Annotated in this window: 43 protein-coding genes (2 of these 43 running past the window's edge); 20 read left to right on the top strand and 23 right to left on the bottom strand. The window is 44.7% G+C overall.

The genetic code is table 11. The annotated features are described in order from the left end of the window. The 3 genes from D791_RS05815 to D791_RS05825 all read left to right on the top strand — a co-directional run. Positions 1-653: the 3' portion of a DNA-binding protein gene (locus D791_RS05815; protein WP_051514283.1), read on the top strand. It extends 25 nt beyond the left edge of the window; only the last 653 of its 678 coding nucleotides appear in the window; its start codon lies off the left edge, out of view; its stop codon occupies positions 651-653. A gap of 44 nt (positions 654-697) precedes the next feature. Continuing rightward, positions 698-1057, top strand: a complete 360-nt coding sequence (locus D791_RS05820) for a hypothetical protein (protein ID WP_051514284.1) — start codon at positions 698-700, stop codon at positions 1055-1057. A 154-nt stretch (positions 1058-1211) separates the two neighbouring features. Further along, positions 1212-1886, top strand: coding sequence for a response regulator (locus D791_RS05825; RefSeq protein ID WP_036508984.1), 675 nt, complete (start codon positions 1212-1214; stop codon positions 1884-1886). Between the two features lie 13 nt (positions 1887-1899). Here D791_RS05825 and D791_RS05830 read toward each other — a convergent pair whose 3' ends face one another. Genes D791_RS05830 through D791_RS05845 form a run of 4 tightly spaced genes read right to left on the bottom strand, consistent with a single transcriptional unit; the run spans position 1900 to position 6869 of the window. Further along, positions 1900-4053 (bottom strand): CHASE2 domain-containing protein, encoded by a 2154-nt coding sequence (locus tag D791_RS05830; RefSeq protein WP_051514285.1) that lies wholly within the window; start codon positions 4051-4053, stop codon positions 1900-1902. 2 nt (positions 4054-4055) lie between these two features. Next, a complete protein-coding gene (locus D791_RS05835) occupies positions 4056-4733 on the bottom strand; it encodes a surface lipoprotein assembly modifier (RefSeq protein WP_036508986.1) in 678 nt (225 codons plus the stop codon). A gap of 32 nt (positions 4734-4765) precedes the next feature. Next, positions 4766-5422, bottom strand: a complete 657-nt coding sequence (locus tag D791_RS05840) for a tetratricopeptide repeat protein (protein WP_036508990.1) — start codon at positions 5420-5422, stop codon at positions 4766-4768. A 1-nt stretch (position 5423) separates the two neighbouring features. Then, the gene (locus tag D791_RS05845; protein WP_036508993.1) at positions 5424-6869 is read right to left on the bottom strand and encodes a FecR family protein; all 1446 of its coding nucleotides are present in this window, start codon (positions 6867-6869) and stop codon (positions 5424-5426) included. A gap of 234 nt (positions 6870-7103) precedes the next feature. Between D791_RS05845 and D791_RS05850 the strand changes: the two genes are divergently transcribed. The 3 genes from D791_RS05850 to D791_RS05855 all read left to right on the top strand — a co-directional run bounded on the left by D791_RS05850 (position 7104) and on the right by D791_RS05855 (position 10142). Further along, positions 7104-9272 carry a methyl-accepting chemotaxis protein gene (locus D791_RS05850; RefSeq protein ID WP_036508996.1) on the top strand — a complete coding sequence of 723 codons (2169 nt, stop codon included), beginning with the start codon at positions 7104-7106 and terminating at the stop codon, positions 9270-9272. Between the two features lie 419 nt (positions 9273-9691). Continuing rightward, complete coding sequence (locus D791_RS20740) at positions 9692-9883, top strand: DUF2269 family protein (RefSeq protein WP_237748537.1); 192 nt, start codon at positions 9692-9694, stop codon at positions 9881-9883. Beyond that, positions 9807-10142, top strand: a complete 336-nt coding sequence (locus D791_RS05855) for a DoxX-like family protein (RefSeq protein ID WP_237748538.1) — start codon at positions 9807-9809, stop codon at positions 10140-10142. Before D791_RS20740 ends, D791_RS05855 begins: the two co-directional genes overlap by 77 nt. 690 nt (positions 10143-10832) lie before the next feature. Here D791_RS05855 and D791_RS05865 read toward each other — a convergent pair. From D791_RS05865 to D791_RS05885, 4 genes are all read right to left on the bottom strand, one after another. Further along, positions 10833-13256, bottom strand: a complete 2424-nt coding sequence (locus D791_RS05865; RefSeq protein WP_036509001.1) for a hypothetical protein — start codon at positions 13254-13256, stop codon at positions 10833-10835. Further along, complete coding sequence (locus D791_RS05870) at positions 13256-17137, bottom strand: hypothetical protein (RefSeq protein ID WP_036509005.1); 3882 nt, start codon at positions 17135-17137, stop codon at positions 13256-13258. Before D791_RS05870 ends, D791_RS05865 begins: the two co-directional genes overlap by 1 nt. A gap of 363 nt (positions 17138-17500) precedes the next feature. Beyond that, the gene (locus D791_RS05880) at positions 17501-18019 is read right to left on the bottom strand and encodes a YqhA family protein (RefSeq protein WP_036509010.1); all 519 of its coding nucleotides are present in this window, start codon (positions 18017-18019) and stop codon (positions 17501-17503) included. A gap of 129 nt (positions 18020-18148) precedes the next feature. Further along, a complete protein-coding gene (locus D791_RS05885; protein ID WP_036509013.1) occupies positions 18149-18373 on the bottom strand; it encodes a hypothetical protein in 225 nt (74 codons plus the stop codon). 180 nt (positions 18374-18553) lie between these two features. On the opposite strand from D791_RS05885, the gene D791_RS05890 reads away from it, so the two are divergent. Beyond that, entirely contained in the window at positions 18554-19333 is a 780-nt protein-coding gene (locus D791_RS05890; RefSeq protein ID WP_036509015.1) for a carbon-nitrogen hydrolase family protein, read from the top strand. Positions 19334-19349: 16 nt separating this feature from the next. Continuing rightward, a complete protein-coding gene (locus D791_RS05895; protein ID WP_036509018.1) occupies positions 19350-21005 on the top strand; it encodes a flavin monoamine oxidase family protein in 1656 nt (551 codons plus the stop codon). Between the two features lie 7 nt (positions 21006-21012). Here the strand turns inward: D791_RS05895 and ggt are convergent, their stop codons facing one another. Continuing rightward, on the bottom strand, positions 21013-22830 hold the full coding sequence (ggt, locus tag D791_RS05900; protein ID WP_036509021.1) for a gamma-glutamyltransferase: 1818 nt from the start codon (positions 22828-22830) through the stop codon (positions 21013-21015). A 115-nt stretch (positions 22831-22945) separates the two neighbouring features. Between ggt and D791_RS05905 the strand changes: the two genes are divergently transcribed. Next, complete coding sequence (locus tag D791_RS05905; RefSeq protein WP_036509026.1) at positions 22946-23161, top strand: TIGR02450 family Trp-rich protein; 216 nt, start codon at positions 22946-22948, stop codon at positions 23159-23161. A 7-nt stretch (positions 23162-23168) separates the two neighbouring features. On the opposite strand, the gene D791_RS05910 is transcribed toward D791_RS05905, so the two are convergent. Then, positions 23169-25145 carry a methyl-accepting chemotaxis protein gene (locus tag D791_RS05910; RefSeq protein WP_036509029.1) on the bottom strand — a complete coding sequence of 659 codons (1977 nt, stop codon included), beginning with the start codon at positions 25143-25145 and terminating at the stop codon, positions 23169-23171. A gap of 126 nt (positions 25146-25271) precedes the next feature. Next, on the bottom strand, positions 25272-25889 hold the full coding sequence (locus D791_RS05915; RefSeq protein ID WP_036509034.1) for a DUF1826 domain-containing protein: 618 nt from the start codon (positions 25887-25889) through the stop codon (positions 25272-25274). A gap of 131 nt (positions 25890-26020) precedes the next feature. Between D791_RS05915 and D791_RS05920 the strand changes: the two genes are divergently transcribed. The 4 genes from D791_RS05920 (at position 26021) to D791_RS05930 (ending at position 28979) form a co-directional block, all read left to right on the top strand. Further along, complete coding sequence (locus tag D791_RS05920; protein ID WP_237748529.1) at positions 26021-26542, top strand: hypothetical protein; 522 nt, start codon at positions 26021-26023, stop codon at positions 26540-26542. 85 nt (positions 26543-26627) lie between these two features. Then, on the top strand, positions 26628-27257 hold the full coding sequence (locus D791_RS20745) for an MATE family efflux transporter (protein WP_237748530.1): 630 nt from the start codon (positions 26628-26630) through the stop codon (positions 27255-27257). 92 nt (positions 27258-27349) lie between these two features. Then, the gene (locus D791_RS20750) at positions 27350-27943 is read left to right on the top strand and encodes an MATE family efflux transporter (protein WP_237748531.1); all 594 of its coding nucleotides are present in this window, start codon (positions 27350-27352) and stop codon (positions 27941-27943) included. A gap of 76 nt (positions 27944-28019) precedes the next feature. Beyond that, on the top strand, positions 28020-28979 hold the full coding sequence (locus D791_RS05930) for an alpha/beta hydrolase (protein ID WP_036509037.1): 960 nt from the start codon (positions 28020-28022) through the stop codon (positions 28977-28979). A gap of 10 nt (positions 28980-28989) precedes the next feature. Here the strand turns inward: D791_RS05930 and D791_RS05935 are convergent, their stop codons facing one another. From D791_RS05935 to D791_RS18845, 4 genes are read right to left on the bottom strand one after another with little or no spacing between them, the layout of a single operon-like run. Further along, positions 28990-31191: a two-component system response regulator gene (locus D791_RS05935; protein WP_036509039.1), complete on the bottom strand. Its 2202-nt coding sequence runs from the start codon at positions 31189-31191 to the stop codon at positions 28990-28992. Then, positions 31188-32738, bottom strand: a complete 1551-nt coding sequence (locus tag D791_RS18835) for a sensor histidine kinase (RefSeq protein ID WP_051514287.1) — start codon at positions 32736-32738, stop codon at positions 31188-31190. Before D791_RS18835 ends, D791_RS05935 begins: the two co-directional genes overlap by 4 nt. Positions 32739-32760: 22 nt before the next feature. Further along, entirely contained in the window at positions 32761-33117 is a 357-nt protein-coding gene (locus D791_RS18840) for a type 2 periplasmic-binding domain-containing protein (protein WP_051514288.1), read from the bottom strand. Next, positions 33114-33566, bottom strand: coding sequence for a transporter substrate-binding domain-containing protein (locus D791_RS18845; protein ID WP_081763755.1), 453 nt, complete (start codon positions 33564-33566; stop codon positions 33114-33116). The genes D791_RS18840 and D791_RS18845 overlap by 4 nt, the downstream gene beginning before the upstream one ends. Positions 33567-33737: 171 nt before the next feature. Here D791_RS18845 and D791_RS05950 point away from each other — a divergent pair, with 171 nt between their 5' ends. Both D791_RS05950 and D791_RS05955 read left to right on the top strand, forming a co-directional pair. Further along, positions 33738-35057 carry a DEAD/DEAH box helicase gene (locus D791_RS05950; RefSeq protein ID WP_036509043.1) on the top strand — a complete coding sequence of 440 codons (1320 nt, stop codon included), beginning with the start codon at positions 33738-33740 and terminating at the stop codon, positions 35055-35057. 87 nt (positions 35058-35144) lie between these two features. Further along, positions 35145-36731: an ABC-F family ATPase gene (locus D791_RS05955; RefSeq protein WP_036509046.1), complete on the top strand. Its 1587-nt coding sequence runs from the start codon at positions 35145-35147 to the stop codon at positions 36729-36731. A gap of 66 nt (positions 36732-36797) precedes the next feature. On the opposite strand, the gene D791_RS05960 is transcribed toward D791_RS05955, so the two are convergent. Then, positions 36798-37517 carry a murein L,D-transpeptidase catalytic domain family protein gene (locus D791_RS05960; protein WP_036509050.1) on the bottom strand — a complete coding sequence of 240 codons (720 nt, stop codon included), beginning with the start codon at positions 37515-37517 and terminating at the stop codon, positions 36798-36800. Between the two features lie 170 nt (positions 37518-37687). On the opposite strand from D791_RS05960, the gene D791_RS05965 reads away from it, so the two are divergent. From D791_RS05965 to D791_RS05980, 4 genes are all read left to right on the top strand, one after another. Continuing rightward, the gene (locus tag D791_RS05965; protein ID WP_036509054.1) at positions 37688-39265 is read left to right on the top strand and encodes a L,D-transpeptidase family protein; all 1578 of its coding nucleotides are present in this window, start codon (positions 37688-37690) and stop codon (positions 39263-39265) included. Positions 39266-39405: 140 nt separating this feature from the next. Next, positions 39406-40008: a response regulator gene (locus tag D791_RS05970; protein WP_036509056.1), complete on the top strand. Its 603-nt coding sequence runs from the start codon at positions 39406-39408 to the stop codon at positions 40006-40008. 78 nt (positions 40009-40086) lie between these two features. Beyond that, positions 40087-41028, top strand: coding sequence for a response regulator (locus D791_RS05975; RefSeq protein WP_036509059.1), 942 nt, complete (start codon positions 40087-40089; stop codon positions 41026-41028). 46 nt (positions 41029-41074) lie between these two features. Further along, the gene (locus D791_RS05980; protein ID WP_036509060.1) at positions 41075-44041 is read left to right on the top strand and encodes an ATP-binding protein; all 2967 of its coding nucleotides are present in this window, start codon (positions 41075-41077) and stop codon (positions 44039-44041) included. On the opposite strand, the gene D791_RS05985 is transcribed toward D791_RS05980, so the two are convergent. The 7 genes from D791_RS05985 to D791_RS06015 form a co-directional block, all read right to left on the bottom strand. Next, positions 44038-45258 carry an EAL and HDOD domain-containing protein gene (locus D791_RS05985; RefSeq protein ID WP_036509063.1) on the bottom strand — a complete coding sequence of 407 codons (1221 nt, stop codon included), beginning with the start codon at positions 45256-45258 and terminating at the stop codon, positions 44038-44040. The genes D791_RS05980 and D791_RS05985 overlap by 4 nt on opposite strands. Before the next feature lie 51 nt (positions 45259-45309). Beyond that, positions 45310-46218, bottom strand: coding sequence for a D-alanyl-D-alanine endopeptidase (pbpG, locus tag D791_RS05990; RefSeq protein WP_081763756.1), 909 nt, complete (start codon positions 46216-46218; stop codon positions 45310-45312). Positions 46219-46241: 23 nt separating this feature from the next. Then, positions 46242-46472 (bottom strand): hypothetical protein, encoded by a 231-nt coding sequence (locus tag D791_RS05995; protein WP_036509065.1) that lies wholly within the window; start codon positions 46470-46472, stop codon positions 46242-46244. Positions 46473-46590: 118 nt separating this feature from the next. Continuing rightward, positions 46591-47610, bottom strand: a complete 1020-nt coding sequence (locus D791_RS06000; RefSeq protein ID WP_157682254.1) for a translocation/assembly module TamB domain-containing protein — start codon at positions 47608-47610, stop codon at positions 46591-46593. A 47-nt stretch (positions 47611-47657) separates the two neighbouring features. Further along, complete coding sequence (locus tag D791_RS06005; protein ID WP_036509071.1) at positions 47658-50183, bottom strand: translocation/assembly module TamB domain-containing protein; 2526 nt, start codon at positions 50181-50183, stop codon at positions 47658-47660. After that, complete coding sequence (locus D791_RS06010; RefSeq protein ID WP_051514290.1) at positions 50180-51856, bottom strand: autotransporter assembly complex protein TamA; 1677 nt, start codon at positions 51854-51856, stop codon at positions 50180-50182. Before D791_RS06010 ends, D791_RS06005 begins: the two co-directional genes overlap by 4 nt. A gap of 214 nt (positions 51857-52070) precedes the next feature. Then, on the bottom strand, positions 52071-53966 hold the full coding sequence (locus D791_RS06015) for a propionyl-CoA synthetase (protein WP_036509076.1): 1896 nt from the start codon (positions 53964-53966) through the stop codon (positions 52071-52073). A 389-nt stretch (positions 53967-54355) separates the two neighbouring features. Between D791_RS06015 and metH the strand changes: the two genes are divergently transcribed. Further along, positions 54356-57671, top strand: partial view of a methionine synthase gene (gene metH / locus D791_RS06020; RefSeq protein ID WP_081763758.1) — the 5' portion only. Its footprint extends 392 nt past the window's final position; the window shows 3316 of its 3708 coding nt (coding positions 1-3316); it begins with the start codon at positions 54356-54358; the stop codon falls past the right edge of the window.

Here is a 57671-nt window from a genome sequence, read left to right on the forward strand (position 1 = left end):
AAAAAGTATTTCAAACGGCAGATGAGCTTTTGGCGCAAGGGGTCAGACCCACGCAACAAAATGTTCGGGATCTCATCGGCAGCGGCAGTCTGACGACCATTAACAGCGCACTAAACGACTGGTGGCAAACGCTTAGCCAACGAATCACTCGACAACAGGCTCATCCAGATTTGCCTGAACCTGTGGTTCGATTGGCAAGCCAAGCCTGGGATCGTGCACTCGCCTACGCAGAGCAGGCATTCAAAGAGCGTCAGTTGGCCTTATTGCAAAAGCAGGCTGATCTTGAGTCCTCATTGAGTCAAACTGTTCAAGGCAGCAGCAAGGCCTTATCCGACCTTCAGCAGCAGTATGGTCAGCTGCTTGAGCGCTTTGCTCGAATGACCGAGGAAAAACAGTCGGCAGAAGAACAGCGTTTCAAGCTAGAGGAGCGCGTCTTTCGATTAACGATGGATTTGGAGCAGCAAGCCCAGCAGCGCAAACACGAGCATCAATTTCATTTGGCTGCAGAGAATCAAATGGATGAAGTGATTGATGCCAGGGTTAGAATTAAAATTCAGGAAGAGGAAATTGAACGCCTTAAAAGGCTCAACGAAAAGCTGACCAATGAAAATGCGAAGTTGCGTCAAGTGCTCTCAAAAGGGTCGGAGTTATAGTTTGATATTTTAAATTAAATTACAATTTTTAGTGATTGAAAAATATGGATAAATTTATAAGCGCTGATAGCTCGGTCATGAAGGTGAGGTCTCTTTTTAGAGAGGCTTGCAAAGGCGATGTGTTTGTCTGTGATGATGAGTATATTTTTCAGACGGCCAAAACAGCACTCGTTGCTGAAAAGGTGACGGGGGTCACAGTGCAATTGTTAGATACGTCTGGATATGTCATTAAGCAAGTGTCCAGCAAGCTTCGAACAGAGCAAAAGCGAAACGAGCAGTTTAATGATCGACAGCTTGCAGTCATTAGTGCGTTGGAAAAAGTATTGGCGCACTGTAAAAAAGAAGGCATTCAGTTAATTGGCTTTAGTGATGAATTAGTGGCGCAGCAGCTCACTTGGATTTAAGGCAGGGTGTATCTCCCTTTGCGCTCGATCTTGATACACAAGGGGTCTATTGTGGTGCTGAAAGCTTAAGTGAAATGAATTAGCTCTCTACACACTGGCACCTAGGCATGATATATTTGCCCAATAAATTAAACATCTGATTGATACATTTTGTATGGAGAAATGTCTGAGCTCAACTATCAAGCTCCTTCTTGTTGATGATCACTCCATCATCCGAGCAGGTTACCAGCAAATACTTCAAAGAGACCCTTCTGTAAAAGTCATAGCAGAAGCAGAGTCAAGTTTTTGTGCGGTTGCAATTTATGCAAAGGTTCAGCCTGACGTCGTTGTTATGGATTTATCCATCCCGCAAAAAAAAGACGCGGATGAAGTTTCATCGACCTGTGGTATTGAGACCATTCGTAAAATTATTCAACATGATGAAAAGGCCAAAATTCTTGTATTAACAGCTCTGAGTGGCGACCCATACCCCTCTCAAGCCTTCTCGGCGGGTGCCTTAGGCTATCTCACCAAACATTGTGCTCCGAATGAATTAATTGAGGCTGTGCGTAGCGTTTATGCTGGGCAGCGCTATTTATCGGCAGCCATTAAAGCCGAGTTGAATACTGGCGACGAAAGTACCAACTCATTAATGCGTTTAAGCCAACGAGAGCTTGAGGTCTTTAGTATGTTGGCCGAAAGCCATCCTATTGCAAAAATAGCGGACGTCATGCATTTAAGCCCTAAAACCGTACATGCGCACCGTGCCAATATTTTACGCAAATTAGAGTTGAAGAATAATGCAGATATTGTGCGCCTTGCTGTACGCCAAGGGCTAATTGAGACCTAAATTGCATGACTGCTTATTTTTCAGTCATGGTGAGCGTGCCATTAAAGTCAGTTGGCGGGTTCCGAATGGCATCTAGGCAATGCTGAACGTACAGCTGGTAGAGATGCTGTGAAAAGCACTCATCAAGACGCCTGAAGAGTGTTAGAGCCTGTTGGAAGTGGCCAGCTTGAAATGCCTCAAGCGCCTTGTTCAACTGAGCATCTTCATTTTCAGAGTAGTTGCACCAAGGTTGGGATCTTAAACCCAAACACTCGTAAAATCGCACGGGATGGCTTTTACCTTTTACATTTAACAGCCCCAAGGGGCGGAAGTGATATAGGTCTCTCTGCTGTAACTCTCCATATGTTGATTCGGTGAGAATCAACTGACTCTGAAAGTATTTGCATAACCCCTCTGTCCTTGAGGCTAGGTTGACCTCATCGCCGATGCAGGTGTAATCTGAACGATCTTCGGACCCCATTTCCCCTACAATGGCCATGCCGGTGTTGAGGCCAATCCCGATGCTCAGCATAGGCAATCCCTCTTTAATAAAGTCAGCGTTTAGCTGCTGCAGCGCTTCAATTTGTTCGATGGCAGAGCTTAAGGCATGATCCGCATGTAAAGCATCGTCCATTGGCGCATTCCAGTAAGCCATAATGGCATCACCTATCAGCTTATCAATGGTTCCATTTTTGTGGGTAATCCTATCGATCATGCAGCTCATATAGCGATTGAGAAGGGTGACCAACTGTCGAGCCGAGCCAATCGATTCGGACAACTGTGTAAACCCGCGAATATCGCTAAAAAAGATCGTAATGTAGCGCTCTGAACCCTCTAGCATCAAATTGGGGTGGGTCAAAAGTTCATTTACAATATCCTTAGATACCTTGCGTTCGAAACGTTGGCGGATAAAGTTTTTTTGCTTTTGATCTTGATGATGATTCAGCAACGTGCCTAATACAAAATGACTGATCAGCAACAAGGATGGTGTTAGCGTTGTGAACAGTAACCCTTGTTGACTGAGCAAGTAATAGTGAGAAACGAGCAGACACATTAAGCTGCTCAGCGCCAAACAAGCGGAGATCAGGGTGCTTGATACGCTTAAAATCAATGCACCAGCCGTTGCGATAATACACAAAGTAACGAAGTCGACGCCTAAAGCCCAGCTAGGCTTGCTAATAAAGTCTTGGTTCAGAATATTGTCGATCACTGTGGCGTGGACTTCTACGCCTGGATAGACCGAATCCAGAGGCGTGCTTCTTAAATCCAATAATCCGGCGGCCGATGTACCGACCAGCACAACGCTTCCTTCAAGCGAGAGTGTTTCTGGCCGGGTCAACACATCTACTGCCGAAATATAGGGGTATTGGAAGGACGGGCCTCGGAAATTGACGGCCAAGCGCCCATAGATATCGGTCGGTATTTCGAGTGAGTCTAGCAAAAGGGTTTCAACAAACTGATGGTGATATCTCAGTTGTATACGTTGTGCCCCCATCCCCAGTCTCGCTATTTCCATTGCTAAAGAGGGGTAAAGATTGCCGTCATATTCCATAATCAAAGGTAGGTGTCGGATGGTTCCATCAATATCTGGCAATGTGTTGATATACCCGCTAAACAATCCATCAATATGGGTTTGTGGTAGGCTCAGAATGGGTCTGTGAGGGTTCAAAACTAAGGACTGAGGCGGTTTGTTGCTTTCAAGGATAATGGCATGAGTGTCTGGCCTATGCTCGCTGTGCAGTTGATCATTCTCCATCACAAACACATAACCCAGGACGGTCGGTGTTTCGACAATGGCCTGATTAAAGATTTCGTCGTAATCCGGTAATGCGTCAATGTCTAAAGGGAGATTGAGGTTTTGAAGAATGCGCCTTGGTGATGCATTATCAGGCTCGGCAAAGACGATATCCAAGCCAATGATTGCGACACCGCTATCACGCAAGTTGAGTAGCAGTTCAGCGACACGGTTGCGCGGCCAAGGCCATTGTCCAATCTCTTGTAAGCTGCGCTCATCTATGTCGATAATCGCAATTCGAGGGTCGACAGGTTGTTGACCGCGAATGCTGAGCATTTGATCACTGAGTTTGAGTTCAAACGTCTTCAATATCTGCGGAGGATACAGCTGCAATGCACTGAAAATGCAGAGCAGCGTGAAGGATAGAGCAATGTGTAGCTTTATTTGTCGCACACTTAGAACCTAAGGAGGTAGTTCATACTCACCAGTGTTTTATCGTAGCTGTTTGGCTTTTGATTTGATCGACGCCTGTGCTCAGACACGGCAAAACTTACCGCACTGTTCGTGTCTAAGGAGTAGAGTAACGATGCGTCAAGGCGTTTGAGTGTATCGGAACGGGTATTGGCAAAGAGCACATCACGTTGTTTGTAGTCGGTCTCTTGATAGGTAAATCCTAGGCTCGCGCGTAGAGCTTGTGACAGCGGGTGTGACAGCTCTGTTCGTACTGTCCACATTTCATACGAAGTTGGATCGCTCGTATGGCGATGCGAGTTACGTTGATCGCGATGCTCAAAATCAACGCCAATGGTGCCTCGCGTTGATTTTGGTCCGAACAAGGTTTGCAGTTCGACGCCCACTTGGTTAGACCAAGCATCCCGATTTTGCCTAGGAGAGGCATATTTAAGAAGGCTTGTTCGATAATAGCTAAGAAATTGAATCTGAGGCGTGATCACCCGACGGTACTCGAATCCAGAGCCCGAGATATTTAAGTATTGATCATAGTTTAGCAAGATGTTTTCTGTAAAAAAGGGAATGCCAAATTTGTATGCATTGGTTGCAAGGGTGGGGGCAACGGAAGCTGAAATGTAAAATAAATCGTTTTTGTGAATATTCTTGTGGTTGCGGTTTAACAATACCAGTTGATTGTCTAAGTACCATCCACCTCTTAGTCCAAAATCATAGGTATGATCAAAGCGAAGGCTTGAGTGAATCCGAAGTCCTCCTGTTCACTTTGGCCGGAGAGGCTAATGTTACCAAAACCAGGCAGTTGAAAGTGTGTAGAGCTGCCAATATCGTTATTCGCGTTGTCGTCGTATTGCAGACCCAGCATTAGAGTCGACACTAAATGGTGGCGATTTTGACGCGTATTCACAACTGCTAAAAAGTCTTGAGCTTGCGTCCTGACGGTATCAGGCAGGGGCTGATTCAGAGCTTTTTCAACTTCACTGGCAGCCAGTGAGTATTGTTTTAACTCATAGTATAAACGTGCCATTTCAAGCAGCGCTGGTGCATTATTAGGATCTAAAATCAATGCTCTATCTAATGCTGTTAATGCTTCATCATACATGCCTTGTGCCATGGCGGCTCTTGCCATCATAACATTAATCGCGAGACTGTCGGGCATCTGTAGAAATAGCTTTTCAAACAGCTCATAGGCTTCTTGATACTGCCCTTGCTCAAGTTTTTTCACAGCATCATAGTAATCATTAATGGCTTCCTGCGAATGCACGGCATTTGATTGCAAGGGTAAAGTGTCAGAGTGAGCAAGGCCTGTGATGCAAGAAAGCAATAAACAAGGCAAAATCAGCTGTATCTTATTCATGTTATTTTTCCGCCCTAATCACACCAAGTGCTTGTATTTCATTAACAGTATCCGTCATATTAAAGAATCCGCCCAAACTTTGAGCTTCGGGACCAAAAAAGCTGCCTAACAAGGTTCCTTGAATATCTTGCTCTATCTCTTTCAAAAGGAAGTTAAAGTGTGCAATGTTCTTAGTGACATTTCCATCTTCTAGTGAGACAGCCCAGACAAATCCATTGCTGGTTTCGAAGCGCATAAACCCAGTATGCTCGTTGGTGCCAAAGTTAAACGTCAGTTCAGTTTTATTAAGCGTATTCTCTAGGATTGCATGAGGAGGGACATCGACAAATCCATAGTAGACATGGCCTTTAGCTTTACCTTCGAAGGTGTAAATCTGATTGGTAAGTGAGTTCAAGTGATTGACAGCACTTAAGCGTTCTACACCTGCTACCCAAGCACCTCCATCCCATAACCCCCATTTGGAGTAGTTGTCTGCAGCGTCAGGAAGGTCACCCACAGGCGGTGTGAAGGGCATAGCTAAAAAATCGGCATTAATGGCTGAATACCACCAACTTAAGGGGTTCACATTAACGGGAGGTGGATTGATAGGAGGTGTTGTGGGTTCAGTTGGGGCTGTCGCCAGAGTATCGTCGAAGTTATCTTGACTGACCTGAGTATCTAAAACATCGCTCACGCTAGCAGGTTCTTCAAAAGAGAGAGGGGATTGTATCTCGCTGAATATATTCAGGCTTTCAAGTGACGTTGTGGTTAAAAGAGTGCTATCCGTTGCTGGTATTTGGCTGGCCAGTGAAGTCGTTTCCGGCAAGGTTTGTGTGTCTGTGAGTAAGTTGGCTGAGGGAGGCGGCGTTGTTGGATCGGTATTGAGCTCCTCACCAATCGCTGGAATTAAGTCAGAGGCTGGAGTGGGTGTAAAGCCAGCAAGGACACGGGTGTACTGGCCTGAAGGGACATCAACGCTGGCACCTGTAATGCTTTCTACCACAAAAATTTGCCCCCGCAAGGTTGCAAACAGCTCAAAGTCGGGCGTTACTTTTCCAGAAATAATTGTTCCGCGTATTCCGACGGTTGCTGTGCGGGTACCCAGTCGAAAGCTTTCTGGATTTTGCCGAGCGATGCGTCCTGTAATCGCTTTAAACGTTCCTTGAGCTACATTCATTGACACTTTTGGAGTGCCAACCTCGGTAAACTCGTCAATCTGTAATTCTGTATTCCCTCCTACAGAGATAACGGTGCCATCATTCAGTACGATTTGAGCGCGCGCATTTTGAGCTGTTACAAAAATGTCTTTTGTTTCAAGAGGGCTGCCTGTTTGGGCTTGGATGGAAAGGTTATCTCGTTGAATCACGGCGCTTCCGCTAAGGAGGCTGACCGTACCAACCGCCGCGTAACACGTCATAAAGCTCAGTATTGCGTAAAAGATACAAGCCTTGAATGCTAATTTAAACATATCGAATATACCTGACTGTTTGGGTGAGCACGACCAATGCGTAATTTCATTCTATAAAGTATGTGTATTGCAGTAAAAACGAAAGTAAAAAATGCTGTTTTTTTGCAGGAAATAGAAAAAAACTTCACCTATGTGTTTCAAACAACAGAAAACAGAAAAAAACGACTAATAATTAAGTGATTTTGAACCTTTCTGTTATATTAATCTAAAGTATTGTCATAAGGTTGTTGTGCTGTGGCCCATAAGTTAAGTGTTCGTCTCATTATTAATCTTCTATTTGGATTGATGCTAGGTGTTTTACTGCTGACGGGTGGTTTTTCCTATTTTAGCGCCAATACATTGAGCAATGATTTGAACTATCTTCAATCAGAGACCGCTAGCGTGGCCGCCAGCCTTTCACAATCGGCCCAAGCACTCACGCAAATGGAGCAACAGGTTAAACAATTAGCAGGAGCGCAGACAGCCGTATCCGCTTTGCAAGGATTGCAGACACGCCTTGATGAAACTGAGCAGGCGAGTGGCGAGATCGATGCAGGGCTAAATCAGTTAAGACAAGTATCAGCTCAGCAAAGTGAAAGCTTAATTCAAATCAGTGAAGTTACAGAGCATATAGCAACCAACCTGGAACTGGTGTCGGGTCCTTTGCACACCATGATTACGGCCGCACAGCAAATTAACCAGCAGTCGCTACAAGCGCTCATCGACTTTTATAAGCTGGGCCGAAGCGAGCCTGATGCGTTAGCATCGCTTGAAGAAAGTCTTCAACAGGTATATCGCGCAACGTCAACGATGACATCGGCAATGTTTAATGTTGATCAAAGTGATGATACGCGTAATCTGTTGGTTGATGTTCGACGAGAGTTAAGGCCTTTTCGAAATCAGGTTCGTCGTTATGCAGCTTTAGATGACTCGTTTGAAAGAGAGATATTGGCAACTGAAATTATTGCAGCTCTGGAAGGGTTGATTAGCCTGTCCGTTCGCATTCAAACAGGTAGTTTAGACTTGGCTAATCGAACAGCCGCTGAAGCGAATGAGTTAGCGAAGCAAACACAGGCTGCAACCCGTACACAACTTGAGACCAGCGCCAACTCAACCGACGTATTGGACCATGCGCTCAAGTTGATTAATCAATCCAATGAAAGTCACCGGTTAGTGATCGGTGATTTGTCCTCATCTGTTCAGCAATTATCTGTTTCTTTACGAAGTATTCCCGAGGTGGAACGTCAGATCGATGCATCTCTAGCAGCTATGCAACGTGCGATTGCATCTGACCAAGTCGAGCGTATTGGGCAAGCTGAAAACCGTGCTATGCAAGCTCAACGCAATGCCGAAACGGTTCCTCTGATTTTGCTGGCGTTTATTTTTATTGCACTTGTTATTAGTTTAACCATTGGCCTGTTATTACAGCGCTTATTGGTAAAACCCTTGGCTAGCTTTGTAAGTGGCGTTCGCCGTGTGACAGACAATGACTTAACGTCTCAGGTAAGTGATGCAGGTGCAATCGGTGAGTTAAAATCGGTTATTGCTTCAGTAAATGCGATGATTAAGAGTTTGCGCCAAAATGTTCTGGATATGAAGCAATCAGGTCTGAGCATTAGCGAAAGTGCAAAAATGATGACGAATACATCCAATAAAACCCGCGATGCGCTTGAGCAGCAGGCACAAGGTGAGCAAGCGATTATCAACTCAACGGGTGCTTTGGCTGAAATGGTTCGCGAAGTTGCTAGCCGTGGTGAGTTAGCAGGGGAGCAGGCACACTCTGCCAACCAACTCATTCAAGATAGCCAGAAAGACATTGAGAATGCCAAGCGTGAAATGGCCAGTCTTGCTGAAACCGTTAATCAATCGAATGAAGTTATTCAGTCGCTTAAACAGCAGAGTGACGATATTGGACAGGTTATTAGTGTTATCCAAAATGTTTCGGGGCAAACCAATCTGCTTGCATTGAATGCCGCGATTGAAGCTGCGCGAGCAGGCGAAAATGGACGTGGATTTGCAGTCGTAGCCGATGAGGTTAGGCAATTGGCGCAACGGACGAGCGATGCTACGATTGAAATACGCGAACTGATTGAGCAAATTCAAGCGCGTGCAGATTTGGGTGTGCAATCCATGACCCAGGGCTTGGCACAAGTTGCAAAAAACACACAAGCAACGGAGTCCGTTGCTCAGTCGCTTGAGTCTGTAATAAAACAAGTGGCAACCATAAGTCGCTTGAATTTAGAAATTGGAAAACATACTCGCTCCCAACTCCAGCAACTAGGAGCGATTGAGGCAGGAGTCGAAAGTGTTCGCCAACAATCAGAGCACGCCAGTGAAGCTGTTTTGGATAATGTGAGAGCCAGCGAAAGTCTCAACGTCACAGCAGGTACCTTAGAGGACTTGGTTAAGCGCTTTACAATTTAACCTCAGGGAGTGAATCGTGCTTCAGTTTATTCAGTGCACTATCACCTGATCTTGTAATCCATACAGGCGGTCCTTTTCAAGGACAAGATTACCGTGTTGCACGCGCCTGCATAGATTTAGGCAGCCATTACATCGATTTAGCGGATGACCGTCGTTTTGTCTGCGATATCACTTCACTTCATGAGCAAGCGTGTGCTCAAAATGTACTGATTGTCTCAGGAGCAAGTTCAGTGCCTGGGCTTTCTTCTGTGGTTGTAGATCATTTTGCTCAGCAGTTTTCAACACTTGAAGAAATCGATAATGGACGCTATGTGCTGAGAAGGGGATAGGGCCCTATATACCTACGCTTTCGGCAATCATTCTTGCATATTTTGAGTGCTGTGGTGGTTGCTGGAACGGGAGCAGGTATTGCCTTTTTTATGTTTATGGCAAACCGTTCTTCGAATGTAACTGCAATAGCGGTCACAGCACGCCATGTGGTTTTGGCGGATTGGATCTTTACGACGCCAGCCGTTTTACTGCATATTCACAGGCATCACGTCAGAGTTCTTTGCCAAAGAAATCGGTTACGAAGTGTTGGCATATGGTGGGATTGTCGGTGCGTTAGCTGATATCAGTATTTTGTCTGGTAGCGTTCTAGATATTCTGATTGGTATTTGGTTGCTGCTTGGCAAAAAGCTGAAGCGTTGCTTCCAGCTGCAAATGATCGTGATTGTAACGTACACACTGTTATTAACGGCTATCGATCCAAGCCTTTGGCTTCATCCGTTTGGTCCACTGACAAAAAACGTACCGATACTTGTGATGATTTATGGTTTATACAAACATGAGTGCTCAAGGCTGGGACAAGTAGAGAGAGTTAGGAGCTAAGATGTTTGCACATATTTTTGTGCGATCTGCTTATATCGTCAGGCTTCAGTTTTTACCGCCCAAATACGACGTAAAGTGAGAGATTTTTCACTTAGTTTCACTCTATATATAGTTTCGTATAATATATATTATGTTAAATTTACTATATTGGATTGGGGGGGCGTGCTGCTTATTTGTGTAGTTTCCGGTTCAACTCTGAATTAATTCAGCTCTATCGGAAACTTTCGCTCTTTCTGCTGGCGTATCTGGCTTGGTCCTCTGAAGAACATCTAGATGCTCTACTCTTGGCAGAATTTCTTACACGTGGATCAATATCTCGGCTTTGACAATTGGCCAGAGTAGATATGCAACTGACTGGAACTCAGTGTGGAAAAAACCAATAACCGATACACATGTCTAGCTGATGGTATGCGATTACGCTATACATGATTTTTTTATCCAACCAATCTCCTAACTTTCGTTCCAGTCCATAGGCCTCGATCTCAAAATCATAGCTAGTGATATCAGCTGCCCAAATTAGCTGGGCTGCTGGAAGCATGAGGGATGGATATTTCGTAATTCCTACTCTAAGACTTACGAGCATCTAACGCCACTTCGAATATAGTCGAATAGTGAATAAAATATGCTCTCAAGCTCACTCAAAGTGTCTGAGCGTCTCCCTTCCCTTTTACTCCTTCAATTACATATCGCTTATGTAGACAAAATGGCGTCATTCACATCTATGTTAATTTCTTTCCATCGTTTAACTAATGTTGCAACACATGGATTACCGGCAAGCTGGTTCATACGAACCCAATCAACATCCAGTAAATCAGCAAGTAGCTCAATGTCCAATTCACCTTTTAAGGTGTGCCATTGTCGGATGCTCGGCTGCCTCATTAACTGGGCTTTTGGAGAAGTTAATCCACCAACAACAAAATATCCCTTTTCCTTGTCGTACCATATGCGTTGAATGCCAGGTATGTTACTCATCCAGCGTTTGATATCATTTAAAGGCTTATCGAAGTATCGGGATAATAAGGTATCTAAACTACCACTTATTGATGTGTCTTTTTTCTTACCTCGCTTATCTAACCAACGCTGAATAACCTCTTTTTTCACCTGATAGTAAGTTACCTTTGCTTCATTTTTCTGATGAAAAAGGACTAATTGCTCCTGCCACAGTTCAACCAATTCGGGTAATTCACTTTCAAAGCGCATTGTTGCCTTTTGGCTGGACAACACACCATCATCACTCAACTCTTTGACAATATTGTGCAATACTTCAATATCAGGAAGCATCCAATCCATCAACGGATAAGGTTTCTGTTTCTTGGTTAAATCCGAAAACGCATCTTCCATACCTAGTGGCAGTACATTCGGTTGGTCATATGATGGATCTTGCATCATGATTGACACTTGTGCGTCCTCACCTCTACTCAAAACAAGTGTAATTCTTGCCGCAAATCGCCGTTGTTTATCAACTTCTGAACCGTAGTAATCCATTACGACATTCTGCCGATAACTATAAGGCCAATTCTCATTCATCAAATTTAGCAAGTCATCTACAGATGTTTCGAAATTGGACAGGTACTCATTCGCTTTCGAAGTCATATCAGAATCAGTGGGGTCGAAAGGAATCAATACAGGTCTGTCGTTTGAAACCGTAAATAAATAACCATCAGTAATGACGATGGTTGATTCGTTTAAGCAAGCGCGTTGCAATGGTAAAACCTGCGAAATAGGTCTATCAGAGTCAATCAGTAAACGTTTGAGCTCTAACTCTTTAAGAACCACTTCAAGCTTTCTAATAATCGCTTCTTTGTAATCCTTGGTATCCAATAAGTCGTTATTGTAGTTGTAATATCCACCTTCATATGCAACGTATAGCTTGATCGGATCGTCGTCTCTTTTTGACTCGATTAACAACCCTTTTTCAACTGGATCTCCAGTTACATCATGAGGGTTTACGTTGATATGTTGAACTGCACACCGTGCAACTAACGACTTCGTTAGTGGATAACGATCATCTTCAATACCTTTTTCCTGATCTAGCAGAATCAAAACACGATCCGAATGATCAAGCTTTATCCGTTCAAAGTCATTTGGCACAACACCATCCAGTAAATTCCACGAAACATCGACGCTTTTCAGTGCAATTAGCGATTTAAACAAGTCTAATATTTCTTCACAAGCAACAACGGCATTAACTCTTAGGTCTATCACCTTGATTTCACCGGATATCTCGATGCTTGGGAAAGATGACTTTGCCTTATTGGCTTTATGCTTTGTTTTCAACATCAGTGGTTGGAGATTTAAGGTTTTAGCTGAAAGTTCAAAACCATAGTCACGCGCAAAAAGGATAAACGCATCTTGCACTGGTTTTAACACCATAGGCCAACTTTGCTCAAACCTAGTTGGTGTAGAAAGATCCAGAAACGGACGCTGTTTCCGTGAATTTTTACTCTTTCCAATTTCTTTAAACAGTGTACCTCTCGGTTTTCTTTCATGGCCAGGATACCACCTGACGAGTACCTTATTTTTGTCATAGACCCATAGAGGCTTCTGAATGCGATCTATATCATCATCATTAGATAACGGTCTTAATGGAACATTGGTATAAAAGAGAGCAATTTCAGTGGTATTACCATCATTTAACTGCTGAGTTCTACAATCTAGGCTGATCGCATTGACACCGCCAGCCCAGCTATCTACTTTCAATAACGGACAACCTAAACTGTAAGCGCCTTTACAATGACCGCCAAAAGCCCGTAATGATCGCATCATTAGTCGAATCCACACAGGATTTAACACCGGTGAATATTCAACTCGAACGGGAGTAATAGGTTGCAACTCAGCGTCTACAATAGATGGAGGAATATCACTTGAACTTTGTAAAGCCACATAGAGACCAAACTGATTACCATTTTTTTTCATTAAATAGGCAAACTGCCGACTGTCTAGTTCAGCATCAATACGCTCTTCCCAGGCTTTCTTCTCTTTCCACTGATAGCTGTTATTGAGAAGTGGATAGTGATAAACAACAAATTTATTGGCTTTATCTGCATCAACCTCGCTATTCAAATAAACCAAATGAGACAGCGGCAACTTCCTCAAATCTTTATTTTTATCCATTAACCTTGCTCCCCCATACGCTGCCAAACTATTTTTGAAAACCACTTAAAGCCAGACGTCATTTGATATCCATCACTCATCAAACAACCTGGGAGAAACAGGATTGAAGCATTCTCAACTTTTACTGGCTCCAACATTCCAGAAAAGCCCGATAAGGAACAATCTTCACCAGTCAATAGGTTCGCGATAACCAAAATGGCATTTTCACCACGGATTTGTCGGATCTTTTCCAGCTTTTTAATTAATCCCAAAGGCGCAAATTCAGGATTCTTTCCTGAAGCAAGCCATTGCTCAAAGCCTTCATCTGACTGTTCCAGAGCAGCTATCGACCAAAATTTAGCATCAACAAAGACATCCGCGTTGGCTATCTCAAAATCATATAATTCAAACAGCTCATGGTTGTAGACGTCTTGTTTAGTGACTAGCTGCTTGTCATTCAGCAGTGCGCGAATACCTTCCTCACCAATACGCCCTTGTAAAATTCGTTGAATCACAACGGGATGAAACGCAAATTGCTCTTCAATGTCATTGGCATACGGCTGAAACGATGTTCGAAAACCTTTACGATTAAACCAATCCGAAATAGCAGGTTGCCGGTTAACAACCTCATAAAGCGTCTGTGGGTTATACTTAATCAATCCCGCTGCACGCTTTTCAAAGAACTGCCAACTTTTGGGGTCGTACCATATTTCACCAGTAACCTTTGTTTCCTTGGGCCGTTCAAAGCACGCCCAACGACACAAAGGCTCAGTAATGCCAAACGTGTTGTTATGCGGCATCCATTGGAGATCATGCTGCAATACAGCGCGGCCTAGTTCATGCCAAAGCACTGAAATATCTTCGATACAACCCTTACCTTGTCGTACATCTCGGATAGCGGAAACTAACTTGTTATCAATAATATCTACCGCAGCAGCGCCATCTTGGGATCGCGTTTTCAACAGGGTAAAAAAGTTGGAAACCGATGCATCTTCGGAATGAGTAAGATCATCAATCAGCTGATTATTAAGGTTTGAAACCCAATTTCGGTTGTTAGTACAAACGGTTAATTGGCCGTAGTTGCGAAGATGGCCTGCTAAATCATCGCTTAAATGAATGGCGACATGGGGCACATACGTCCAAGCACGTTCAATACGACCAACTTGCTGCTGCACGTCAGCAGCAAGATTCTTAACGTAGTCATTTGTCCCTTTATAGAGCTTGTTTAGCTCCTGGATTTTAGCGACTGAGTTATTCATTAACGGCATAATAAATTGCCGCTGCTGCTTGCGTGAAAACTCTGAACGTCTGACTAATTTTTCTAAGTTTCTGAGCTGAAAGCCAGCATGAGACATTTCATCATCAGCGTCATTGCTATCCCATGGTGAAAAGTAAAAGTGCTTACTTTCAATAATAAACAGTGACGTCAGATCCATCTGTCCTTGAGAGTTGGGCAAGGAGTAGTCCAAATTGATGCCATTGGTAGCGGATGCAGTTTGTGTCATTACCACCACGGTGCGGCCAGAGTCGAACGCCGCTTGATAGGCGCGCTCAAATCCTTCTCGCTTTTGTGCTTCAGCATTGAGCAAGCAAATCATCATGGGCTTACCGTTGACAGCCAAAGTAATAAACACATCGTCAAAAGAAGACAATACGCCAGTGGTTAAACGCTCCATTTCAAGCCAATCCGCGCTGATCCTACTGTTTTCTGCGGTATCACTTATCAACCACTTCCGAAGGTATTTGACTGAGTTAACAAAGGCCAGGTGTCCTTTATGTTGTGGCTCATTCGCTGCCAAATGCAGAACGTGCAGTAATTTAAACAACACAGACTGACGGTATTCATACTTGTAATCAGAGTGCTCAGCCTCAAAAAATGCAGCGTTCAAATGCAGTTTTGCCTCCTGAAAAACTGGCGCATTGATAGCATCATCAAAGTCATGAATCGTGGTTTTCAGTGTCGAGCGACGCTTTTCAGATTTGTCTTTAACCAACGAGCGGATCACCGCCATTTGTAACTGCTTATCCTCGTCAGTTTGTAAATATGGAATCGGCTTCTTAAACCAATCTTCGGGGCGCTGCTCAAAGCTATCGCCCAAAAAACTCTCGGTACATTGTGGATTGCGGGCCTGAGCCACGTAACGCAAAGCGCTTTCAATCCAGCGTATATCGAAATGACCAATCCCCCTTTCGATATAAGAGGTTGCGGATAGTGCAAAAACGATGTTTCGACTCGATAACGAAACCATTAACCCTTCTGGTGTTGTCGGCAATAGTGCGCGTTTAATCTTGATCCTCAACGGGTCAATATCCGCTTCAGCTTCATCAGTGGTTAATAGCCAGGTTGTTAGGCCAAACATATTTGTCTGAGTATTAGGCAATCGGTTTGATTTACTGAGCTCTTCTAACTCAGGCAAGCTAGTGCGAGGCAAGGAGAACAGTGATAAACTGGGTAACGCTGTGCTGTAGTAGGATGGTCGATAGTCATTCGCAGGATCAAACAGCAATCGGTTTAGCCGAACGAGATACTCATAGGCTTCGGACTCATCGGTTGCGAACTGCGACAGCAATAAACTGAAGCGTCTGATATATTTCTCCATCACACGCAAAAAATCACCGACATCAATTAATTCTTCATCGCTTTGCCCATAACTTTTCACTTCAAAGCCATGAGGTTTTTGCTGTAACTGCAAAGGCTCACTGGTTACTAAGTGATCTGAGCGAAACAGATATTTCTTTTCGAACGGAACACCTAATTCATACTGTTTTAAGGGCATTACCAGCGCCCTAGACTGATTCAGATCGACCCCTTTGCTGGTCAAATCCTCCTCTAACTCCGCAATAAGCTGTTTAAGCTCACTGTAAAGCTCAGGTATAGGTTCAGCAGTAACAAACTGCATTCGCGCTAATAGGCGCTTACCCCCTTCAAGTAATTGACCAATACACTCAGGCGGCTCTTGAACCATTTGGGATTGTGCGAGTAATGTTTGTAAAATGTCGGCTTGGTAATCAAACTCATCAACAAATATCACCTTACCGGCCAGTTGTCCGCTCGACATTCTGACTTTCTGTTTACCGTCGTAAAAGGAAGCGAACAGCTTCTGCGTCGTTAACACCAGCAAATGTTGCTTATCATCGTGCCAAGCAATTGCTGGGAAAATTCGACGCACCCATTTATTTTCTCTATATAAACGAAGCTTTTCTTTTGCTTGTTCTGTGAGTTCATGCGTCTTGCCATGGTGCTTACTGGCATACTTCACTGCCTTCTCTAAGGATGACATACCCCCAAGTAGCGTGCGCTCGACAAAGCCACACAGTTTTCTTAGTTCCTGCTCTTCTCGTTCGAGTAAGACGCCCATCGAATCAGGATTTTTCTTTTTGTACTGAACATTACGGGCAATGGCCGCAACGTTGTGGCAAGCACGAACGAGAGCCTCTTTATCAGCATTAGAACGAAACACTCCTAAACCATGGATGTCCTCAATGGCCTTATAAGGATCGGGCAAGTCAGACTTTTGAACGCCTTGTTCATGTGGCAGTGCCCTTTGAGAAACCGCACTAACGACAGTTTCATCCTGAGCATAAAGGATACTAACGAGCAGTGGATTACCTGAACTGTCTTTTGCACTCGTGGCACTTTCATAAATGTCATGCAGGATGTTCCAGCGATGGGTGACCAATATGGCCTGCAACCCTTTGGATTTTATAAATTCAAGGCTCGCTGGAATTTTCCCGTCTGGGCTACGATACAGAGAACTGCTTTTACCACCGCCTGTGGGGCCTTGTAACTGGCAAAAGCCAGCAATAGCCTTTTCGTTCTTTGCATTAGCCGATAGAGCAAGTGCCTGTTCAATCGTATGCGCAATAATTTGATTATAAGAAGTCGGTATTGGCTGACTCATCTAAATCCTCGTTAACTTGATATTCCTTTTGAGTTTCGCCCCTTTTTTAAAAGGGGCGACAAGGTTGGAGACAACTCAACACCAACAAATGATTCATTAATTCAATTCAGGCACGATCTCTTGTGACCAACTGTCTTCCATCAGCATTCTGAATGACATACCACACGACGCCACTTCCAATGTAAGTTCACCAGTATCTACCGCCGTCTTAACGTGCTCAGTTATGTGATCGGTTCCAGTGTTAACACCATAAGCAATCAAATGTGCAATGAGTTTGCTTATGGTGTCCTTACCTTTTGATGTTTTCGCTAGCATCCCAGAGATTAATGAGCATTTCTAATGATGACAGGCGCACCTTTCTATCTATGCTTTTTTACTGTGGCTTAAATTCATCAGATAAACAGACGCTGCTAATGCGAAAACCGATAAAGCCAAGTATATTGCATCCAGTGGAGTAGTAAACCGAATGTCTACCACTGCTCTGAAAAATTCGATTATCACTGCAAGAATCACTACCCGGACGATCTTATCCTTTAACTCATCAAATGTCTGGATATTGAATGGATGAGCGACTCCACTTTCTTCCGACTCATCTATCGGCGAAATGAATAGCCTGTATGACCCTGCACCAAACATCAGCAGAACGACCGCTACCAGATAAATATCAACGGCTAAGATGATATCGGTAATGATAAAGTCATGAATATCCTGGTCACTCGACCCAAGATAGTATTCAAATGTCATCCACGCCACTTTGAAAATATCCATGGTTCCAACGACGAAAAGCACCAATGATCCTAACAAGCTAGAAACAACTGCGATTAGAACCAGAAATCGTGAATTCCACAATATTTTTTCTAGAACAATTTCAACCTGCTTCAACGTCAAAAACCTTTATGTTTACTCAGCTTTTATAAGCTGATTAAGTTTATTTAAAATAACCAGCTGATAATGGCTGAATAGTTACAATCTTAAAACATTTTTACTATATGTTATAGCCTCACAGGAACATCAGTTGTTCCAGCTATTTAGCCATACGGTTAAAGCTTTGATTGATGATGTTTCGATAATGATCGCGTCTGCTTCCATACAGACCTCACTTAGCTGCTTATCTATCTTTAAATTCAGGCCATGCAGGCCGCTAATCAGCTGTACCGCCCCCTCTTCACCATAGAGTGAGTTTACGAACTCATTGATCACCATTTCAGTACCGACTGAATCCAGCTCTACTCTCAAGAAATTCTCAAAGGCTTTACGCAACTGAACGCTATTGGTGGCAAAGTCAGGATAAAAGCGATCTATATCGCCTGAGCACCTTTGATTTATAACGTACAGCTTTATAGCGAGGTAATAACCTAGATCTTCTACTATCCTATATCCATACTCAAACCCAACAATCCAGGTAAGGACAAAACCATGAAAATCGCTGTTGCTCAGACATCTCCAACGGCACTGACGGATACCGAGCTTTATGGCCTAGAAGCCTTATGCGAAGAAGCCGCTCAACAAGGAGCGGATATACTCGTAACCCCCGAAATGGGCTTAACAGGCTATGAGGCTCCTCTAGAAGCACTTTCGAGCCTAGCACTCTTTGTTGACGATGCAATATTACAAAAGGCCCGAACACTTGCAAAAACCTACCAGCTTGCCATCGTGCTTGGATATGCAGAGATGGATGAGCAAGGGCGCTTCTATAACTCGGCACAATTCATTTCGGCTGAAGGTAAATGCCTGCAAAATTATCGTAAAACCCATCTGTATGGTGACTTAGATAAAAGCCGTTTTTGTGCAGGATCTGAATTAATGGCACCCGTCACGTATCGAGATTTTAAAATAAGTTTAGCGATTTGCTACGATGTCGAGTTTCCGGAGCTTGTCCGCTGGCATCGATGCCAAGGTGCGGATCTGTTGCTTGTCCCAACGGCTAACATGCACCCTTTCACGACGGTCGCTACACACATGATACCCAGCCGCTCAATGGAAAATGGCATGGTGATCGCCTACGCTAATTACACAGGTTTAGGGCGTTCGATCGATTATTGCGGTAGATCCTCCATATGTGCTGCCGATGGTCAGTGTGTAGCAACGCTTGAAGATAGCACGGGCATGCTAATCGCAGATATCCAGCAAAAAGACATCGAAACGGCTCGTAGGCAAATGCCTTACCTTTCTGACCGACGTTTAGACCTATACTGATCTTGGAGATGAACCCATGGATGCCCCTTTTTCAATGTACGGCCCCGACTTTCCGTTTGCCTATGACCACTGGTTAAAGCACCCTGAGGGCTTGGGCAGGATACCGGTCAATCGTCATGGTGCCAAGGTAGCGATCATCGGGGCGGGCATAGCCGGCTTGGTGTGTGGATATGAGTTGATGCGCATGGGCCTTCGTCCGGTTTTTTATGAATCGGGGCAACTAGGAGGGCGTCTTCGCTCGGCATCGTTTGAGGGTGCAGAGCACATGATTGCAGAATTAGGCGGAATGCGCTTTCCAACCTCTTCACGCAGTTTTTATCACTATTTAGATTTGATGAATTTGAAGACAGCGCCATTCCCTAATCCCCTCACTCCCGCGGCTGGCTCAACCGTTATTGAGTTAGAGGGAGAGCGGTTTTATGCGAAAACGCTCTCGGATTTACCGCCTATTTTTCAAGAAGTCGCGCAGGCCTATGATTCTGCCTTAGAAGAAGGTGCTCACTTTAGTTCGCTTCAGGCCGCGATACAGCGTCGAGATCCAAATGCCATCAAAGCCATCTGGAATCCGTTGGTAAAGGCGTGGGATGAACGCACTTTTTATGATTTCATTACCACCTCCAAGGCATTTCGCCACTTGAGTTTTCGTCACCGTGAAATATTTGGCCAAGTCGGTTTTGGTACAGGGGGATGGGACTCAGACTTTTCAAACACTATGTTGGAAATCCTGCGCGTCAATGTGACTGCATGCGACACGGATCAACATTTAGTGATAGGGGGTGTTGAGCAGTTGCCAAAACGTTTGTGGTCTCATGAGCCTGAAGATCTATCCTATTGGCCAAATGGTACCTCCTTACAAAAGCTTAACCAAGGTGCACCAAGACCTGGGGCTGCAAAACTCTTTCGCGACCCTGAGGGTTTATACGTCACGGATCGTCGCGGTCATACAGACCGTTTTGATGCCATTGTATGCACGTGCCAGAGTTGGCTGTTAACCACGGCCATAGATACTCAAGAAAGTTTATTTAGTCAGCCTTTGTGGATGGCATTAGACCGAACACGTTATATGCAGTCCGCAAAAACCTTTGTCATGGTTGATCGCCCTTTCTGGAAAGATAGACACCCTGAAACGGGCGAAGATTTAATGTCGATGACGTTAACGGATCGCTTAACGCGAGGCACCTATTTATTTGATCACGGCCCTGATCAACCCGGTGTAATGTGTTTAAGCTATTCGTGGATGAGTGATGCGCTAAAGGTGTTACCGCTGGATGCCGAAAAACGGACGGAATTGGCACTGAGCGCGCTGTCTAAAATTTATCCCGATGTTGATATCAAGTCGCATATTCGCAGCAATCCAATAACCGTCAGCTGGGAAAATGATCCCAACTTTTTAGGTGCATTCAAAGGCGCTCTGCCTGGGCACTATCGCTATAACCACAGAATGTATGGACACTTTATGCAACAAACGCTCTCGCCGGATCATAAGGGTGTGTTTCTAGCAGGTGATGATATTAGTTGGACACCCGCATGGGCTGAAGGCGCTGTACAGACAGCGCTCAATGCCGTTTGGGGTGTGATGAACCATTTTGGCGGGCAGTCGTCTTTGGCAAACCCTGGCCCCGGAGATGTATATCCCGTATGGGGCCCAATTGACTTAGACGAACTGTCTTAGCGGGGGATTACTCCCCCATCACCACGCCCTCTCTCCGCGGATCAGCCCCGCTGAAATAACCAGATTCATCTTTTTGAATGGCTTGTAACCCACTGGTTAAATCACGTTCTACAACCTCATGGCCTTTAGCTTCTAGTTCATGGCGTATTTCATCTGGGAAGCGCTCTGCCTCAAGCAAGGTCGGCCCATTGAAACTAAGTGCATGGGGAAGACTGATTGCATCCTGTGCATTCAGCCCCCAATCGAGCATAGCAATCAAGGTTCGTGCAGTGTAATGAATAATTGCTGCACCGCCCGGTGATCCGAGGCTGGCGACAAACTCACCCGTCTCGCGATCAAAGACAAGTGTTGGACTCATGCTGGAACGAGGACGTTTACCTGGCTCGACGCGATTCGCGATGAGACGCCCCTGCTCATCTGTGGGCTGAAATGAAAAGTCAGTGAGCTCATTGTTGAGCAAATAGCCACCAGCAAGCCCTGTTCCTCCATCCACAAGCATTCTTGAGCCAAAGGCAGCCTCTATCGTGGTGGTCATTGCCAATGCATGGCCTTGCTGGTCGACAATACTAATATGGCTGGTACCGTATTCGGGTTGGTCTGGCATGCTGACAAAGCTCACCTCCCAAGCGCCGGGATTGCCAGCCTCAGCTCTTCCCATTGAAGACTCACCGATTAAGTTGGCACGCTGCGCCAAATAGTCGGGCGACACTAAGGACTCCCACTGATTGCCTGGTGCTGGCACGAAGTCTGGATCAGCAATATAAAGCGCGCGATCCGCAAAGCTTAAGCGCGAAGCTTCCGTAAAGTTATGCAGCCATTCGACACTGATCAGCTCATTCTCATATGCGGGCGTCATCATCGGCCGCTGCTCTAAAATACCGAGTATTTGCATAAGCGTTAGATGGCCTGATGAAGGCGGTGGAAAACCACAGACGCGATAGACTTTCCAATCGGTACAAATCGGGGCTCGCACAATGGGTTCATACGCAGACATATCATCTAGACTGATCGCACCAGCATAGGTTGGATGTTGCTGGACCTGCTCAACTAAATTAGAAGCTATCTCGCCTGTGTAGAAAGCGTCACTGCCCTGCTCTGCGAGTGTTTTAAAAATAGCGGCCAGAGCTGGATTTTGTAATTGATATCCAATTGGCAAGGGGGTTTGTTGCGCATCATAGTAAAAGGAGGCTGCTGCAGGATTGAGTTTCAGAGCGCTTTCATTGGCCAGCAGACCTTGTAGGCGAGGACTGACAGGAAAGCCTTGCTCAGCTAAGGTAATCGCAGGAATAAAAAGCTCAGCCCAAGGCAAATTACCGTGCTCTTTATGCGCTTGCTCAAGCATGCGCAACACACCCGGCACACCAACAGATAAGCCGCTGGCGGCTGCATCCATAAAGCTTAACGCATCTCCTGATTCCGTTAAAAACAGCTCGGGAGTGACCGCTGCGGGAGCCGTTTCTCGTCCATCATATGCCAGTACTTGTTCGCCATCAAAATACATTAAAAAAGCACCGCCCCCGATACCGCTGGATTGAGGCTCAACTAGGGTTAGCACCATTTGAACCGCAATTGCCGCATCTAAAGCCGATCCACCCGCCTTAATGATTTGATATCCTGCATCGGTTGCCAAGGGGTTTGCCGCTGCGACAGCGAAAGTCTTAGTTTTCCAGCCAGGCTTTTCCTGATAACCCGTAGCCGCTTCCGGCTGTATCGGAATTTGGTAACGAAGACCTGTATCAGCAACAAGACCTGATGCACTGAGCAAAAGACCGGTCAGAGCAAGTGTCTTGAATGGAAATCGTGCAGAAAATGAAGTAATTGGCATGCGTCTATCCTTTGATTGCAGAGGATCTTAATTTAAAAAATACAGAGATCCTGATGTATTGTCTTTGCGTAATCTAACAGATACTAACAAATCATGACGGAATCGCCAGAAGACAATGAATAAACTAAACCCTGAGAAGCTACTCAACAGCAAATGGACAGCGGTATCACCTCAAAATAAAGAAAAACACTTTATAGTTATTGAATTAGTCCGCGATGAAAATGAACGGGTACACGCCTGTGTGCTTGAAGCCGTGATGACTAAAAACACCTACCCTATGCCCTGGCAAAGCTTGAAGAACCATGACATATGGCAGCTTGGCTGGAAATAACTCCAGCCTACACCCTAAAGCGCGCCATTAACTGACGTAGATGCGATGAAAGCTCGGTCATCTGCTGACTGGCTGCAACAACTTGATTTGCACTTTTTGAAGTTGAGTCTCCAAACTGATTTATGAAAACCAGGTTTTGATCAATGGTTGAAGCGACCTTGGCCTGCTCTGTTGCCGCACTCGAAATTTGTTCATTCATTTCCACAATGGTATGAACTGAGTTGGCAATGTTCTGGAGTGCGCCTCCAACTTGTGAAGACTCTTGAACGGTGTTGCGTGCTAACTCCTGGCTTTTGATCATTGCCTTTACCGATTGATCAACACTGCTCATCAAACTACTCACCATCAGTTCGATATCTTCAACGGATTGATGTGTTCGATGTGCGAGTGTCCGAACCTCATCCGCAACAACAGCAAAGCCCCGCCCATGATCACCCGCACGCGCAGCCTCAATCGCCGCATTTAATGCCAGTAGATTGGTTTGTTCAGCAACGCTTTTGATGACTTCTAACACTTGAGTAATTTTATAGCTGTCCGCCGCGAACTGATTAATGACCTGTACTGACACCTCAATCTCATGCGCCAGGGTTTTGACTTCGTTCAGGACTTGAGTAACTTGTTGGTAGCCTTGCTGAGTGTGCGTGTCGGCTTCGAGCGTTGATGCCAATGCTTTTTGCCCATAGGTAGACACCTCCTCAACGGAATGTGCCATCTCATTCATGGCAACGGCCACTAACTCAGTCTGCTTTTGTTGCTCTTGCATGGCGATATGACTGTCAATTGAGATCTCAGCTACTTTGGATGCTTGATGATCCACTTCGTCGGCTGTTTTCTGAACGGCTTGGATCAGCTGATGAACGTGATCAATCATTCGATTAAACTCATTTGTAATCTCACTCATTTCATCCCGTGTTTGACTGCAGATACGCGTGGTCATGTCCCCCTCCGCCATGCGGTGAGTGGCTTGCCAAATATGTCGTATTGACTCTTTAACAGAGCGATAAAAGCCCGCATAAAGATACAAGATCAATAGCAGTAATAGACTCAAGCTGAAAAGCACGGTACGTAATTGACTGGTTAAGCTCTTGGATCGTTGCTCAAGAATACGATCAACTTGTGGAAGTAATACATTATAAGATGAGACTAAAGCATTAATCTCTTTAGAAATTAAATTGAAGTACTCCTGCCAATTCATTGATAAAGACATCGCTGAAATAATATGCTCATCCATATGTTCTCTTGCTGTCAAAGAGGCTGATTTCAGCTCACTCGACAGAGCGACATCTGGTAAATTGATTAAACGGGCTGATCGTTCAAAGTTATTTTGAGCTTCTGAAAGATCGTCATAGATTAGGTTGAGGCGATCACTTAGGCTGGATTCTAAAAAATCACCCTGAAGCGCATACATACCAAAGCTGCGCACTTGACCTAATAAATTTAGCAAGGTTGGTAGGTCGCGCATTAATAGTTCTAGCACATGCGCAATGTTTTCATCATGCTCCTTATTCAATCCGCTTCGCTGAACGATGTTGCGTTGCGCTCTGAATAACTCATTAACTAGATTTTGATGGGCGGCAAACTGTGCTTCTATCGCTCCTTGATGACTCACTTCATTGGAAAAATATTGCCAAATAGTGTCGCTGTTAGGCTCCAAATGGGCTTGATAGAGTTGAATTAAGTGCCGTAGCTTCGCCTCTTCTTGATTGGAGAATGCAAGAAGTGAAGCATCATCTCGAAAATAAGTAACGGATTTTATATCGCGGTGTAACATGGCCGCTTGAAGTATTTCGTTTAGAATAATGAGGTCATTGACCCCTTGGCGCTGATGGCGTGCTTGTTGTATTTCAGCAATGTCACTTTCAATCCATACATACGTCGTGATGGAGAGTGGCAACAGGAACAGCACACTCATCAACCAAAACTTGTTCTTATAGTTAAGTTGATTCATCAGGACTACAGCAGGCGTTAAAATACCTCTGATCATTTGTTTCAGCCTATTCATTTTTATTATTCAAAAAATAAGCTTAACTAACCCTGCTTTTATAAAACATAACGTAAATGTTCAATTTTTATGTTTGCCCGATGCTAATTGTTACTTATGCGCATGGGGTTAATTTGCAAAGTCTATCGACAAAAAAAGTCGCCAGTCATCCGGCCCAGCCGATGGAGACCGATGAACGAGACCCTGCCCTTCGTTTTCAAACCAACCTTCTCCCTTTAAAAGAGCAATCTGACCCGGCTCTAATGACTCCCAAGCAGGTTCATATGTTTTGTCTTGACGCCAACTTAGTGTTTGGGACTGATTTAACCACTCTGTTCCTTTACCTTTGAGCGTTGCGACCAATCGACAAGGCACTTTATCCGTGTGAAATTTGGGACACATTGCGTTTTCCAGCACCCCCATGCGAAAGCCAATTCGTTCTAATTCAAAAAGATAGGCAAACATTTCAGCTATGGTTTGAATTTCATTTATAAAAACGGGCCGTGCCTCTGAGTTAGGCAGCGCAGATGCCAGATATTCACTAAGCTCTAATGGGGCTATGACCTGTCTAAGTGACAGATTGCCTGCTCCTTGCCTTAAGGTCAGTGCATACTCCAGAACGTCTTGACTGAACTGAGGGTTCCAAATGCATATCTGCGTGTCTGGATTGTATATCTCGGATAACACTGATGCGTCGGTTCCCGATACGGCGTAACGAGAAAAAGTAAGATTCTGTTCTAAAAGCATTTTTTATTGTCTCTGATAATGTTGTTTTTGTTATAGTATAACATACTAAATAAAAAGCCAAATTCGACTGATAATAGAGCAAGATTTGTATTTTCATCTTCCACAGTAGTATATTCAGATGTTTTCTCTAAATGATGCCTTCAAGCATGATGAGTCCAAGTGAATCTGAAAAAATTAAATTAGAACACGAGGCTGCGCGCTTATTTATGCGCCTTTATGAGGCTGCATTTCAGTTGCCCATGCGCCACATCTGGCATAATGAGCCACGAAAGCCAGATGTTTCGTGTTATCTTGACAACCAAAAGCTGGATTTAGAGATTGCGCATCTCTATGGCAGCGAAGCGGAAGCCATGCTTATCCTAGGCAGAGAAATCAACGAGCAAACCTTATCGGCCTTGCACCACCTGTTGCTGAGCCCAGTAGAAGATCGTCTATTGGAGGCACTCAATACACTTTTGTTGAGCAAGGCTCAAAAAACCTACCACAGTGAGCGCGTTTGGTTAGTCATACGCAACGCAAACCCGCTCTGGAATAAAGAAGAGTTAATACGCAATATACATCTAGTACATTTACCGGATAGTCATCCCTTTGAACAAATCTGGGTTATTGGTGATATGCAAGGCAGCTCAGGTATCATTAAGCTTTACCCATAAATACACGATACATATTAAGTATTTTTAATACATTTTAAGGTGTGTTGAACTTACGCCCCTGAATCCGCAATAGGCAAAAATACAAATGGATTTAAAAACAACCTCGTTACGCAAAGCTTTTTGGCACTACACCCTTCCATCCATTGCGGCTTTGCTGGTGAGTGGAACCTATCAGATCATTGATGGAATTTTTGTTGGGCATTTTATCGGCCCATCGGGACTTGCTGGAATTAATCTCGCATGGCCCTGGATAGGTATTTTACTTGCCGTCGGCATGATGATTGGCATTGGAACTGGCGCTCAGGTGTCTATCGCAACGGGTGCGGATAAGCATGACCTCGCCAAATCCTTCTTAGTCAATGGGCTCGCCTTACTGTGTATCGTCGGACTCCCGCTTGCACTTATCCTTCACCATAATAGTGAGTGGTTTTTATATATTCAAGGTGCAAGAGAGGATGCGGCCGCACAAGGAAATGCCTATCTTGGCATTATCGCCCCATCGGCTCCCATTATTCTAGCGAGCATTGCTTTGCCTTTTCTGGTTCGTAATCTGGGAGCCCCACGCATAGCAACCCTTGCCATGCTCACAGGAGCCATCAGTAATATTCTATTAGATGCCCTGTTTATCGCGTGGTTGGGCTGGGGGTTGCGAGGAGCGGCACTGGCAACGGTATTGGGTGAAAGTCTTTCAATTCTAATCTGCCTGTTTTTTTGATGGGGTCGCGCAACCCTCTTAAGCTGTCACTTAAGGATCTCAAAATAACCCTTGGCCAAATCAGCCGCATTGTGAGCACAGGTGCTTCGAGCATGCTAATGTATTTATACATCAGCTTTTCAGTCATCTTGCACAATGTGCTCTTATTAAAATATGGCACCGCCATTGAGGTGGCCGCGTACAGCATCTCGGGTTACCTCATGGCTTTTTACTATCTAACAGCTGAAGGCATATCTGGCGGCATGCAGCCTTTAGTGAGTTATTACTATGGAGCCCGTCAATTCCAGCGCGTTAAAGATACCTTTAAGCTGGCCGCCCAGTACGGAATTGGCATTGGGGTTGGTTTTGTCATCATGATTTTATGGGTGCCGGATTTCTTTGTCGGTTTTTTTAGTCGCGGAAACCCTGAGCTCGAAGCTGTAGCACGCTGGGCAATCCGCTTGCAATTATGCGGTTTGTTCTTAGATGGCTTCCTAGTCTTGGCTGCCAGCTGGTTTCAATCCTTGGGACTGGCTAGAAAAGCTACTTTAATAACACTCTTTAATATGATGATTCAGATACCTTTTCTACTAACCTTGCCTTGGCTTTTGGGGCTGAATGGTGTTTGGATTGCCGTACCGATTTCAAACTTATGCCTTTCAATGTTTGTAGCCGTTTTGCTTTGGAAAGAGTTCAAGCGACTTTAAACCTTGCTCTTTAAGGGCACAAAATAGATGAACAAGTGTCATAAAGGAACAAAATTGGCCGAGATTAGAGAGAGCTATGCGCAAGACAAGCCCATTTAAAAAATTCAAATATCGTCTGTTGCTCTGGAGCTTAGTGCTACTTGCTCCATTTTTTACTTGGGTTTTCTGGTCTGAAACACATCCATCGACCGAACGTGAGGTGCGTCTGCAGATGCACGAATGGCTAGAGGTACAATTTCCAGAACAGATGTCGTTAGAGGACGGCTGGCATGGCATGCACACCAAGCACACAACTGACGCCCTCCAGCCTATTGGCGTCGTTTTAATTCACGGATTAGATGAGCCGGGAAACATCTGGCAAGATTTACTACCGCAGTTGCAGGCGCTAGACCTGAATGTGTGGGAATTCCACTATCCGAACGATCATGCCGTGGACATGAGCGCCAACTACTTAGCAGAACAATGGCCTAGTCTTCCAAAAGATGTAGATCTTGTTTTGATTGGACACAGTATGGGAGGGCTTGTTGCAAGAGAGTTTGTTTCAAAGCATCGACATCCAGTATCCGAAACTGAACTTGTTGATGGCGCAAGTGTTAAGTCCATTATCTTAATCGGAACCCCCAATAACGGTTCAGAATGGGCAAGAATGCGCGGTTTCCTTGAGTTGCGAGACCATTTAACACTAAACAATGAGCGCCACTTAGATGCTTTCTCAGGGCTCAGAGACGGAACCGGAGCGGCAAAGCTGGACTTAAGGCCAGGAAGTGAGTTTTTAGAGGCCTTGAATCAACGCGCATGGCCCTCTCAGGTTGAAACACACGTCATCGCGGGTAAATTACTGGATCTTGATGATATGATCGGTGATGGGGTTGTACCGCTGGATTCTGCCCTGCTTCCTGATGGTGCAGCATCAGAAGTTGTTTTAGATGCTTCACATCGTGGGCTCTTGGTAAGGCTTATGCCCTCACAGGATACACCACCGGCCATCCCGATCATTCTTGAGCATCTAAAGCACTTAATAGACGCGGGCGCATAAATTGCGCCTGCTATGAATCCATGAGCATTTGCGTAATGATGTGCGCAGGTTGAGGACGTGAATAAAAATACCCTTGCGCCTCGTCGCAGCCTAATGAACTGAGCAATTCACCTTCAGACTCCTCTTCAACCCCTTCGGCAATCAGCGTTAAATCGACCAAATGCCCCATTTCGATCATTAACTTTACCAATTGTTGATCTTTAATCGATGCAGACATGCTAGAAACAAACGTACGATCTATTTTTAATCGATTGACAGGTAGTTCTTGAAGGTACTTTAACGATGAGTAACCTGTACCAAAATCATCAATCGCAATCGTAATGCCTCGATCTTGAATTGCTTGAAGTATCAAAATCATTTGGGACTGATCATTCATCATCATAGACTCTGTAATTTCAAGCTCCAATTGGGCGGGGTCTATACCCGTGCGGGACAGAATCGCGTCAAGCGTGTTCAGAAACCCAGGATCAACAAGCTGACGGACGGATACGTTGACAGCTACGCGCAAACTGCGACCCGTTGCTTGAAGCCAGCTGACCTGCTGCAAACAAGCTTGCTCCAGTATCCAGGCCCCAATCGTAATAATTAACCCTGATTTTTCAGCGATGGGAATAAACACAACAGGGGAAATAAGCTGACCTAAATGATGCCAGCGCACCAATGCCTCAACCCCACTGAGGGTCTTTGTTTTAAGGCAGTACTGAGGCTGGTATTCAATACGCAATTCATTTAGCTCAATGCAATGACGTAATTCAATGGTTGTTTTTAAGCGCTGCTGAAGCTCTTGCTCAAAACCTTCACCAAACACAACATAGGACCCACGTTTTTCGGCCTTAGCTTTTTTGAGTGCAATGCCTGCATTTTGCAGAAGTGAAAAGGCATTTAAGCCATGGTTTGGATAAACAGCCACACCAAACGTTAAAGAAACGGGAACTTCGTAATCCTTAATGCTAAAGCCCTGCCCTAAAGACTCTGACACGGAACTCATCAAGTCTGGCAATGAATCATAGACATCAATGGGTAAGATAATGGCGAAGTTGTCTGATGAAATACGCCCTATAGGACAGCTTGCACCCAGCACACGCTGCAGATGCTCACGCATACGAATCAGCGTTAGATCGCCAATTCGATGCCCCAAACCATCATTGATCGCTTGAAAATTATCGATGTCAGCCAGCAAAACCATACAGGGGTCTTGATGGCACATTTGCTCTTCAAGATGCTTAATGAAACCGTTTCGATTGAGTCCAGATGTTAGATAATCGTTGAAGGCAAGATTTTCAATACGCTCAAAAAGCGTGACGTTATCAAGTCCAACGGAAACATAGACCGAAAACAAGCGAATGAGACGGATATCGCTCTCCGTCAGGCTTCGGCTAGTGTGCAAACAAATGACCATTTCATCATCAGATGGCGACTTAAGGTACAAGATCGCAAGGTGTTCATTGACTGAGTTTTGACGAGTTTGCAACACCTGCTCGATCTGACTGACGAGCACTTTATTGGCGATGTTATCAATAGAGTGCCCTACCATCGACGCATAGGGCCCAAAACCCGCAATCACTTGTACACGATGCGCATTGTCTTGGCGTAGGCACAGCATGGCATGATGCTCAACCTCAAGCAAACTGCATAACTGGACTAGCACGCCTTCTGAAAAGGTCTCGATAGCATGCTCAGAGAATATCTGAGCCGCGCCTTGAATAATCAACTCCAGGCCTTCACGATGGCGATTAATCATTTCAAGTTGTTGGAAAGATCGACAGGCCGTGCTTAGTGTTACAATTAGCTGCGTCGTCGTCAGCTCTGTTTTTTGCTTGTAATCGTTAATGTCATAGTCATGCACAACCCGAAGCTCAGGTGCATACCCGGGCTGGCCCGTCCGAATCACAATACGCGTGGAATGCTCATTCAAGTCGCAGCGAATAAAGTTTATGAGGTCTAAACCTGCATGCTCTGTTTCCATGACAACGTCAAGTAAGACGCAAGCAAAACGCTTAGGCTGTTTAAGAATGGCTTTCGCCTCAGCTGCAGAGTAAGCACTGGTAAAGGATAAGGGTCTGTCCAAAACCAAACTCCCCTCTAGCGCAAACCGAGTTGCTTCATGAACCTGCTGCTCGTCATCGACAAGCAATATCTGCCAAGGCTCTCCTGCCGAGACGCTTTCGAATGCATCGTCTTCAGGCGCAAATTCAAATGTATCGTTCGTCACTGTTTCTCACTTGATGCTATAACTGTCTCAACAGAGCTTACCTGAAAAGGCATCCTAATTTCCATTTCCAAACCCGGATTATTACGAATAATAATCGATCCTTTCAGAATTTTCGTTACAAGACTGTAGACAATATATAAGCCCAAGCCTGATCCGCCTTTACCAAACTTTGTGGTATAGAAAGGGTCGAATAATTTATCGATCGATTCTGGTGCCACACCGCACCCGTTATCACCAATGATCAACACCAGTGTTTGCGCATCATCGGTGTAGGCCTTTACGTAAATGACGCCCTGCGATTGGTGCTCGAAACCATGCGTCAAACTGTTATTGACGGCATTCAAAATAATTTGCCCCAAAGGGCCTGGATAACTAAATAGCGTAAAATTCTCTGGAATGTCAACATCTAGCTGGACATTCAAATGCTTCAGGCGCGGCTTTAGTGTGCTTAAAATTTCATCAACGACGGTCTTGAGATTAAACTCTCGACTGAGCATGCTGGTTTGATCAACGGCAACCTGCTTAAAGCTATTCACCTGTTTGACGGCCATTTGCAGACTGGATGACATAATTCGCAGACCATCTTTAAACTCAGATATGAATTCCTCTAGACTGGATTTTTTTAATCCACCGGCTTTTATAAGAGCATCAAAGTTTTGTAGTTTTATGTCTAAGGATGTACTGATGGTTTTGGCATTGCCAAGTGGCGTGTTAACCTCATGCGCGATACCGGCTACCATTTTACCCAGTGAGGCCAGTTTTTCTGTCTGCACAAGCTGATTTTGTAAGTTTTTTAAATTTTCTAAAGCGATGTGCGCCTCATCCCGAGCCTTCGCTAAGTCTTCTTCAGTTTTAACTTGCAGTGACAAGGTATTATTGTAATCTTTTATCAATAAGCCTAGCTCATCGTTCGATGACCAGTCCACTGGGTGCCGAACGCCTGTGGATTGATAAAATTTCAAGGAGTTCGATACTTGCTCCAAAGGTCTAAATATTATCCAGCGAAACAAAGCGGTTGTAATTATAACCAGCGTCAGAACCCCAGTAATCAATATTAACATCAAGCCTTTAATACTTTGCATCAAATGAGCGATGAAGTTCCCTGTTTGAGGACGGTAATGAAGGTATAAATCAGCAACACGCCGTGCTTCACCAAGCCCCTCGTAATGCACTGGACTGTGAAAGACTCGCACGTCTAAAACCGCTGAGCCACAATTACCAATTGTCAGAGGTTGTGCATTTAGCACTATACCTGACACATGCTCTAAGACGATACAGAGGGTTCCTTTATCCTCTAATGAGGCGGTCAATATGTTTGCAGTAACATTATGTGCCAATTGCCACACGGGTTCAGCTAATTGCCTTGCCAGCGTGTCGACCCGTTGCTGAACATACTGGGCTTCTAATCGCTTCGCTTGTTTGTTTTCGTAAACGACCAACAAGCTGGTTGCAACCAGCATGACAACGACCAGCAGTGGAATCACACCCAATAAAAATTTTTTGGTTAGTGAAATATTGAACGTCCTGTGCTTGCTGTAGTTAAGCATGGTCCAGTGTGTACCCTTTTATTTAATTTTGAGAAAAGTAGGCACTGGCTTTAGCAAGATAATAGGACTGCCGATCCTCTTCTTGGATAATACGTAATGCATCACTAATTCGATGTTTGAGCGACTCACTGTTGCATTTTGATAATTTAGAAAAGGTTAAAAAGAGTTTTTGCTGAGTAATTGCACGGGGTAAAGCCCTTATATTCGAGACCCCTAGCTTTTGAGCAAAGATCAGACCCGGTTGGTCTTCATAAATGAGATAGTCCGCTCGCTGACTGGCCACCATGAGCAAGCCTTGCTCTAGACTGCCCACCTCTGTGATGCTTAGATGTGTTTTTGCAAACTGATCGAATGCTTGGCCAAAGCTGTTGTAAATCACAGTGACGCCTGATAGGGAATTAAATCGCGCCACTCAGAGTAGTTGATCTCTTTGTCATCGGCGGTCCAAACAGCTGTTTGAGTCAGCATCAAACTGGGCTCTAGGTAGTCCATCCACTCACTTCTAGCTGAAGTAAAAAAGGCACCTGCTATCAGATCAATTCGTCCTGCTGCAACCTCCTCTTGTGTCCGTCCCCAAGGTCCGCTGTCCACAACACGAATAGGAAGGCCCAGTATGTCAGAAAGGTCATCCATTAAGTAGCGTACCGCTCCAGCCAACTCGCCCGGACGATTCGGATCACGCCATAAATAGGGGGGGTATTCGGCATTTCCACTTGCAGTGAGCTCACGGCATTGGTCATCTGAGGCATAGGCTGACGTAATGCCCAGCACAGATATGGCTGCTAACAGCATGGATGTTTTTACAATCTTAAGCCTACTACTTCTCATACGCAGCGCTTCCTAGATAATTAACCCCGTAAACCTTCTCAGTTTAGATGAAAGCTATTGAGAACACAAAAGCTTATATCGTATTGAATCAAATGATTTTTTTGGATGCAGAAATTACATGATTATCCTGATAAACTATTGTCTATAAACTAACCTCTCCTGAGCGTCTTTATGTCTGGATTTGATTTACTGAACTTGTCACCTGAGCTCCAATTCACCTTATCAGAGCTAGGGCATCAGCAACCCACCCCCATTCAACAGCTTGCAATTCCCTTGATTCTTCAAGGAGTTGATGTCATGGCACAGGCACAGACTGGAACAGGAAAAACCGCCGCATTTGCACTGCCGATGATCGAGATGCTGAGCAAAAAGGTAGCAGATCCAGACTATCATGCGATACGCGGGCTGATTTTAACGCCCACTCGTGAACTGGCCATTCAAGTCGGAGATAGTACCCTCGCCTATGGTCGTCGTCTTGGCATGCGAGTGGCATCGATTTATGGTGGTGTACGCTTCGACAATCAAATCCGAAAAATGAAACGTGGTGCCGACATTTTGGTTGCAACACCTGGACGCTTGTTGGATATGCTGGCGCAAAACAAACTTTCAATTAATCAGTTGGAAATTTTAGTGTTTGATGAAGCTGATCGCATGCTCGACCTTGGCTTCATCGACGACATTCGCAAGCTCATGCGCTATATGCCAAGCAAGCGTCAAACCTTGCTATTCTCAGCGACGTTTTCTTCTGAGATCGATGTGCTGGCTGAGCACCTGCTCAATTCACCACATCGCGTCAATGCGTCCCCACCCAACTCTGTCGTCAAACTCATCAAGCAGCGCGCCTTTGCGGTTGACCAAAAAGACAAATCCGACATCCTGAGCTACTTTATTAAAGGGCTGCAATGGACTCAAGTATTGGTATTTACACGCACACGCCAAAGAGCCGATAGTGTTGCGGAGTACTTACAATCTGAAAATATAAAAGCAAGTGCTTTACATGGCGAGAAAATACAACGCGAACGCAACATGGCCTTGCAACAATTCGCTGATGGTGAAATCAACGTGCTCGTTGCCACCGACGTTGCCGCGCGCGGCCTGGATATCGATTCACTCTCTCAGGTGGTGAACTATGATATACCCAACCAAGCTGAGGCCTACGTACATCGTATTGGTCGAACAGGGCGAGCGGGAAAGTCAGGGGTTGCCTACTCTTTCGTCGCACCCGATGAACGCGTTTACTTATCGAAAATTTGTGAACTTATTCAAAAAAACATCCCGCTAGAGCCCGTACCAATCATTGAAAGCGGAAAGATGCAAGGGGCTCGTAGTGAGACGAAGACTGTTTCCAAAAAAACAAAAGGCCGTCCCGTTCAGTCGAAACCCAAGCGCCCCGCTGCTAAAGCACCTACCCCAGCGATATCGAGCCAAAAGGATGTGAAGACAAATAGCCGAGATAAGGCTCGACGCAGTTCATTGTTTGATAAACCCTAAACAGCCTTCATTGCGAAGGCTATTTTCGCTATAATTAGACATTTATACGCTCGTCGTCTCACTTACTCATTCTGAAAGGCAATCTTCTTGATCTCAACCGCTAATCTCACGATGCAGTTTGGCCCTAAGCCACTGTTTGAAAATGTTTCCGTTAAATTTGGCAACGGCAACCGTTATGGTCTTATCGGGGCCAATGGTTGCGGCAAGTCAACCTTCATGAAAATCTTAGGTGGGGATCTTGACCCCTCCTCTGGCCAAGTGATGCTGGCACCCAACACTCGCTTAGGTAAACTGCGTCAGGACCAGTTTGCCTATGAAGATTGTACCGTCATCGACACCGTTATTATGGGCAATGAAGAGCTCGCACGCGTAAAGGCTGAGCGTGATCGCATCTACTCCTTACCTGAAATGAGTGAAGACGATGGCATGGCGGTTGCCGAACTAGAAGTGCTGTTTGCTGAAATGGATGGGTATACAGCTGAATCAAGAGCCGGGGAGTTGCTCCTTGGACTGGATATTCCATTATCACAGCATAATGGTCCAATGAGTGCCCTCGCACCGGGTTGGAAAATCCGTGTCCTTCTTGCTCAGGCGTTGTTTTCTGATCCTGATGTGCTGCTATTAGATGAGCCAACCAACCACCTTGACATCAATACGATCCGCTGGCTTGAGAATATACTGGTTTCAAGAAACAGCACCATGATTATCATTTCACATGATCGTCACTTTCTAAATCAGGTTTGCACCCACATAGCCGATTTAGACTATGGTGAGTTAAGGCTCTTTTCGGGTAATTATGACGAGTACATGATCGCGGCGACGCAAGCGCGAGAAAGACTGCTCAGTGACAATGCCAAGAAAAAAGCACAAATTGCTGAGCTTCAAACCTTTGTGAGCCGCTTCTCTGCGAATGCGTCCAAAGCAAAACAGGCCACCTCGCGCGCCAGACAAATTGATAAAATTCAGCTGGAAGACGTGAAGCCATCCAGCAGGGTCAGCCCGTATATTCGCTTTGAACAACAAAAAAAGCTGCACCGTCAAGCCGTCACGATCAAAGAGCTTTCTAAGCAATTTGATGAAAAACCACTTTTACGCAACGTTAACTTACAAATAGAGGCTGGTGAGCGTGTTGCGATCATTGGGCCCAACGGCATCGGTAAAACCACACTTCTACAATGTTTGGCAGGCAATCTTCCCCTCGACAGCGGTGAGGTAAAATGGACAGACAGCGCCGAAGTTGGCTATTTCGCACAAGACCATAAAGATGATTTTTCGAATGACATGACCTTAATTGACTGGATGTCCCAATGGACACAAGGCGGTGAGCAAGTTATTCGTGGAGCGCTTGGGCGAATGTTGTTCTCAGGGGACGATATACACAAATCGGTTAAAGTGATTTCGGGTGGTGAACAAGGTCGCATGCTATTTGGCAAGCTTACGCTAACCAAACCGAACATTATGATGATGGACGAACCAACCAATCACTTGGATATGGAGTCCATTGAATCCCTAAACTTAGCGCTTGAAAATTATCCAGGCACGTTGATTTTTGTCAGCCACGACCGCGAGTTTGTGTCTTCACTTGCAACACGGATCGTCGAAATCAGTGCAACAGGGATCACGGATTTCAGCGGCACTTATGATGATTACTTACGCAGTCAAGGCATTATGTAGCTAATGGGCTTTGGGACGATGACGATACATCCTCCCAAAGCACTCATTTAAATCAAACAAAAACGCTTAACTGTCGGCTCTTCTTAAGGGCGCAATATAGCTTGCCACACGATCGGGCTGACAGTTTAGGTAGGCAGAATTATCAAGCCAGTCCTGATCAGGAAAATATGAGAACATAAATTGCCCTCCTTTTAATTGATCAACCACTTCCTGAGCAATCTCTGGACGCACCGCTGGACACCCTTGGCTTCGCCCAATACGCCCCTGACGTGCCACCCACTCTGGATCGACATAATCGGCTGCATGAATCACAATCGCACGCTCCCTAGCCTTATCATTAACACCAGGCTCTAGACCATCCAAACGAAGAGAATAGCCATGACGGCCAAAATAGCTTTCTTGTGTACGAAACAAGCCTATACTGGACTGATGACTGCCAACGATGTTCGAAAACTCAGTTGCAAAATTATCGCCAGAGTTTTGTCCGTGCGCGACAAGCTCTTCCATTAATAAACGTTTTTTTGATAGATCAAAAATCCAGAGACGCGGTTCAGATGAAGGTTTAGAGAAATCAATAATCGCTAATCGGTCAGAAGGCGTCAAACCATTACTGGTCGCACACTGCATTGCGGCAATCGCTTTATCCAACACAACTTTGTTTAACGCCGGAGCCTGCAAGGATAAAGAATAATTTAAGGATTGATCAAAAGGAGAGGCCACAACTGACGATGACATGATCACTAGACTGGAAACTGTCAGCATCCACTGACGACAGCGCTGAAACATGATATGGTAATCCTCCTAAAATTATGTGTTAATCAGCCGATAACCTACAAAAGACGCCTACGTATGGCCTTCAGGCCAACGTTTGCTCATGCAATAACTAAATCGACTATACTATCTAACGGAACTGTGCTGAGAAGCATTCTATCAGGACCTGACAGGGAGCAAAACCATTGATCAAAAAAAGTACAGCAAATGTCGTTGCTTTTTTGCTGATTTCGACCGCTTCAGCATTTTCGCATGCCGAAAACTCAACAGAAGCTCTTGAAGAATTGAACTCATCACTGTCAATGATGACCTTTTCGCACACACTGACTCTCCCCTTCGATCACCCTCTGTATGCTTTGTATGCAGAAGTCGGATTTGAGCCTTTATGGACGTCGAAAGACAAATTGCTTGAGTTGGTTCATGAGCTAGAAGCTCTACAGTTTGATGGACTTGACCCACGTCGCTACCACATAGAAGAGCTTTATCTGCGTATTCATCAGACTGAGCAGACTCAAACGATGAATGAAGATCTTGAATTGCTTGCAACGGCCAGCATGTTAAAAGCTTTATCGCATCTTATGTATGGAAAGCTAAAAGCAGATGAAATAGAACCTATGTGGCGCTATGAGCGAAAACGCCCTATCGATCAACGTCATCAAGCGCTTCTGATTAAGCATCGATCCAATATCTCAGCGGCATTTGAACACGCCCGCCCTGACTTTCCTCTCTATCAACAACTGCGCTCAGGTTATCAAGCATTGTTAGCAGAGCTTAAGCTTCATGAGTGGCCATTTATTTCAGAAGAGCGCCCTTCTATCCGCCTTGGCGATCGTGATCCACGCGTTGTGTTGATTCGAGAACGATTACGTCCGTCAGTAGATCATCCCGATCCAGATCTATATGACGAGGCCTTGGCAGATGCCGTTATTGAATTTCAGAAATCCTTTTTACTGACAACTGACGGTATTGTTGGACCGGCCACCTTAAAAGCCTTGAATATGTCTCCGGCCGATAAGCTTAATCAAATTCAAGTCAATCTTGAACGAATGCGCTGGCTGGCAAATGAGATGGAAGCGGAAATGGTGCTGGTCGACATAGCGGGTGCAAAATTGGTTTACTATGATGAGGCACTGCCCGTATGGGAAACACGAACCCAAGTGGGTCGTCCTGCACGCCCCACCCCCTTGATGAAGTCAAGAATCACGCACTTTACGTTTAATCCTACTTGGACAATTCCACCGACGATCTTGCGCCAAGATAAACTTCCTGAGATTCGACGAGATATCAGCTATTTACAGCGCAACAACATTCGCGTCATAGACTCTTCAGGTGCTGAATTACAGGCGAGTGAGGTGGACTGGAACAATCCCGGTGGCATCATGCTTCGACAAGACTCAGGCCCTGCCAATGCCCTTGGACAAGTTGTGATTCGCTTCCCTAACTCAGAAGCCATCTATTTGCATGACACACCCAGCAAACGGCTTTTTGATAGAGATCAGCGGGCGTTCAGTTCGGGTTGTGTCCGTGTTGAGAATGCACTGGATCTCGTGTCTATCCTAATGGAATCCACGCAAACCCCCGAAGCACAACAGATAGACAGCTTACTGAACAGTCGCCAAACTCGAAACGTAAGTCTTCGCTCATCTGTTCCCGTTCTCTTAGGCTATTGGACAGCCGAGGCTGATGAAAATGGACATATCATTTTCCGTCCGGATATCTATAATCACGATCAACGTATACTGACCGCTTTAAATGCCCACTAGCCAACCTTATTCACCCATTGAGGAGAGAATTACGCCTCCTCAGGACGTGTTGAGGGTTGGCATTAAACCATTTATAGCTATTACTTATTTAACTTTAGATCTTTGATTGGTAAAATATTAATTTTGAGGGTACTACGCACGTGAAAGACCAAATCTGTACTAGCCGTAAAGCAGCTGAGTTACTCGGCGTAACTCCACGAACAGTTCAGCTTTGGGCGGATGCAGGTATACTTGATGGTTGGAAAACTCCCGGTGGTCATCGTCGCTTCAGTACAGCTTCTGTAATGAAACTTGCGGATGACATCGTAAATGGACAACATGGCTCCCATGATGTGCCGGCTTCATCTGCTCGACCTCGCGGTGCCGAACCCGTTAGAATCCTTGTGGTCGAAGATGATAAGACGCTCACCCGACTTTATGATTTAACCCTTAATAGCTGGGGGTTACCTGTCGAAGTGATCTTAGCGAATGATGGCTATCAAGGTCTTATTGAAGTTGGGCGTTTCAACCCAGAACTCTTGATTTTGGACATGCAAATGCCAAATATTGATGGTTTTTCGGTGATTGAAGCTCTAAAAAAACAAAAGCTTCTTAAAGGCATGCACCTGATGATTATCACTGCACTGACTGAACGAGAGGTCAAAGAAAAGGTATCCTTAGGTCCTGATGTGACCTTTATTCAAAAGCCTATACCCTTCCTGAAGATTCGCAACAAGGTTGAAAGCATTCTCGTCAGTCGTTAATTTTTAACGCTCATTCGTCTTCCGTTTTTTCTGGTTTGTGCTACATTCATATTATAATTAGAAAAAATTGGAGATGACATGAGCGCATTGAACGGGCTAACAATCTTAACTGTCGACGATTCTCATCTTATCAATGAGTACGCACGAAGCATTCTTGAGAAGCTCGGCGCAAAGAAAGTCTTCACAGCCTCAAGTGGAGATGACGCCTGTGTTTGCCTTAGACGAAATAAAGACATTGATCTAGTTATAACCGACATACAAATGGACTATGGAAATGGTTTAGATCTACTCAAATCAATTCGAACAGGTGAAGACAATATCAAACGAGATTTGCCAGTCATTGTTGTTACCGACTTTAGTTACAAAGAAAATGTGATTAAATCACTCCAGCTAAATTGCAATGGTTTTGTAAGCAAACCCATTAATGGAAAAATTCTACTTGATAAAATCAAAGAGGCAACCAGTAAAGCAATTGAACTAAAATCAGTTGAAGAATATGCTCAAATCTCTACCTCCTTAGGAGATTCAAATGCTAAGAAAAGCAAAGAAGAGTCGCAACATAAAGAAACGCTCATTGCAAGAGTAAAGGCTTCTGGTGGGATTTTAAAGGAAACCCCCTCGGGATGGACTCCTGAATATAAAACAAGAAATGAACATATAGATAAGATAGTCCATCAAATTATCCATCTTCAAGAAGTTCTTCTAAAGCATTTCTCGAATGCATCAAACAATAATAATACCGAGTATATCAATGAGCTATTATTCTTAACGCAAAAGTACATTTCTGAAGAAGAAAAAATCCATACAAAAGCTCAATATAGCAAATGTATTGATCATAACAATGATCATGAAAAAATATTAAAAATGACACAGATTATTAGTAAAGCAATTATTGCTTCGCACGAAAAGGCAAAAATAAAAATTTACTTACAAAAACTACGTGAAACTTGGCATAATCATCTACTAGATTGGGATCAAGATTTCAATAATAATTGGAAGCTAAGCAGTGACCAACAATAGACTTTCAGATATAAAAACGAGGAAAAGACTCACTAAGTTTTTTTTGATGACTGTTGGTCTTATTGTATTAATTATTATTTTTGCCTTTACATCATATCACTCAACCAAAAATCAACTACTCAATAATACAAAAGAAAAACTCAATGAAGCTACTGTTAATGCTATAGAAATTCTAGAAGAGTTTAGAGTCGATACCATCAGGAAAATAAATCTCTCAAGAAAATCACCAAATTTTGAAAATGCTATTGATATTTTTTTCAAAATCAATTCAGAGTCACAAGATTTTGATATGGCAAGGATTGATATTGAACGAACCATGAATAGCTTTGGATTCAAGCATTATGCGTTAATCGATAATGACTTTTTAATACGTGCACAGAATAGTCCTATTTTTCATTCTGAATTAATAAACAATCTATCGGAAAAGTTACGATCCATTCAAATCAATAATGAAACAGCTTATATTGATGTCTTCAGAACTACCTTTAGCACCTCAGCTACAGAGAATGAACCCTACCTCCTCTTTGCCTCTCATATCTATCAAGACGGTGCAAATGCAATTTTATTAATAGCGATAAATGGAAACAATGTTTTAGATTTTAAAGATCACACCTTCTTTAGACGAATAAATGGTGAGGTTTTACTATTTGATCGTGAGCATAAACTTATAAATAAATCGAAGTATTACGAAGAGCTTGTAGATGAAAATATTCTTTCACGAAACCAAGAAAGCAACAGAGGATTAAAGATTGTAATACATAATGACAGCAAACCTGGAAACATTGATTTCTATTTGAACTACTATGGAGCCTCAGTACTGGGTATCCATACCTGGTTGTCAGAATTAAATATTGGCTTGATTCTTGAGGCCAATCTAAACAGCACACTTGAGCCACTAGTTTTTTTTAGAGATTCATTGATAAAATATACGGCGATCATAACAGTTTTATTGATAATATTTTTATTTTTTTACAAATCACTACTTCAAGAAATAGATAAACGACTTCAGTATATGTTTTCAATATTTGAAGCCACCAGTGAAGGAATGCTCATATTCGATTTAAATACGCATCAAATCTATAGAACCAACAAACAAGTATATCGTCTATTTTTATTAGACGCTCCTCCTGTAACTCTAGAGGATATATTTAGCGATATTCAGTTAGATGTAATAATAGACAAAGCTCACTCAAGCTCACTCGGTGCAAACCTAGATCCTATTTCTATTTTTTATAAATTAAGAAATGATAGTGAGATAGTATTAGAAGTTTATATGAAGTCTTTGCCGAAAAGAGGCTCTAAAAGAAACCCTATTCTAATTACCCTGAGGGACATTACAGATCAATTCACCTACGAGCAAGAAATTCAGCTTGCGAAAGAAAGTGCTGAAACATCCAACATAGCAAAGAATAATTTCTTAGCCACCGTCAGTCATGAGCTAAGAACCCCCTTGCACAGCATAATTGGTATGATTGAGGCCCTATCCTCTACACAACTTACCGATACTCAAAAATATTATGCGGACATGTCTCAGGAGTCTGCTGATAATTTACTTGGAATTATTGATAATATATTAGACTTCACCAAATTAGATTCAAAAAAATACATTCCAACCTTTTCAACTATTAATCTTGCATCCGAAACAACATCTGCGATTACAATTGCCTCTAGAAAAAATAAAAATAAAAACTCGATTCATAATAACGCTCTAGACACTTTCATCAATACTGATAAAGGTATTTTTAATAAATGTTTATCAATCTTATTGGATAATGCGAATAAGTTCACAAATGGAGGCTCTATTCAAATATTTACAACTATTGCTGATGATGGAAACAAGCTATGTTTAGAGGTTATTGACACAGGTATCGGTATTCCAGAGACAAAACTCAATCATATATTTGAAGCATTCGGCCAAGCTGATTCGGCGATTACACGTAACTATGGAGGAATAGGTCTAGGGCTTTCTTTACTTAAAGGGCTGGTTACCCAAGCCAATGGTACCATTGATATTCAAAGCATAGAGGGTGAAGGATCTTGCTTCAGGCTTACCATCCCCTGTACATTACCCAATACGACTGAAATCGATGAAGCAGTCAATACATCCCTAAATACTATCACTTATGATTTTGCTCCAAGCGCACAGTCCCAAGAAAAATATGATAAGGAAATATTTTCTAACTTAAAGGTGTTAGCTGCTGAAGATAATGAAATAAACCAAGAAATGCTGTCGATTCTACTCTCAAAATTCTATATTAATTTTAAGATTTTTGACAATGGACAACTGCTTTTAGACTATATTGTCAGCCATCAAGAGCAAGCCGATATGATATTAATGGATTGTCATATGCCGGTATTAGATGGATTTGAGACGACACGGAGAATCCGGGAGCTTCCACCCCCTGTATGTGACATACCAATTATTGCGATCACAGCCGATGCTCTTTTCGGGGATAGAGAAAAATGCTTAGCTCAGGGGATGACGGATTATATTTCTAAACCTGTTAAACGTAATGATCTTCGTCAGGTTTTAATTCGGAACTTACCAGATGCATTCCATTCTGAGATAGACTTTTTCGATACCTCTGGTGCAAACCATGAGAACCAAGATGACTTTGATGCAACCATGGCCGATGATTTTTTTGGTATTGATGAAGAAATACAGCCTCAATACTCATCGTTTAACCCTGATGCCTTGATTCAAGAGGTTGGCGATATCTCTATTGCTCTCGATTTGTTTGACAAGTTTAATGACTCTTTAGATAAAGACTTTACTGAAATAACGTCATTAATCCTTTTTGAAAACTACATTGAAGCTAAAAAGCAAGCTCATAAGGTGAAAGGGAGTGCAAGAATGATGGGGTGTTCTGCATTGGCTGAGATGCTACAAAATATAGAGCATGCTTGCATGGACAAAAATACAAACTCACTGCTTGATTTAGTGTCTAAATCTGAGAATGAAATTAAACGGGTTAAAGAGGAACTATCAATTTTTATTAAAGTGCATGCTTAACTTTTCCCGAGTGTTACTAAAATACTCTCCACCCATACAATACTGTTAAGATACTCTCTATTGAGCTCTTGCATATCTCGTAATGATTTCCCCTCAATCATCGCTCTTTCAAACTTTTCAACGAGTGTTAAAATTTTGCCATACTGCCCTTCCCTCATCAGCAGGGCACTTGAGATATCTTCAAAAAAATGAATTGAATCAATAATATAGTCCATTGAAATATCGAGCACTTGATCCATCATAGAAAACAGGCCAACCGTAAATGCAACATCTCCATCCATATTATTAAGATTCTTAGTAATATTTCGACACATCTGAGCTCGAGTCAAAAGTTTTGTAATCATAACCATATTTAAAGGATGATGCATTGCAAGCAGCATGACCGTTGTCATAGCTTTGAGTCTATCCAAGCCAAATAGGACAACGGCCTGCTCAATGTTTTTGATTTTAACTCCCCGTGAGTTACCCGCTGAGTTTATCCTCTGTAGCAGCATGATACATAAGGATGGATCCTGAGAGATAAGCGCAATGATTACGTTAATATTGGGTTCAGATGCATTAAGTTCTTTCAAAAGATTGAGTTCTGCAATTCTATTTCCAGAGCGAACACCTCCTTGCTTTGAGCAAATATTCTCAGGTTTAACAAAGAAAAACCCTTGAAAAAGGTCAAACTCCCTTTCTAAACACCTTTTGAAAATTTCATCCGATTCAATATAACTAGCCATCAAGGTAGCCGTGTACTTTTTCTTGAACTCAGAGACGGACTCCAGTGTTTTGCTGCACCTCACATCAATTTGAATAATATCTGCTATCGTAAGAATTTTGGATTCCAAATGATCTATAAGGACACTGTGAATCGATACTTGATATCCTAATTTTTTTACATTTTGTATGCATTTAATTGTTTCGTCATTAACCTGACTATCAATACCTAGTGTGACAACAATTTGTTCTGAAGGAATCGGAATGATATCGGGTTTCTTCAACCACTGCTCGGACACATTAAAAAACAGAAATCGACTGCCAATTAATTTTTCCAATCCTATCTCATAAAATGCCGCAGAGCAGGATCTTGCCGTTGCAGTGGTGGGGTCAGGGAAGTTAGCAACGTCATCCTCGAATGAAGACCGATACAAGAGCTCATCCGCAACATGTTTAAGTTGGCGATTCCAAACAGCATGCAATGCAATGCAATAATTATTTTTTTCAGTTTGCATAAGATGCCCACTAGGTAACTGGATTGAAATCACTGATCGTATAGGTTCAGATTATATCACTGATAGTCGCTTTAATCGTTCTCTCTGATACACCAGAGCTGAGTCAGGAACAGCTCCACTCTCCCCTGTTTCTAGCCAACGACGAACACGACCTGCATCACCTATCGGGGTTCTTAGGCCATGAGAATCCAAAAATACTAAGGTTGTTAGCTTCCCTTTAATATTTGCAACCATCAGCAAGCAGCGTCCTGCCTCTTCAATATAGCCTGTTTTACTTAAATGCACCTGCCAATTGGGATTTCTCACCAGAGGATTTGTATTGGTGTAAGACAAAGCATGTGATGGATTCACAAAGTGCATATCGGCCTGCCCAATGGTGGACAAACGCCTGATTTCCGAATGCTGATAGGTTGCAGACGCTAGCTTTACTAAATCATTGGCCGACGAAACATTTGATGGAGAAAGGCCGCTTGGATCAACAAAGCGAGTTTTGAACATTCCTAAAGATTGAGCTGTCGCATTCATTCGACTCACAAAGGCATCAACACCACCTGGATAGTAATGAGCTAACACGTAAGTCGCCATGTTCTCTGATGACATTAATGCCATATGCAGCAAGTTACGACGTGAAATTTGCGCCCCGCTTCTTAAACGACTATAGGTGTTTTTTCCTGAATTATCCCGATAGGGAACCAACGTCAGGCGCTCATCTAACGACTGACCGCTTTGCATAACAACTAAGGCCGTCATCAGCTTAGTCAAGCTTGCAATCGGCATTTGGATGTCTGCATGTTTGGAGTAGATAGGCTGATTGACCCCAAATGGAACAATCACCGCGCTGACAGACGCAAGTGATAAACCGGCTGGATTTGCCGCGAGTGTATGAACAGGGTATGCGATGGAGATGCAAGCGACAACGGCAGCGCTCAAAAAGCGCCTTCTGCTAAGCAATGTTTTCATTTTTATGCCTTAAATACGATAGTTCAGCGTGACCAAGCTTTCACTTCTTTCATTAACTGACTGATATCCAGTCCTAAAGAGTTAGCCAATTGTTCTGTGCTGTTATAGCTAGGGGATGCAGGTATTTTAAATTCACTTTTCTTTTCAGTTTTTTCGCGTTGTCGTTTCTCAATAAGGGTATTAACCTGCAATTCCACTGCACATAGTTGCTCCATAGAGAGACCGCTGAGATACTCAAGTACAGGGTCAGACATAGATGTTCTTACCTCGTTATATAGGGTATTTGTTTTATCTGGCATGCTTTACGAGCGTAGGGAGAACCACAAGGTGAACTCTCCCTATAAATCAAACCTGAACGTTTGATGTTGATATTTAACGCTCACGGGTATAAAAAATATCGGCGCCACTGCCTAAGTTACTACTTTGTGTTTCAACACGCCACATTGAAGATAAGCGATAACTTAACGTTAGCATTTCCATGGATTCTAACAAGCTAATTCCATAGCGAATATAAAGCCTTGGTGTTAAATATTTACCAATAAAAAATGCTGAGTCTCCAGCATCATCACTGGCAAACCCGAACTCATCTAAATTAAGACCTTGTTGGAGCTGGCTTGTGATTGAGTTTCCACCTTGAAGCGTAAGCGCCATAGCGGCTTGCATCATCATTGACTGCTCTGAAGCGGACGACTCGCCAGGACCACGCCCTAATACAAGATACGACATAATACTGCTATCTGACATAGCAGGCACGGAAAATAACGTCATTTCGGGTGATCGAATCGTGCCAGTAATTCTAGCACCGGCCTCGACCGTGCCAACAAAACGGCTGACACGTAAATCTAAACCGGGATTATCTATTGGACCACCTGTGTACACAAGACTACCTCGGCTAATATTTAAGTCCTGTCCGAAGAGTTTGTAATCACCACTTTCCACTTGAATCGAGCCTGATGCCCGTGTGGTGGTTTGTGCATCATCTGTGATTCGTAAACGGCCAAGCAAGCGCCCTTTAAAGCCGAAGGCATCCACTTCAACCGAATCACCGAGTATCACTGACAAGTCAGTCAACAGTGGTAAGTTACGCTGAGTTAAGCCTTCATCCTCATCCACTGTAAACACCACATCCTCAGACGCGCGGACAACGCTTTGCATCTGCTGCTTCGGTGGGCTGATTCGAGCGTAAGGAATCGTGACACTGCCGCCTAAGCGAATGGCTTCCTCATCAATTCTGACGTTTAAATCAGGTGAAATTCGAACACTCACCTCAGTATCAATTGCTTGGAAACCATCGCCTTTCAGCGTTAAATTGCCCGTCTGACGTTGCAAATTATACTGCCCTGCCAGATTGATCTGCCCGCTTCCAGATCCAATCAAGCCAGTAAGGCTCAATTGCTCTGATTGATCGCCCTCTGAAACCAGTTTTACACTCAGTGGACTTAGGTGTATACCAGTGCTGGCAGTTCAGCCGAACCATTTACATACTCAAACTGACCGCTCACAAGAGGCACACTCAGCGTTCCACCTAAAGTGAAGTTGGCAATCAACTGTCCCAATAGGTTCTGCACATCCGGAACAAAAACAGAGACGATGCTCAAATCGCTCATATTAATGTTCAGACTACCTTCTAATGTTTGCTGCGACGACAATTGCCCTATGTTCACATCCGCAAGAATACGGCCATCCATGGCTGAAAAATCGCTTTCCAAACGTGCTGTCAAACGATCATTCATCAATTGCGCGGTGAGAAGAATGGGGTCAAGTGAAAGATCAGGCTGTTCGCCTTGCGTATCCACACGACCGGCTGTCGTGCTCAAGGTCACGTTGGCTTGCGGTGCTTGACTGCCCTGCTGGCGATAATCCGCTGTGAGATTCAACGACGACTCAATTGATGCCCCCGCTAACCAAGGATCTAAAAGAGACAAAGACAGATCGGACAAGGCTAAGTTCGCACGAGTCACGCCGCTGGCTTGCTGTGCCTCTAAGCACAAACGTGCCTCTCCATCCTGCTGCACCAAACAGGCATTGCCTAGGTTAAAACCTGACGCGCTGGCTTGAACCGGTGTTGGATTGCTTAATCTCCAACGCCCAATCTCTTCACGACGCAAAGACAAAGCCCCTAGCAACCCCTCCCAGCGCTCATTTTGCCAAGCCCCCGACACCGCCAATGACAAATCCAGAGGTGCGCCCACAAGGCTTATCTCGGCGTTATGATTGTTAGGGTATCCAGACGCGAGCAGCTCAAGACGCTCAAACGCTTCTCCTGCGGCACTGATATCAGAAAGCAGCAGTTTGATGTTAGACGCCTGATTGCCCGCCAGATCGGTGTAGACATCCCCTGATATCGAACGAACACGGTTATCTTGGAAAGCCAAACTGTTGCCATTAATACGGGCATTAATCGCAGGCGTCAATAAGGGACCCTGGACATCTCCCGCCACACTTAACAGCCCCGACGCATCCGGTAAAACGGCTGAAAGATCAGGAACATTTAAACGAAAAGTTAAGGCAAGCCGCTCATCCACGGTTCCTTCAAGCTGTACTGAAGCAGCACCTAAGCGCACAGCGAGATTATCAATTTGCGTTCGTTGCCCTTCTAGTGAAAAAGAACCGCTGCCCGAGAGAGATTGCTCTCGTATTTCGCCACTTAGAGAATCAAGACGTGCCACCAAAGAAGGCTGAGAATCCTCATTTAATTGCCCCTGAGTAGACAGGTTCAGAGACAACTGCCCAGGCCAGTCGGGGGCGAATACGGCGGGATCCAACTCGTGTGCTTGTATGGTTATATCCCAGACAGGAACAGGCATCCAACCCGCGCGGCCTGCGACAGTGACGCGCCCCCCTAAGGTGTTTGCCACAAGATTAAATGCCTCTAACGCTTCGGTGTGGCCTTTAGCATTTAACTGCAATTCTGTGTCAGGGATATCGGCACCTGAAACGCGCGTGGATAATCCAATATGCACTTCACTTAGGTTACCAGAAAGCGTCAAAAGCCCAGAAGGTGATGCAATCAAGGCCGGCTCTACGCGATTCACAAGCGGGTAAACAAGGCCAGTCCAGTTTGCACGGATATCAAACTGAGGGTCACCAAAGTCCGTCACAGACCCGCTCACCAACAACTCTGAAGGCGCATCACCAACGCTCGTCAACAGACGCGTGATATTGACCGCCTGTTCAAATGGCTGAATTTTAGATTCTAATTGAATGTTAGCTGGGCCTGTCTCGGGATGTGATGTTGCCAGTGATAGCCCAACAAACACATCATCCGCATCGCCATCAAGACTGATCTGGCTCACCAGCGAACCGAGTTCTAGTTCAGATACATCCAACCCTAACAGCGACTCTAGATCTTCGGGTTTGAAATTAATATCGATAAAAACATCGTGAGAAAAACGCTCAGACAGATCAACCCAGCCCTCAACATTAATGAAGCTTTCGCGATGTCCAATGCTCAGCGTCTCCAAGGCTATTTTATTTTGATCCGTGTTCAAGACCAAACCAGCGTGATCCAGCTGATACACCTGATCCCCTAATTGAAGATGCAGACGCTCTATTTGTATCTCGCTTAAAGAGATATCCAGTGGCAATTGAATTTCCTGCAGCTCAAATGCCGTTTCATCTGGCTCTGGCGTTTCACTTGAAAGCGGCAGGACGATATTAATATCGCTGACACGTAGACGGTCTAAACAAAAGCGTTGATGTGCAAAACACATCGGCGTCCAGTCCAACGCAATTTGCCCAACCGACACTAAGGTTTCGTTGTCTTTAAAATCGAGGCCATTAATCTGTAAAGGACCTGCAAACGCACCCTCAATCGATTCAATTTCCAGATCTAGCGGCAAATAGGGTTTTGCTATCTTATACGCCAAACCCGGTGCACCGGGTAAAAAAAACACGCCCAATAAACTAAAAAAAACCAATAAAATCAGAATAAAGGGCGATATTAATAAAAGCTTTAACTTCACAAATCAGGTCCCAACGTAAAATGAATTCGAACACCCGAATCTTGTATGGGCGTAGCCAAGTCTAGCCTCACAGGGCCGACAGGTGACTGCCATCGCACACCAAAACCAGCCGATGTTTTTATCTTCTCGTTAAAATTATCAAATGCATTCCCTGCATCGACAAATCCAGCAAGACGCCAGTTCGGAATAAACTCATAATCGACCTCCAGACTTCCAGCAATCAAATGCTGACCACCGATCACCTGCCCTGAACGGCTTTTAGGCCCCAGCGTCTGATAATCGTAACCTCGAATACTATTGTCGCCACCTGCATAAAAACGCAGAGTGGCAGGAACACGATCAAAGTCATCTGTATAGGTTGTCCCCACCTCGACTCTTGATAAAAGCCGCCAGCGCTCACCCAACGAATCCACTCGCTTTCCACTGGCATTTAACTGCAGCAGACTAACATCGGATAACAGTGCCTCAGATGCAGCCGCAACACCGAACGAAATTCGATATCCTTTCTGAGTGTTGAAGCGGTTATCTGAAACGGTTTTTGTCATTTGCAGACGGGGAATTAATAATCGGGTTTGTGTGGTGTCTTGATCAAAACTAAAGCGCTCTTGCTCCAAATCTAAGGATAAAACACCTTCCCACTCATCGATTTGTTTTTGCCAAAAACCACCAAAACTGAATCGACTGGAATCGATAGTCTTAGAATTTTCATCGTAAAAACCCGTGCGCAGACCAAACTGGTCAAAACGCGGATTGCGCCCAGGGATAATATAGCCAGCGGTAATGTCGTTACGAATTTCAGACAAGCGCATGCGCGCATCAATCTTGTGCCCTGATGAATTCACATAGCGACGATTTAAACCAAGCTGCATACGTGCACCCGTATCAGTCCCAAAGCCAAAACCTGCCTGATACAGAGAGCGAGGGCGTGGGGTTAGATTCACTTCGACAGGAACGGAGCCTTCGGTAAACTCCTCCATAACAGGACGCACTTCAACATCTGCAAAGTAATCGCTGTCAATCAAAGCGCCTTGCAGGTCAATCAATTTCACCACTTCTAGGTAATCGCCTTCCTCAAACCTCGGGTAGCGTCTTAGCAAGCGCTCTTTGATGGGATTCTCGGAAAAACGCAACTCACTAATACGCGTGCGCTGCCCTGTGTTAAAGGTTAAGGTAATTTCAGCTCGATTACGTTCACGATCGACCCGTATGCGTTGTTCTGTGAAGCGACCTAGATAATAGCCTCTTTCCGCTGCCAATGATTGAATTTGACTTTTAAAGCTTTCATACGTGGGGTGATATAAAGCCTCACCCATTTTGAGCGGATTGGATGCCAATAGTGCGATAAACTCAGGGTCTTGCTCGCCTTCACCTAGAATTTGCACGGTCACACGGCTAATTTGCGTTTGGGGGCCTGGCGTAATTTGATACACCGCTCGCCAACCCCCCTCCTGACTTTGTAAGGCGAGATCAAGTTCAGGATTGTAATAGCCAAAGGGTTCTAATGCTTGGCGTATTTCATCCTCTGCGCGCCTATGCAAATACATCAAACGACTGACGCTGGTGACTTCTTGGTTTTCAAGTGATTGAATACTCAAAAAACCACGGACATTATCAGCAATATTATCAGGGACACCTTCAACTCTTAACGTCAGTTCTGACGCCGATAGACACATTGAGCTGGAAATGAGTGCGGCGATGGCGATGGGCTGCAGCTTTCGAAGCCTATTAAGAACTAGAATAGTGAACCTCCCTGCTACAGAAATGCAAATGGTCTTAGCTTAAATGAATATCAATACTATAGCATCGCATAGTTTAGCTAAAGTTTTCCATAACTCCATAGCAATAAAGGCAGTAAAACTGCCTTTATTTTGGAAGATAAGCTGATGATTATGCTTTATTAAGCATACCATGCTCCATCATGATGCCTTCTATTTCGGACAAGCTTGTTGGATCGTCAATCGTTGATGGAATGGAGTATTCTTTTCCATCGGCAATATTGCGCAACAATTTACGCAGTATTTTACCGGAGCGCGTTTTAGGTAAGCGCTGAACAACAAGCGCACGGTTAAAGCATGCAATCGGTCCAATCTCTTTACGGACCATTGCTATCAGCTCTTTCTCTAATGTGGCTTCATCCACTTCGATGCCATCTTTCAACAAGACCAGTCCGATTGGCGCCTGCCCTTTAAGAGGATCATTAATGCCGATGACAGCGCATTCTGCAACCGCAGGGTGTGCCGCAACAATCTCTTCCATTTCACCCGTGGATAAGCGATGACCCGCAACATTGATCACATCATCTGTGCGTCCCATGATGAAGACATAGCCCTCTTCATCCATGTAGCCACCGTCACCCGTTGTATAGTACCCCGGCGCTTCAGCAAGGTACCCAGTTCTGAAGCGCTCAAAGTCACCCCAGACAGTTGCCAGACAGCTCGGTGGCAATGGCAGCTTGATGGCGATTGAACCCTGCTGCCCTCGTGGCAACTCATTTCCCTCGGTATCTAGAATTTGGATGTTATAACCAGGAATCGGTAAGGTCGAAGAGCCTGGCTTAGTGGGCTTGGGTTCAATGCCCATCAGGTTGCCGCAAATGGCCCAACCTGTTTCGGTTTGCCACCAGTGATCGACAACTGGCTTGCCTGTTTTTTCCACTGTCCAATCATAGGTCGGCGGATCTAAACGCTCGCCTGCCATGAAAATGGTTTTCAATGCGGATGTGTCATACGACTTGAAGAGCAAGGCTTCGGGATCTTCTTTTTTGATGGCGCGGAATGCTGTCGGCGCCGCAAACAAGGCTTTTACCTTGTATTCGGCACACACACGCCAAAAGGCACCCGCATCCGGTGTGCGAACCGGTTTACCTTCATACACGAGCGTCGTGCAGCCAGCCAATAAAGGCGCATATACAATATACGAATGACCCACAACCCAGCCGACATCAGATGCGGCCCAGAAGACCTCACCCGGATTCATGTCGTACACCGCTTTCATTGAATACTTCAGCGCAACAGCATGCCCGCCATTGTCCCTTTGCACGCCTTTTGGCTTGCCAGTGGTGCCCGAGGTATAGAGCACGTATAAGGGATCGGTCCCTTTAACGGGCACGCAATCAGCAGGCTCAGCGTTTGCCATAGCCTCTTGCCAATCGATATCTTGCTCAGGCAACAACGCTGCCAGCGCTTGTGGGCGCTGCAAAACAATACAGCAAGCGGGCTTGTGTGCAGAAAGGCGCAGAGCCTCATCAAGCATCGGCTTGTACTCAATGACTTTTTTAACCTCAACACCGCACGAAGCTGACACCACCACTTTTGGCTCCGCATCTTCGATGCGAACCGCCAGCTCATGCGGTGCAAATCCGCCAAATACCACTGAATGAACCGCACCTAAGCGTGCAACGGCTAACATGGCCACTAGGGCTTCTGGAATCATGGGCATATAAATAACGACACGGTCACCTTTCGACACCCCTTGAGCCTTTAGAACACCCGCAAACAGTGCGACCTGATCGCGCATTTGCGTGTAGGTGAACATTTGCTTGGTGTCGGTCACCGGGGAGTCAAAAATAACAGCGGTTTGATCGCCCCGCCCTTGTTCAACATGATAATCCAAGGCCATGTAAGCCGTGTTCATTTCGCCATCTGCGAACCATCGGAGCATTCCGTTTTCATCTTTAGACAGAATCTGCTCAGGCTGCTTGTACCAAGGTAAATCGGCAGCTTTTTCCGCCCAAAACGTTTCCGGTTGTTCAACAGACTTTGTGTATTCAGCATGATAGGACATAAAGCGGGCCCTTTTTATTGGTTTGTATAACTCGTAATTAGGGCTTTTTTATAATTGTAGACAGTTAGCCCTGCTAGAAGCGCTACTTTAACCAAACTTATCCATACTTTAACTAAGACAAAAGGCTAGTAAAACGTCACAAATTCAATTAATACTAGAATATTCATACACTTAATTAAAAAGACAATACTAATTTAATTTCAGTCTGTATTTTTCAATGTGTCGACAATCATTATCCTTATAGGATCGACATCCTAACCCCGCTCATCTCTACCAAGGCTTTAAGATCAGTTTTTTTCAAGACAACATGAATCAGGTTCAACAAATCACCCTACTGTCTGAGGTATAATGCGGCTAAGTAAAGGTTAATCTTCAAAGGCATAGCAAACGTGAGCAAATCAGCAGTATTTACCTCTCTAGAACACACCCTGAATCAGCGCATCATGATTCTTGATGGCGGCATGGGGACAATGATCCAGAATGAAAAACTGCAAGAAGAGGACTATCGGGGAGAGCGCTTTAAAGATTGGCATGTCGACGTCAAAGGAAACAATGACTTATTGGTTCTGTCTCAGCCGGATTTAATTCGTCGAATTCATACCGACTATCTGCTGGCGGGTGCAGACATTATCGAAACCAATACATTTAATGCCACTGTGATTGCCATGGCAGACTACGAGATGGAATCGCTCAGTCGTGAAATCAATTTTGCGGCCGCGCGTCTGGCACGTGAGGCCTGCGATGCTGTCACACAACAAACACCCGATAGACCGAGATACGTTGCGGGCGTTCTTGGCCCAACTAACCGTACAGCCTCCATTTCGCCTGATGTGAATGACCCTGGCTATCGAAATGTATCTTTTGATGAACTGGTCGAAGCCTATACCGAATCCATCGATGCCCTCATCAAAGGCGGATCCGACATCCTGTTAATTGAAACCATTTTCGATACCCTGAATGCCAAAGCGGCTATCTATGCCGTTGAAGATTACTTCGATACCCATCACCTTCGTTTGCCCGTTATGATTTCAGGCACCATTACTGATGCATCTGGGCGTACCCTTTCAGGTCAAACCACAGAAGCCTTCTGGAACTCGGTTCGCCACGCTCGCCCCATCAGTGTCGGTCTGAACTGCGCACTCGGCCCGAAGGAGTTACGCCAATACGTTGAAGAGCTGTCTCGCATCTCTGAGACCTATGTCTCGGTTCACCCGAACGCGGGTCTTCCAAACGCCTTTGGCGAGTATGATGAAACCCCAGAGCAAATGGCCGTCGAAATCAAAGAATGGGCAGAGTCGGGTTTTGTGAACATTGTGGGCGGATGCTGCGGCACCACTCCGGACCATATTCGTGTGATACGTGAGGCAATCGAAGCCCACCCTCCTCGCCAGTTGCCAGACATCACCGTTGAATGCCGTCTTGCAGGCCTAGAGCCGCTCAATCTTGGCGCTGAAACCCTCTTTGTCAACGTAGGTGAACGCACCAACGTCACTGGGTCTGCTCGCTTTCGTCGCTTGGTCAAAGAAGGTGACTATGAAACCGCTTTAGAAGTTGCGCGCCAACAAGTTGAAGCCGGCGCTCAAATCATCGACATCAACATGGACGAAGGGATGCTCGATGCGGAAGCAGCGATGATCCGCTTCTTGAATCTGATTGCCTCTGAGCCGGACATTTCCCGCGTGCCGATCATGCTGGATTCGTCCAAATGGGAAATATTGGAGCAAGGGCTCAAGCGCATTCAGGGCAAAGGCATCGTTAACTCAATCAGCCTTAAAGAAGGCGAAGAAAACTTTATTGAGCAAGCGAAAAAAATTCGACGTTACGGTGCCGCCGTCGTGGTAATGGCCTTTGATGAAACAGGCCAAGCGGACACCTACGCGCGTAAAATTGAGATCTGTGAACGCTCCTACAAGGTATTGACCGAAAAGGTTGGCTTCCCACCGGAAGACATCATTTTTGACCCCAATATCTTTGCAATCGCCACAGGGATTGAAGAGCACAACAACTATGCCGTTGACTTCATCGAAGCCACGGGCTGGATCAAAAAGAACCTCCCCTATGCACAAATTTCGGGTGGGGTCTCTAACGTGTCCTTCTCCTTCCGTGGCAATGACAAAGTACGTGAAGCCATTCACTGTGTCTTTCTTTACCATGCCATCAAGCAAGGCATGGATATGGGCATCGTCAATGCTGGCCAACTCGCAATCTACGACGACCTTCCCAACGAATTAAGAGAGCATGTTGAGGACATCGTTCTTAATCGGCGCGACGACGCAACAGAGCGCATGCTGGAACTGGCTGAAAAATATCGTGGCGATGGTACCGTCGCAGCCGTTCAAGATGCTGAATGGCGAAGCTACTCCGTTGAAAAGCGCTTAGAGCATGCCTTGGTCAAAGGGGTCACTGACTTCATTGACGAAGACGTTGAAGAGTGCCGACAATTGTTTGAGCGACCCATTCAAGTGATTGAAGGGCCGTTGATGGATGGCATGGGCGTGGTCGGTGACCTTTTCGGTGCAGGTAAGATGTTCTTACCTCAGGTAGTAAAATCGGCTCGAGTGATGAAGAAAGCCGTTGCTTATCTCATGCCTTTTATTGAAGCAGCCAAGGCTGAAAATGCCAGCACCTCGGCAGGCAAAGTGGTAATGGCCACTGTTAAAGGCGATGTTCACGATATAGGTAAGAATATTGTGGGCGTTGTCCTGCAATGCAACAATTTTGAGGTCATCGATCTGGGCGTCATGGTCTCATGTGAAACCATTTTGAAAACCGCCAAAGAACACAATGCCGATATTATTGGGCTGTCGGGCTTAATCACGCCATCGCTAGATGAAATGGTCCACGTTGCAAAAGAAATGCAGCGCCAAGGCTTCACTATTCCTTTAATGATCGGCGGTGCAACAACCTCAAAAGCGCACACTGCCGTTAAAATTGAGCCAGGGTACAAAAACAATCAGGTTGTGCATGTCACCAATGCCTCACGTTCGGTTGGCGTTGCCTCTTCTCTGTTATCATCCGAGAAAAGAGATCAATTTATCAAAGAGATACGTGATGAATATCAAGCAGTGCGTGAACGTCATGCCGAGCGCCAAAAAGACTCACGCCGAGTGACTCTCGAAGCCGCACGTGCAAACCAGCACAAAATAGATTGGGACGCTTACACCCCTCCTCAACCGATACAACCGGGCATCCACGTGTTTGAGGACTACGATCTCAACAGGCTTCGTGACTATATCGACTGGACGCCTTTCTTCCAGTCATGGGAGCTCGCTGGGCGTTTTCCACGAATCCTCGATGATGAGATTGTGGGTGAAGAAGCCCGCAAACTCTATGAAGATGCACAAGCCATGCTATCCGACATCATCGACAACAAGCGCCTGCAAGCGCGCGCTGTGCTTGGCCTCTTCCCGGCTAATAGTGTCAATCATGACGATATAGAACTCTATACCGATGAGAGTCGCGAACATTGTCGCATGCGCCTTCACCACTTACGCCAACAAACGCAAAAAATGGAAGGCAAAGCCAACATGTGTCTTGCCGACTTTGTTGCGCCCAAAAACACTGGAAAGGAAGACTGGGTTGGTGCCTTTGCTGTCTCGACAGGATTTGGTGTTGATGAATGGGTTGAGGAATTCGAGTCTCGACAAGACATCTACAACAGCATCATGGTAAAAGCGTTAGCCGATCGTCTAGCCGAAGCCTTCG

The organism is Nitrincola nitratireducens (assembly GCF_000585235.1).
Lineage (GTDB): Bacteria > Pseudomonadota > Gammaproteobacteria > Pseudomonadales > Balneatricaceae > Nitrincola > Nitrincola alkalisediminis.

Excerpts from the sequence above, each read along its gene's own strand:
- D791_RS05820 (WP_051514284.1), top strand. The coding sequence starts at position 698 with ATGGATAAATTTATAAGCGCTGATAGCTCGGTCATGAAGGTGAGGTCT.
- D791_RS05825 (WP_036508984.1), top strand. The coding sequence starts at position 1,212 with ATGGAGAAATGTCTGAGCTCAACTATCAAGCTCCTTCTTGTTGATGAT.
- D791_RS05840 (WP_036508990.1), bottom strand. The coding sequence starts at position 5,422 with ATGAATAAGATACAGCTGATTTTGCCTTGTTTATTGCTTTCTTGCATC.
- D791_RS05845 (WP_036508993.1), bottom strand. The coding sequence starts at position 6,869 with ATGTTTAAATTAGCATTCAAGGCTTGTATCTTTTACGCAATACTGAGC.
- D791_RS20740 (WP_237748537.1), top strand. The coding sequence starts at position 9,692 with ATGTTTATGGCAAACCGTTCTTCGAATGTAACTGCAATAGCGGTCACA.
- D791_RS05865 (WP_036509001.1), bottom strand. The coding sequence starts at position 13,256 with ATGGATAAAAATAAAGATTTGAGGAAGTTGCCGCTGTCTCATTTGGTT.
- D791_RS05870 (WP_036509005.1), bottom strand. The coding sequence starts at position 17,137 with ATGAGTCAGCCAATACCGACTTCTTATAATCAAATTATTGCGCATACG.
- D791_RS05890 (WP_036509015.1), top strand. The coding sequence starts at position 18,554 with ATGAAAATCGCTGTTGCTCAGACATCTCCAACGGCACTGACGGATACC.
- D791_RS05895 (WP_036509018.1), top strand. The coding sequence starts at position 19,350 with ATGGATGCCCCTTTTTCAATGTACGGCCCCGACTTTCCGTTTGCCTAT.
- ggt (WP_036509021.1), bottom strand. The coding sequence starts at position 22,830 with ATGCCAATTACTTCATTTTCTGCACGATTTCCATTCAAGACACTTGCT.
- D791_RS05905 (WP_036509026.1), top strand. The coding sequence starts at position 22,946 with ATGAATAAACTAAACCCTGAGAAGCTACTCAACAGCAAATGGACAGCG.
- D791_RS05910 (WP_036509029.1), bottom strand. The coding sequence starts at position 25,145 with ATGATCAGAGGTATTTTAACGCCTGCTGTAGTCCTGATGAATCAACTT.
- D791_RS05915 (WP_036509034.1), bottom strand. The coding sequence starts at position 25,889 with ATGCTTTTAGAACAGAATCTTACTTTTTCTCGTTACGCCGTATCGGGA.
- D791_RS05920 (WP_237748529.1), top strand. The coding sequence starts at position 26,021 with ATGATGCCTTCAAGCATGATGAGTCCAAGTGAATCTGAAAAAATTAAA.
- D791_RS20745 (WP_237748530.1), top strand. The coding sequence starts at position 26,628 with ATGGATTTAAAAACAACCTCGTTACGCAAAGCTTTTTGGCACTACACC.
- D791_RS20750 (WP_237748531.1), top strand. The coding sequence starts at position 27,350 with ATGCTAATGTATTTATACATCAGCTTTTCAGTCATCTTGCACAATGTG.
- D791_RS05930 (WP_036509037.1), top strand. The coding sequence starts at position 28,020 with ATGCGCAAGACAAGCCCATTTAAAAAATTCAAATATCGTCTGTTGCTC.
- D791_RS18835 (WP_051514287.1), bottom strand. The coding sequence starts at position 32,738 with ATGCTTAACTACAGCAAGCACAGGACGTTCAATATTTCACTAACCAAA.
- D791_RS18845 (WP_081763755.1), bottom strand. The coding sequence starts at position 33,566 with ATGAGAAGTAGTAGGCTTAAGATTGTAAAAACATCCATGCTGTTAGCA.
- D791_RS05950 (WP_036509043.1), top strand. The coding sequence starts at position 33,738 with ATGTCTGGATTTGATTTACTGAACTTGTCACCTGAGCTCCAATTCACC.
- D791_RS05960 (WP_036509050.1), bottom strand. The coding sequence starts at position 37,517 with ATGTTTCAGCGCTGTCGTCAGTGGATGCTGACAGTTTCCAGTCTAGTG.
- D791_RS05975 (WP_036509059.1), top strand. The coding sequence starts at position 40,087 with ATGAGCGCATTGAACGGGCTAACAATCTTAACTGTCGACGATTCTCAT.
- D791_RS05980 (WP_036509060.1), top strand. The coding sequence starts at position 41,075 with ATGACTGTTGGTCTTATTGTATTAATTATTATTTTTGCCTTTACATCA.
- D791_RS05985 (WP_036509063.1), bottom strand. The coding sequence starts at position 45,258 with ATGCAAACTGAAAAAAATAATTATTGCATTGCATTGCATGCTGTTTGG.
- pbpG (WP_081763756.1), bottom strand. The coding sequence starts at position 46,218 with ATGAAAACATTGCTTAGCAGAAGGCGCTTTTTGAGCGCTGCCGTTGTC.
- D791_RS05995 (WP_036509065.1), bottom strand. The coding sequence starts at position 46,472 with ATGTCTGACCCTGTACTTGAGTATCTCAGCGGTCTCTCTATGGAGCAA.
- D791_RS06010 (WP_051514290.1), bottom strand. The coding sequence starts at position 51,856 with ATGTGTCTATCGGCGTCAGAACTGACGTTAAGAGTTGAAGGTGTCCCT.
- D791_RS06015 (WP_036509076.1), bottom strand. The coding sequence starts at position 53,966 with ATGTCCTATCATGCTGAATACACAAAGTCTGTTGAACAACCGGAAACG.